Raw genomic sequence first — 57,671 nt, 5'->3', positions numbered from 1 at the left:
ATAGTTTCTTGAATATTACAGTAACACCAGGTGACTGTTTTCCCCAATTGGTCAATCAAAGGCAAAAAAAATAGGTCTATCCTGTTCAGTACGATCCGACTCAGCACCATCCGCCTCAGCCCAGCCGATCCCAATCAGGGAAAGCGCAGCAGTGCGAAACGCCATCCCTATACCGGACTTAACTTCTACTGCGACAGCCCTTCTGCCAAAAACAGATGAAAGTAATACTTGATCTGTTCTTTGGTCAACGGCACATGTACCTTGCTCAGCTCAGCAGTAAGCGCGATATATAACCTGAACATTACCACCGACACAATCTGGGGATCGCAGGGTTTGATTTCCCCTTGACGAATGGCCTGCTCCACCTCCCGTTCCAGATATTCAAGCACCACACTCTCGATCTTGTCGAGTCCTTCACCAGCCTGCGGCGTTCCGAAGTCCAGACTCTCCTGGGAGAGCTTGATGAATAGCTCATGTTCGCTCCGAAATTCCAGCAGGGCATCCAGCACACGGTGCAGATTATCAAAAAACGGCTTATCGCGCCTAATCTCCCGCTCGGCGATCATTTTCATCTCGAGGATAACATCGCGCAGGATTTCATCAAATAACTGTTCCTTGTTCGTAAAAAAGGTGTAAATCGTCCCTTTGCCGACATTGGCAATCTTGGCGACCTGGTCCATCGTTGTTGCCTTATACCCGAATAATGAAAAAGACTTCGTCGCCGCCTGCAGCACCTGCTGCCTTCGATCTACCACAGCCATTCATACACTCCCTTTCCTGAAGGATCGTCTGACACTTCCGTTCTGACCAATTTACTGATCCGGTCACTCGGTCAAGACCAACTTTACCACTTTGCCTATGCCTTTGCAATACTTTTGCTAAATTTTTTTATTTTATTGCAGTGTTTTAACTTTCTATTTACGTCTTATTTGTATAATGTGAGAAAAGAAGCAAAATCCCTAGTATAATATTAGGAGAAGCATGTACGCGGTAACCGCAGACGGACTACTAATGAAGCTATCTAACAAACCTATCTATAATGGAAAGTTGCAGGTGAACTTATGCGAAAGAAAAGAGTACTGCTGTTTTCGGAAGGCTTCGGCACGGGCCATACAGGGGCAGCCTATGCTCTGGCTGAAGGAATTCGACTGCTGAATCCCGATGTTCAGTGCCGGGTCTTCGAGCTCGGAAAATTCCTGAATCCTACGGTCGCTCCTTGGATTCTTTCCGCTTACCGCAAAACTGTCAGCAGCCAGCCGAAGCTGGTCGGCATGATGTATAAGACCCAATATCATAAATCACTGAACCGGTTGACCAAGCTGGCCCTTCACCGGATTTTTTATACCCATGCCTCTCAGGTCATTGAACAGCTGCGGCCGGATCTGATTATCTGCACGCATCCGATTCCCGCTGCGGTCATCTCCAGGCTGAAGCACCAGGGGCTTGATGTACCGTTCTATACGCTGATTACAGATTATGATGCCCACGGCAGCTGGGTGAATGCGGAAGCCAACCGATATCTGGTATCGACCTCAAGGGTCAAATCCATTCTTACGGGGCGCGGCGTCCCCTCCGAGCTGGTGACGGTGACGGGGATTCCCGTGCATCCGAAATTCTGGGAGTCCCAGGGTAAGACTAAGCTGCGCAAAGAGCTGGGGCTCGCCGACATCCCGACTGCGCTTATTATGGGCGGCGGCTGGGGCCTGATGTTCGGCAAGGATATTATGAACTCGCTCACCGCCCGGATCAATGAGATCCAGCTTATCTTCTGTATGGGCAGCAACGACAAGGCTATAGCCAAAATGCAGGCCAACCCCCTGCTGAACCATCCCAATGTAAGGATTCTCGGTTACAGCAGCGAGATCAACAAGCTGATGGATGCCTCGGATCTGCTGATCACGAAGCCTGGCGGAATGACCTGCACTGAAGGTCAGGCCAAAGGCATTCCGATGCTGTTCTATAACGCCATCCCCGGCCAGGAAGAGAAGAACAGCCAGTATTTCGTCGAGCTGGGGCTGGCCGAGATGCTGAATCCGGGCGTCGTGGACAAATGGTTCTCCATGCTGCTAAGCGAATATGCCGGATTCGGAGGACCGCAGAAGCGCAAGGCCTCTCCGGACCTCCAGCAGCCGCAGCACTGCGCCGCCACCATTCTTAAGATGCTGGGCAAGCCAGCTGCGGAAGCGGTCTTCTCCGAGGCGTGGAGTGCCCCTCCGCCCAAAGTACGGAGCGAAGAAGCCGTCTATGTCACACCTTAAGCGGGTTACCCTACCCGAACCGCAAAGAGCCTCCAATCCAACGTTAAGCTTGGATTTGGAGGCTCTTTTTGTACGGAGCTGACAAGACAGAGAAGCCGGCGATATCCTCAAGTTGGCTGCAGTTGCCGTTAAGACCATATGGCCGTAATAATATAGACGTATAGCGTCTGATGTGCAGCGGGCTTTTTTATTTATAAAAGGTATGATTGCCGATGGTCTTGGCGAATGTCCGTGAATGATGCACGGTCAGATCCTGTGCCAGCGTCAGCGACAGGAAGAAATAGGTATCATCCGTAACCTCTTTGACCCCCATAAGCGCTGCATTCACAGCCTTAATGCTGTCCGCATTTGGCTTCACGCGTTTAAGACGCCCGTTGGCCACAGGACTGAACTGCCTTTTCTGATAAATAACTTCTCTAATAGTGTCGGGATAATTGGCTGACCGCAGCCGGTTTAGAACAACGTTGGCAACTGCCACCTTGCCCTTGTACGGTTCGCCTTCTGCCTCTGCCATGACGATTTTTTGCAGCAGATGCAGGTCTTCTCCGGATACGGCGTAGCTCCAGGTAGCTTCAGCTTGCTGCTCCTTGGGTAGTAGCTTGGTCCGGGAGAAGAACAATGTTGCGGGGGGATGTTGCTGAGTTACAGCCTTGCTTGATTTCACACTCTTCGTCCCCGTTGCCGCGATCTTGGGCGCTTGCGCCACTGGCGGCGATGCTTTCACCACAGTTACCTTAGGCTTAGTCACAATGGAAGCCGGCTTGACAGCGTCCTTGCGCTGCAGCTTCTCGGGACTTAACCATCCTGCACTCACCGTGCGGGTCCAGGTATGAACCGGTTTGGCAGCTGTGGTGTAGAGCATGGGTGTAATGATTCCGGCTGAATGGCTTGTCCTGTGCAGGACCGATGCGGCTTGCGGAATAAGCTGCTCTACCGATTGATGGCTTGCAGACTTCAGCTTACCCATTTCTATTACATTCTCCCCGGTAGCAGCAGTTCCTTCGGGGTTCATCAAACTTATCGCTGAGAAAGACACTAGGATTACACCAACCAGCAGCGCAATATAGCGGCTCTGTTTGAAAATCAACATGTTTTACCTCCTATTTTACGGCACATTCCTATTGTATGTAACCGAAAATGGAAGCTTTGAAAACTTTCTTGTCGATTTTATATTCAGAAAAATGTAAATTTTTCAGTCATTTCATACATAGGAATGGCATGCATCCTGGTAGCATACACCACAAAACCCTCTACCGTCCAGCCTATGTCTGGAAGTAATTCGCCCGGGGGCTGATTCTTTATCCTTAAATTTTCCAGCTGCTCCAGCGTAAACGGATCTTCTCCTCGGTATTTGCGGGCTACTGTCAAATGGGGATTGTACGTTCGCATCTCTGGGGTATAGCCTAGGGGAAGGGTCGCTGAAACCACCTTTTGCTGCAGCTCCTTCAGCGGCTCCAATTCACCGGAAATCCCGGCCCAGAGCACTCTTGGCGAGTCTGGAAGACCGAAGGTGCCCCATTCGCCGAGCTTCAGCTGAAAGCCTTTACTTGAACGCGCAACCTTCCGGAGTGCCTCATAGAGAGGTGGAATATTTTCCCTGGGGGTATCTCCAAGAAATTGAAGCGTAATATGGAAATCTTTGAAATGTGTCCATCTGGCAAATTTAAGTCCGGACGACACACGGGCAGACTCATTCTTCAGATATTCAAGCAGCGTATCAGGCAACGGCACCGCAACGAACAGACGCTCCACTTCTTGCTCCGGGTCCAAATGGCTCATGCGAATTTCACCTTTCCAGACAGATTTGTTATGCTTATCTATACTTATCGTCTATTTCTCTACTGAAATGTAGAACAGGAGGGAACCATCATGACTAAATCCATCGTTTGTATGCAGCAGCTGTCCTCTGCTCAACAGGAACTGATCCGCGCCGCTGCACCAGAGTACACCCTTACCCTTGGAGATTCCAGGAACCCTGATCTGGAGCTGCTCTCCGGCGCAGAGATTATTATCGGCTGGGGCAAAGGCATCCGGGACACTGTGCTGCGCCAGGGCTCACCGCTCCGCTGGGTACAAGCCTGGTCCGCCGGAGTAGAGAAGCTTCCGCTGGATGCCCTGAAGGAACGCGAAATTCAGCTGACGAACGCCAGCGGCGTGCATGCGGAACCGATTACTGCTGTCATCCTCAGCTTCATGCTAATGTTCACGCGGAATATGCACACAGCCATCCGTAACCAGCAGAACCGCCGCTGGCACTCGAACGGACAGGAGAGCGAGCTGACCGGCAAGACGATTGTTATCGCCGGAACCGGCGCCATCGGCAGCGAGACTGCCAGAATCGCCAAAGCCTTCCATATGAAGACGATCGGAGTCAGCCGCTCCGGGCGACCGGTGGACGGCTTCGACCAGATCTTCACCACCGGGGAGCTGAAGGACTCCGTCCGCGAAGCAGACTTCGTAGTCAATACGCTGCCGCTCACCGACGAAACGCGCGGGCTGTTCGATGCTGAGGTCTTCTCCGCCTGCAAGCAGGGTGCCTACTATATTAATATTGGCCGCGGCGTCACCACGCATACGGACGACCTGATCGCTGCACTGAACAGCGGCCAGCTGGCCGGTGCGGGCCTCGATGTCTTCGAGACCGAGCCGCTGCCGGAGGACCACCCGCTCTGGGGCATGGAGCAGGTCATCATCACCCCTCACTGTGCCGGGGTAACCGACCGCTATGCCGACCGGGTGGTCGACATCTTCGTGGAGAACATGAAGGCCTATCTGGAATCCGGCAAGCCTTCGCGCAATCTGGTGGATTATAGCCGCCAGTATTAGGGGGCTTGGGCGGCCGGGGAGACTGGTGCGCTGGCGAGTGGCGGGTTGGCGGACTATTCGGTTGGCAGGCTGTGTGTTGGTGGTGGACGAGCTATGGTTGGTTAGCAGACCGTAGCTTAGCACGTTGGCGGGCTAGTGGGTGGGTTGGCAGACCGTAGCTTGATGCGTTGGTGGGTTGGCGAGCTAGTGGGTTGGCAGGCAGACCGTAGCTTGGCACGTTGGCGAGCTAGTGGGTGGGTTGGCAGACCGTAGCTTAGCACGTTGGCGAGCTAGTGGGTGGGTTGCGTAATGGCAAGTTTGTTAACTCGCAGACTCACAGTTTAGAGTTCTAACGGTCCCCTCCGCCAAATGTTGCACATATTGCAACTCGTGTATCGCCAATTTGGGCTATTCGTGAGGATTGTTGCATGAAATGCAGGAATTGTTCCCTTCATCGGCCAACTGGACAAGAATTGCTGACATTTGTGCAACAATCCCTCATTCACCTCATATTGATCAGGTAATTGTTGCAAATTGTGCAGGATTCTAAGCGAACTCATTAGCATTAGCAACAGCATCAGCATCAGCAACAGCACCAACATCAGCATCAGCATCAGCAACAGCAACAGCACCAACACCAACATCAGCATCAGCATTAGCATTAGCATTAGCATCACTACCAGCATTAGCATCACTACCAACATTAGCATCACCAGCACCCACATGTCGATAAATGCTCAGCTCGTTCAACTCTTTCAACTAATTTCAGCAATTCAGTTCATTCAGTGATTCACGAATTCACGCATAATAAAGAGCCTCTGCTGAACTAAGCAGAGGCTCTTTATTTACTTCCATCCCTAAATAGATTGAACTTGAAGTAACCAGAGCTAGATGAGAGTAACGGAGGGGATATTTGGAACTGTAGGAGCGATAGCGTCCGCCTTTGTTCCCGGATTTCAACCGCTACTGCGGTTCAATCCAAGAAATCCGGGAACAACAGCGGCCGTAAGACCAAATATCACCGCAGTTACGGCCGGCATCGCCGCCCAGAAGCCTTTAAGTTCAATCTATCCCCCTCACACCTTAAAGCGGGTCACCGACTCCCGGAGCTCCGCAAGCAGCAGCTTCAGCTCCGAGATGCCGTTAGCCACAGCGGTGGTCGAGCTGAGCTGCTCATGCGCTGAAGCCGAGGTCTCTTCGACACCTGCCGCCGATTGCTGGGAGAGTGCCGAGATATGCTGGCTGAACTCGTTCATGGTCTCGCTGGCACCGGTCATTTGCTGCAGATCCTGGCTCATCTCGTCGATAGTCACCGCCATCATGCGGACCGAGCCGTTGATCTCAGCCAGCGCATCACCGGTCTCGACAATCTGCCGGCTGCCTTGCTCCGTCTTGGCTACCCCGCCGCGCAGCTGCTCTACCATGGTTCTGGAGTCGAGCTGGATGCCCTGCGTAATCTCTGTGATCTCCGAGACCGTCTGTTGCACATCCTCTGACAGCTTCCGCACTTCCTGTGCGACAACGGCGAAGCCGCGTCCGCTGTCACCGGCCCGTGCGGCTTCAATAGCGGCATTGATCGCCAGCAGATGGGTCTGCTCCGAGATGCTTCGTATGGCCCCCACCAGATGGAAGATACCTTCATTCTTGCGGTTCAGCTCTTCTACGGTGTCCATAGACTGCGAGACCGCATCGGCAATCTCGTTCATCTGCGCCACGGAGCTTTCCATGAGCGCCCGGCCCTTTTCACCCTTTTGACGTACCTGCTCTGAATGATTGGAGAGATCCGTACCTCTGCCGGCAAAATTCTCAATTAACGTATTCAGCTCCTCCACCGCCTTGGAGGCATCCACCGCTGCTTCGGCCTGGCTTCCGGAGGCTGTGGCCAGCTCTTCCATCGTCAGCGCAATCTGGCTGCTGCCTTCCTTGGTTTCAGCAATTGTATGCATCAGCACATCGCCCTGCTCCGTAATGACCCTGGATACATTTCTGATCCGGCTGACCATTTCCAGCAGCGTGCGGTTCGTTTCATTCACGGTCTTGGCCAGCAGGCCAATCTCGTCCTTGTTGCGGATCAGCGTCTCTTCCGCCGTCAGATCCCCGCTCGAGATCTGCTGCAGCTGCGCCGTTACTTTCTTCAGCGGATTGATGATCGTTCTGCGGACGAACATGTTCACCAAACCGATAACGATAAGGACAATCAGCACAGTTGCAATATTCATTCTCCCGGCGGTATTGAAAATACTCGCAGAAGTTTTGCCCTCGTCCTCAGCATCCTTCTGGCTGTGCGCCACCAGCGCATCCAGATCTACCTGCATGGAATTAAAAGCGTCAATCCCTTTCCGCGATACCTCCAGGGCTAATTTCTCGTCATTCGAGCTGCTGAGCAGGATCGCCTGATTGTTGACAGTCAGGAACTCGCCCCATTTCCCGACGAGCGACTGTAATTGCTTCAGCTCCTGCTCTCCTTTCAGATTGGCTTTATATTCCTTAAAAGTATCCGCTACTTTGCCGATGAATTTGGACCGTTCTTCCGCAAGCGCGTTTTTGTCCGCGTTATCAGTGCTCAGGATATGCTGCAGGCTAAGAGCCATAACATGCTCTGTAAGGTAATTGACATTGTGAATTTTGTTCAGCTCGGGAATGATATTTTTAATGATGTTCCCGGTGTTTTTCTGCATATTGTTCATTTGATAGAGCGAAACCACGCCGCTGATCGTAACGAATACAGCCAGAGCCGCATAACCGTAGGCTATCTTGGAGCCGATGCTTTTTCTGCCCCGGAACAGACTTGCCTGCTGCTCCTTGTCTGCTCCTTTCCTCCCTTTTCCTAACAGATCCTTCAGTCGCTGACCTATACCCACACCTGTGTGCCCCCTTGATAATATCTGGATGTTTACACCATTTTCCATCTGATTTCATTTATTTTCATAAAAAAAGCAAAAAAAAATAGGTTACATTTACTATGTCGGCAACAGTCGGTTAAAAATTTACATGTTTCTCTCGATGTAAGGTTTTACCTGCCAGCCCAAACGGCGGACAGGTAAAGGCTCCACATATATAGGTCTAATCCAGTATAGGTCTAATCCAGATCGTATATCGAACCGACCTTCAGCCCGTACAGCTCATTGTAGATTTTCTCGGCAAAGGCATCGGTCATTCCGGCGATATAATCGGTCACCATATGCTCCCAGGTCCAGATCGGCTTGGCCGACTTCTGATCCTTCTCGAACCGCTGCAGCCAGTCCGAAGGGATAATGCTCCGGGAGGTCTCGGGATCAAGGAATGCCTCCCACAGCCGCCGCAGTATCCACTCGCTCCGTTTCTGCAGACGCTGTACGCGCAAATCGCGGATCATCGTTACCCAGGCGAAGCTTTTGAGCACACTGACGGTCCGCAGCATATCCTCATCCTCCTTGCCTTCCTTAATGAAGGTAACCTTCTTCCAGTCCCCGTCCCCGATTACGCCAAGGCTGGCGACAAAGGTGCTGACCCAATAGGCCTTGACTTCACGGCGGGTGCGGGAATAGTCATTCTCACAGGTAGGCATCTTCTCCTTCCAGACCCGCAGGAATGAACTCAGCACCTCCTCCACCTTGAAGCGGATCGCCGACTTGTTCCAGCCGGACCAGAAGGCATCCTCAAGCGTAGTGATCTTCTCCACAATCAGCCGCTGGATATAGTCGTCATGCAGGAAATGCTCATGTACCTCAATCTTACCGGCCTTGATGCCGTCCTCCAGATCATGCGCCGAATAAGCAATATCGTCACACAGGTCCATCAGCTGCGCTTCCAGCGTCTTTTTGCCTGCCGGAATTCCCCACTGGGTGCGGATCTCATGGATATACTCCCATTCATGCAGATACATCCCCTTCTTCAGCACCGTCCCGGGAAAAGGATATTTATTAATGCCCAGCAGCACCGCGTCCGAGAGGTTCAGACCGTCGATATTCTCGCGCTTCTCCAGGAACATAATCAGGCGGAAGTTATGGGCGTTCCCTTCAAAATGCTCATATTTGCGCTTCATGCTCTCATGAATCGTCTGCTGCTGAACCGGACCTGCGCCTGACTTGGCCACTGCCTCCACCGTCTTGCGGGTAACCAGCTTCTCCAGCAGGCTGTCCAGCACCTCTTCTCCCTTATGCCCAAATGGGGGATGTCCGAAGTCATGGGCGATTGCCGCACATTCCACTACCTCGGGATCAATGACCAGGCCCGGATTCTCCGCCGCTCCTGTCTCTACTTCCGGGTAAGAACGCAGCAGACTCTTGGCCGCTTCACGGGCAATCTGCGCCACCTCCAGCGAGTGGGTCAGGCGCGTCCGGTAGTAATCCCCGGTTCCGGCCCCGAACACCTGCGATTTGCCCTGCAGCCGCCGGAAGGTCGGCGAATGGATCAGACGCGAATAGTCGCGTTCATATGCGGCTCTGGAGGTCTCCAGCTTCGTGATTTCGGGATATTGTCTATGCTCTCTTTGTTCAATCAGTCTCATCTCCGCCGCCCCTATTCCTTGATCTGTATTTAGTAACTTATTATAAGTCATTTCTGCCGGAACTTTCACTCTAAAATGCAAATCGCCCTGCGGGCTGCTATAGATGCATAGCAACCAAGGGGGATAGAGCATTCTAAGACTTAAGCAGCAAGAACCGCTTATAAAAACAAGTGTGGAGTGAATTTGAGAGCCATGAGAACAGCCACCCGATTGACCGCCGCAGTTCTTGCCGCACTGGCGCTGATGCACAGCCCTTCCGATCTGGCCCTGGGCAGTCCGAACAAGGCAAAAAACCGCTACTACTATGAGGAGCGCGGCGATATGATCTGGGAAGTGCGCACCAGCCAGAAGGTGATTGCGTTGACCTTCGATGACGGCCCGGACCCCCTGGAGACGGACGGCATTCTGGAGGTGCTGCATGAGTATCAAGCAAAATGCACATTTTTTGCGATTGGCAAGCGGATCGCCGCTTATCCCGATGTCGCCAGACGCGTGATTAATGAAGGACATGAGCTGGCGAACCATACCTATAATCATGTCTATTTCAAAAGGCCGATCTCCGGGGAGCAGATTCAGGAGGAGCTTGCGCTGACGGAGAAGGAAATTATGAAGATATCCGGCAGACACAGCAGCCTGTTCAGACCGCCGGGCGGCATGTATGACGAGACGCTGATCGATGTGTCCAACAGCATGGGCCTTAAGCCCGTTCTGTGGTCCTGGCATCAGGACACCCGCGACTGGAACCGCCCAGGCGTCTGGAACATCTCAAGCCGGGTGATCCGCAATGCCAAGAGCGGCGATATTGTCCTGTTCCACGACCATGTCCACGGGCCGTCGCAGACGAAGGAAGCATTGAAAATCATTCTGCCTGAGCTGAAGAAGCAGGGCTTCCGGTTTGTTACCGTCTCGGAGCTGATTCAGCTATCCGATGTGCAGCAGGCGAAGACAGAACGCCATATGACCTATTAGGGGGCCTGCCCGGATTGCACAGGTTCACAAAATAAGGTAGTCTTGAGCATAATAAGGCTATCCTAATATGGCTATTTGTGAATCTGCCGATGTCCATCCCCCAGGAGGGTACAATACATGACCGAGAATACTTCCTATACAACCGAGGAAATCGCCCGGCTGCTCAAAATCTCCAAGCTCAAGGTCTATGATCTCATTAAAAAGGGCGAGCTGCCCTCTTACCGTGTCGGCAAGCAGATGCGGGTTGACCTCTCTGATCTGGAGAGGTACAAGCAGAATTCCCGCAACAGCGGGCCTTCTGCGCATCCGCTGCCCGGGGGCGGGCTGAGCGAAGCTGCATTGCCTCAGGCGCAGTCAGCGCAGCAGATGGGCCCCCCGTTCGCTGCGCCTTATCAGGCCTTCGCCTCCCCGCCGCCGCACAGCATGAAGAGCAGCGGTGTACATGTAGTCATTACCGGGCAGGATATGTCACTTGATATTCTGGCGACCCATCTGGAGCGGACCCTGCCCTCCACCCGCCCGCTCCGTTCCTATGCAGGCAGTCTGGACAGCCTCATCGCCATGTATCAGGGCGAATCAGATATTGTCAGTACCCATCTGCTGGATGGCGATAGCGGCGAATATAACCTGCCCTATATCCGCAAGCTGCTCGTAGGCTTCTCCTATATTGTAGTGCATCTGCTAACACGCAGCGCAGGCTTCTATGTGCAGAAGGGCAATCCGCTGGGCATCCGCAGTTGGGGGGATCTCCGGCAGGACGGGCTAACGCTGATTAACCGTGAGCGCGGCTCCGGCGCCCGGGTGCTGCTGGATGAACAACTGCGCCTGCATGGAATTCCGTCCTCCCGCTTGAACGGATACATTAATGAAGAGAACAGCCATCTGGCAGTAGCCAGCCTGGTGGCAAGAGGCGGGGCGGATGTGGGCATCGGCACTGAGAAAGCCGCCAGAATCATTGACGGCATCGACTTCATTCCGCTGATCCGCGAGCGCTACGATCTGGTCATGATGAAGAAGCCGGAGAATGAAGCCTGGATTAACGCCATTCTGGATATTCTGCGCTCGGAGGCCTTCCGCAGTGAGCTAAGCTCAATTCACAGCTATGACCTGAGTGAGACGGGCAATATTATTTACGAGACTTGAAACCAGAGGAGGAACGCATGTTATCCACAATACCGCAGGCAGCGTTCAGGCTGGAGCGCTTGTTTTTTTCAAGCGTACACAGCTATTACGGAAGATTGGCGGAAGGGGAGGCTATGCCCCGAAGGACCCTTCACCACCATGCCTTGTGTTATGTCACAGAAGGTAAAGGGCAGATTATCCTAAATGGAGGGCTGCTTACAGCGAATAAAGGAGATTTCTTTTTGTTGTTGCCCGAAACTTCAGTGGAAGGCAAAGCGCTGACGACAGAACCGCTACGTTATGTGATCATTTTCTTCTCCTGTATACAGCTTCGTAAAAATCACAGGCACCAGGAGCTACATCCTCCGGTATTTCCGGTTAGCGGGAAGCTTGAAGCAGCTGGCCATCCGCTGGCTGCAGAGATCAACCGGCAAATGACCTCCTTTCACCGTACCCGTAACCTGGAGGAAATCATGCACGCCAAGCACCGGCTGCAACAGCTGCTCGCGTTGATACTTCAACCAAGTAAGCGTATTGTGCAGGACAAGGCTGTAGGGATGGATATTGTGCTTGCCCACATGAAGAACAACTACAACCAAGAGCTTAAAGTTGGGCAACTGGCTCTAATGGCGGGCTTAAGCACCAATCATTTTATCAGAGCGTTCAAGCAGCTTACAGACAAGACACCTATGGCCTATTTGCAGGAGGAACGGATAAAAAGGGCCAAGCAGCTGCTCTTCTCTTCCGAACGTGTCAAGCAGATCGCCAAGGAAGTGGGCTATAAGGACGAGCATTATTTTAGCCGGGTGTTCAAAAAATCGGAAGGCGTGGCACCGGCCAGCTACCTCAAAAACAATCATATCCGTATTGCTGTTCTCTACTATGGTCTGGATGATTATCTGATGACACTTGGATTGATGCCAGTGGCTGCGCTGTCTTACCGGGAGCGGGTGTCAAGAAATTACAGCCTTCCCCACTCCGGTATACTGGAGCAGGACATAGTCCGCCTGAACGGTTCCCGGTTGAATTATGAAGAGCTGGCACGGTTGAAGCCTGATCTGATTATTGGGAGCGACCGCCTGTTACCAGGCGAGCTGCTGGAGTCCATCGCACCGACGGTTGTTCTTAAGCATACCGATAATGTGGAGCAGCAGTTGTCCCGTTTGTCCCGCATTCTGGGCAGAGAGCAGCAGGCAGACGACTGGATGAACCGCTACGCAGAGCAGAAGCACCTCCTTAGATCACAGCTGGAGGCACAGGATGTGCGGCCCACAGTTTCTTTTATCAGAGTCAGCTCTGAATTCTACCGCTTATACGGCACCTCCAATCAGACAGGAACTCTGCTATACCAAGATCTTGGACTGAGTCCGCCCCCCTCAACCCGTGAGCAGACTGAAGCAATGGATTTCGAGATTCATGAGCTTCCCCTGCATAACCCGGGAACCATCTTTTTGGCTGCGGACCCTACCCTGGAATCGAGACAACGGCTGGAAGCACTGCTCTCGTCCAGAGAATGGTCTTCCCTGGATGCAGTGAAGCAGTCCCGGGTATTCGATGCCGGAGATCTGTTGTTCAAAACACTCGGACCCTCAGGCAGAAAGTGGGCCATGTCGTATGTTGCATCCCGGATTAGCAGGCCGGCCGATAGAATTATCCACGCCAACACAGGGTTATAATCCATTGTAAAGTAGGTATCGTTCTCCTATCATAATGATAATGATTATTATTATCTATTGCACAAAGGAGACTAGAAATAAATGAATCGAATGAAATCCATCCAGATCATGCTCCTTGCTGTGCTGCTGCTGATACTGGCCGCGTGCAGCAATACAGCGGGACAACCGGCCTCCGAAGAACAGAGTCCCTCCGCTTCCCAAACCAGCGATCAGGGGGCTGCGGAACCGGGCACACGCACAATTACCCACCTTAAGGGAGAAGCTGTGATTCCGGCCAAAATCGAAAAAATCGTTGTTCTCTCGGCAGAGTACATAGATCATCTGTTGACTATCGGAGAGAAGCCCTCCGGTGTGAACACCGAGGTCCGGTACGGAGGAGACTATCTTCCCTATCTGGCTGACAAGCTGCAGGGGGTACAAACCGTAGGTTCGGCGGATAATCCCAACCTTGAGGCCATTACCTTGCTTGATCCGGATGTGATTCTTATTGAGAGCCGGACGGCCGAGAATAAGTATGAGCAACTGAACAAAATCGCCCCTACCATTGTTCTTGGAAATGAATGGCTTGATTATGGCGACGATACTTCCTTTTGGACCAAGGATCTGCTAACCATTGCGGAGATGTACGACAAGACGGACCTGGCGAAGGAAAAAATTGCTGAACTGGAACAGAAAACGGTCCAGGCCAGCGAGAAAATCAAAGCACTGGACAACAAAAAACTCGCCTACCTCCGTGTACGGGAGAAGACACTCCAAGTGTACGCACAGCAAGGTCATCCAACCAATGCATTACTCTACCAGGATCTCGGTTTCGAACCTGCCGCACTTACGCCGTCAGAGCAGAGAGAGGATTTATCCTTGGAGAAAACGCCGGAGCTGGGAGCAGATTTCATCGTCCTTGAGATGGACCCGAATGCCCGCGATTTCCTGGACAACATGCAGGCCAGCGCACTCTGGAAGAACATCCCTGCCGTACAGGGAGGAAAGGTTCATGAGACCGATTCCTTCTGGCTCTTTAAGGGCTGGGGAGTGATCGGCCGGGGTGAAATTATTGATGAAATCATGGCATGGCTAGAGCAATGAGTGAGGTTATACCTTTTAGCAGCCAGTGGATACAAGATTTCATGCAGCAGCATTTTGCCGTGACTGTCGCGGAAGACAGGAATAATTCTTTTCCATACAGTACAGGAGATCTATTGGACGAGGCGAAGCTCCCGTTAATTATCGGGCAGCAATCACTCCAGCTTGGGGAGCCTGGAGGAATTGTGGTCGGAACTTTGTTTGCCAAAAGGTACTCGGTGTTGATTATGGGACTGGCCGCCTCCATCACTCTCTTCGATACCCCGCTCTCTCTGCTGCCCGGTGCTTTACGGTTCAAGCTAACGGATGCAGGAATGATGCAGTATGAAGCGGAGACCGCAGCCACGGACAGATGGTTTGATAACTCTTCGAAAATCCGTCAAGCCTGCCTTGCCGACTATATAGATCGCCTGCTGGCACATTTACGGCAGGTGCTCCAGGCTGTATCAGGGTATACGGGAGCTAAGGAGAAAGTCATGTGGTCGCTGATTGCACATAATCTGCATAATCTGTATGGACGGCTGCATACGGACAAGGAACTCTGGGACTCTGAGGATCGGGGCCGGATCATCAGCCAGGATTATACTGCCCTGCTTCAGCCGGAGAAGCCGGATGAATTATCCATGCGGTTCCGCAAGGTTGAGCATCCGAAGCTGCGCGGCCGTTCATTATATCTGCGCAGGCATTGCTGTCTGGCCTACCAGATCAGGATTGGGCCTGATGCCGGAGAGTATTGCAGCACTTGCCCCAAGCTATCACCGGAAGACAGATGGAATATATTAGACAACTAAGCAACGCCCATCCCCGGTTCAGGATGGGCGTTGCTTAGTTCTGTTCTGCTATCCTCTAGGACCACTAATAACAATAACATCCCGGTTATAGCTGCCTGCGGCAAACGCGATGCCTTCCGGCTCCGTCTTGCGGGGCAGCAGCGCTTCAGAGATAATATTGCCGGTATGGTCGAGGTAGCTGGTGACATCGACACTCTTATGATAGAGGCAGATGTCATCCACCCGGTCTTCCATGACGATACGCAGCGAGGTGGCCTCCTGTACGGAGAGTAGTTCCCCATGCTGCCGTACCGGCAGCCGTTCTACACTCACCTGCGGCTTCGCTGTTCCGAACGGAACGGCCAGGGTAACGATGGCTGCGCTTCCGGTCAGGGTAAGGGAACGTTTCATTACCGGATTCCCGCTGTAGTGGCCCTGCTTGAAGATCAGGCCCTGCTCCAGCGTCAGCCGGTCGTCCGCCAGCCCGGAGGGCAGCGGCTTCAGCAGCAGATTGGCCCCCTCCAGCTGCGAGACCACTTCCCCGCTGAGAGAATCGTAAGACGCTGTACCCGGCGGCAGGTGGAAATACTGCTCATAGCGGTGCTGCCCTTCTGCTTGGAACAGGTCCACGATCAGCCAATAGCTGTTCTTAACGAACAGCACCTTGCGGGAGTGAACCACCGGATCTTCGTACCGGGTATATCCGTACTGGCTCGCAAAGGTGTAGTCATACGCCTCATTGAACTGGGTATCCCAGATTCTGCAGTTCGCCGTAGGCGGCGTATTCCAGTGGAAGCTGCGGACATGCTGGTCCTGACCGTCGACAACTACAGTGTTATGGGCACGGGTCGAGACTGTATATTTACGTTCTTTGTTCCACTCGAACAAGCCCATACCTGAATCCGCCAGCAGCTCGCGTCCTCCGGCGTAGAGCACCAGGCTGAGCGCATCGGAATGCGCATGCCCGCCGATCCCGACACCTGCCCGCATCGCCATGTACATATCGTCAGGGCTCCAGCCCTGGCGCGAGGTCACATAACCGCCTGCCGGGAAGCAGGCTGCCGTCTCCGCAGGCTCCACAGCCTTGAGCTGAGCATACTCCGCCGCAGCCTCCGGCCCGATTCTCCACAGCAGGGAGAACGGCAGCCGCTCATGCCCCAGCGCCTTGAAGTCCCCCCGCTGATACAGGAAAGCGCCCAGGCTCATGACATTACGCAGCTCGCTGAGCACCTGAACATCGGTATCGCCGAACTTGACCAGCTGCCCGTCCGGTGCCAGCAGATGCATCGTGACGACATACATCTTCTCCAGCGTCTCCCGGTATTCTCCGGCATCGATGCCGAGCTTCTGGTACAGAACCACCAGTTCATACAGCTCGCGCATGACGATCAGGTGGTAATTCGGACTGCCCTCGAACTGTACCCCGTCGGGGTAGACGTTCTCAAGGATGTATCCCGGCAGCTTACGCCCGGCGTATTCCAGCCATTCGGCGGAATCCTTCAGCTCCGGCAGAAGCAGCGCCGTCTGAGTCAGCCCCCGGAGCTGCATGCAGACATGATTGCCGCCGCTGGCATGGTATTTGCGCACATATTCGCCATGCTGCTGGAAGGACTGAATCAGCTTCAGCTTCACCTCAGGCTCGAAGGCCGGAGAGCCGAAGAAGGTAATGAAGGCTTCCGGCAGCATGAACATCCGCACACCGGCCGAGAGGGGGTCCCAGCTACAATGCTCCGCCCGGAACGTACCATCCACCGGCATAGGGTTATCGTCAATGAAATGACTGATCATATCATTGAAGCATTTGGCGTATTTATCATCCCCGGTCAGCGCGTAGGCTCTGGACAGACGCTTCACATAGACGAACCGGGTCAGATGCAGCTGATACTGCGAGCTGTCGAACAGCCAGCTGTTCCAGTCGTAGCTTCCGTTCCGGAAGAGCACTCTTTTCCCTTTGAACAGGGGGATATCCCCCTCCACAATCCGGTCCGCCTCGGTAATATCCTGCTGCGCCTCCTCCTCTCCGCTGTAATGGCTGGCGGCGTACGCCTTCAGCTTAGGAACATCCTTCACATCAAAGTAGTATCTCCCGTTGTTACCCGCTGCAATGACTTCTAAATAAGCATCCCGTGCACCGGGGACATCGCCTACGTCCAGCTTCGCAGCTACCTCAGCAAGCTCCGGTCTGGTCAAATCCAGCATTGTGCTTAAGAACTCCCCGGCAGCCAGCTGCGGCTTCGTATATGCGGGATTGTGCCGCAGATCTTTATACCCCATAGTCAATTCTATCATCACCTTTATATTCGCGGATCTCTCCGCCTGAGTCTATTCCTTAATCGAACCAAGCATGGCTCCTTTGGCAAAATACTTCTGCAGGAACGGGTACACTATGACGATAGGCAGCATCGCCAGCAGAATGGCCGCATTCTGGACATTGGGTCCAAGGTTGGCCGCAAGTGAAGCATCCACCGCTGCCTCTGCCGAGATATTGGAGGCGCTGATCGCCACCATCTGCCGCAGGAGAGGTTGAATCGGCCAGCGTGTCGTATCATTCAGATAGATAACCGCCGAGAAGAATTCATTCCAGAACTGCACCATGAAGAACAGGGTGAACGTGGCGATAATCGGCTTGGACAGCGGCAGCACGATCGAGTAGAGAATCCTGAATTCCCCCGCCCCGTCTATTCTTGCCGCTTCGTCCAGACTCTCAGGCAGGCTCTGGAAGAACGAGCGGATGACCATGATATTGAAAGCACTGGAGGCTGCCGGAAGCACTACCGCCCAGTAAGAATCGATCAGACCCAGATTTTTGACGACCAGATAGTTCGGAATCATGCCCCCGTGAAAGATCATCGTGAAGAAAATAACCAGCAGCATGATCCGGCGGCCGGGCAGAAATTTCTTCGACAGGGCATAAGCCAGTGTAATCGAGACAAACAAGCTGAGCACCGTGCCCATCGCCGTGATAATGACAGAGTTCTTGACGGAGGTCAGGAACGTATTCGCATTCAGCAGATAGCTGTAGGCGTCCAGTGTCCAGTGCTTGGGCCAGATGAAGAAATTCCCGGCCATCGAATCTCCCGGCGGACTGAACGAGACCGCGATAATATATAGAAAAGGCAGAATAACCAGCAAGCTGATTAAGCAAATCATGACTACAATAATGGTGTCAAACCAGGTTGCCTTAAGCTTCATAACCTCTCCACTCCTGTTCTTGTTCTAGAATATGCCTTCCTCACCCAGCAGCTTCGCCGCATAATTGGCCCCGAGGACCAGGATCAGACTGGCAACGGATTTGAACATGCCTACGGTAATCGCGAAGCTGTAATTGAATTGCTCCAGACCGACATGGTAGACGAACAGATCGAAGACATTGGAGACATCCAGGTTAAGGCTATTGGTCATCAGGAAGATCTGCATGAAGTTGGAGTCCATCGAGGAGCCCAGTCGGAGCAACAGCAGAATCACGATGGTCCCTTTGATGCCGGGGAGGGTGATATGCCAGATGCTCTGCAATCGGCTTGCTCCATCCACCTTGGCTGCTTCATACTGCTCAGGGTTAATCCCCGCCAGTGCCGCCAGGAAGATAATCGTGCCCCAGCCCGCATCCTTCCAGATCGACTGGAAGATGACCAGCGGCCGGAACCATTCGTTGCTGACCAGGAAGTTAGCGCTGCCGTCGAACCATTGGCCGAGGTAATGGTTAATGACGCCCGAAGGCCCGAAGAAGGAAATCGTAATCCCGTAAATCACGACCCAGGAGAGAAAATGGGGCAGATATACGATGGTCTGCGAGACACGCTTGAACACCTTGAGCCGCACTTCATTCAGAAGCAGCGACAGGAGGATCGTGAAGGGAAAATAAATGATCAGATTCAGCAGACTGATCAGCAGCGTATTTTTCAGCAACATATAGAAATCGGAGGTTCCGAAAAACTGTCTGAAATTATCCAGCCCCACCCAGGGACTGTCCATCATGCCCTTGAACGGGCTGTATTCCTTGAAGGCCAGAATGAGTCCTGTCATCGGGATGTAATGAAAGGTGAGAAAGTAGAGAATACCCGGTGCTGCCAGTAAGTAAAAAGGCCATAGCTGATGAAACCGTTTGGGTCGTAAAGCTCTCTGCACAGGCTAAACCTCCTTATCCAAATGGGCAAAAGAAAGGGGAAAGCCCCCTCCTTTGCCTCTGTATATAGTGTTGTTGTATTACTTCGCGGAATGCTCTGCGTTATACTGGTCCTGCAGTTCCTTGGTGATCTGCACGCCCGGACCCTCCGTCCAGGTATCAATCTCCTTCTGCACATCCTCCCAGGCTCCCTCGCCCAGCACATACTTCGTCATTACCGCACTCATTTTCTTATAGCTGTCCGGATTCTTGCTGGCGTACTGTGAGTTGTAGCTGAGGAACGGATTCTCCACCCCGATCTTGCTGATCGTATCGAGAGTTGTCTTTTGCAGCGCCAGGATGTCCGGCTCCTTGGAGTTGGCGTATACATATGGATCTGCACGGTTCTCCAGGATGAAATTGTTCGGCTTATCCAGCTCATACTGCTTCTTCTGCTCCTCGGTCTGCACCGCAACCCCATTCTTGAAATCGCTGGAATGGATGCCGGTGACTCCCGCTTTGGAGAACGCTACATTCTCTTCTGAGGCCGTGAAGTCAAGGAAGTCTACAATCTGCTGCACCTTATCCTCCGGTACGGAGCTTGGAACCGCCCACAGTCCGTAGTACCCGGAGAGTACAGAAGCACCCTTCTGTCCGTTCGCGCCTTCAAGTACATCGACAATCGCGATTTCGGCCTTCGGGTCCGTCTGCTTCAGCTTTTCTACGTTGGTCTCTACAATATCACTGACATTCCCGACAAAAGCACCCGCTGTGCCCGCAAGGAACTTACTCCGCGCCTGCCCCTGGTTCTTCAGTACCGGCGCATCCTTGTCGATCAGGCCCTTGCTCCAGGAATCTCTCAGCCACTCCAGGAAGGCCTTGTATTCAGGCGTCTGGAAATCACGGACCACGTTGTCGCCGTCCAGCTTCCACACATTTGGAATGCCAAAGGCATACTGGATCGGGAGGACACCCGAGAACGGCCCGGGGCTATTCACACCGTCTGAACCGTAGATCGTGAACGGGATGGTTTTGCCGCCGCCCGCCGGGTCCTTCTCCTTGAACACCGCAAGCGCATTCGTCAGCTCGTCCATCGTCTTCGGAACTGGCAGATTATACTTATCCAGCCAGTCCTTGCGGATCAGAATATTGGCTTCGCCTCCGCCGTACAGACCGCGCGGCCGGGGAATCCCGTACGATTTGCCGTCAATCTTGGCACCATTCCAGACCACCTCATCAATCTGGCTGATATTCTTGGTCTTCGCAAGGTAAGGGGTCAGGTCATGAAAAGCGCCCATTTTCACCAGGTTGTTGAATTTATCGTCCTTGCCGCCATCCATCAGCAGCAGATCATAGGAATCTCCGGCCGATACCGCCACAGAGAGCTTGTCCGTATAGGCTTCGGATGGCACGAAGGTTACGTTCAGATCTACATTGCCGCGCTTCTCCAGATCCTCCAGCGCCTTGTTGTTCGTCATCTCCGGCGGATTGCCGAAAAGAATGGTCATGGCCTTGATGCTGGCCTGCTTGCTAGCCGCACCGCTTGGTGTACTGCCTTCCGGTGCCGCTGTGCTGCCTGCCGCTGAATTATTACCGCTGCCGCAGCCCGCCAGTGTAGTTACCATCAACGCCGCCGAAGCTACAAGTGGTACAAGCTTTTTTGTAATATTCATTGTCATCCCCCATTTGCTTGTATTGATTGCGTTTACATCGTGCTTACACTTTGGATTATAGAAGACGCCGGAGCTTAAGAACATGCCGGATTCCAGCCAAAGTGTCACCATTTTTAAGATTTGCCGGTCCGCAGGTATCTCCATGTCCGCCAATGTACTATAATCTGTTTAGGATAGCCTGCCCGGTATCCGTAGTCCAAAACCCTTAACGGATGTGACTCTATGAATTCACCCTTTTTCAGCTTTTTGCGGCGGAGCTTCTATATTAAGATGATTGTCGTCATGTTCGCCATCTCGGTGGTTCCGCTGATTGTGCTGTCCTTCATTTCTGTAAGCGTATCCAGCACGACGGTGGAGCAGCAGGTGAACCGCCTGAATGCCCAGCTCGTCAATCAGGTCGTGGACCGGATTGAATTAACCATGACCCGGCTGCGGGAGCTCAGCGAGCAATATTCGCGGATCTCGTCCATTCAGAGCGCGCTGGTATCGCCTTCGGCCCAATATTTTGAAGAGGTGGTCCGCAAAAAGGATCTGATCTCCGTGCTCAGCGGCGCCTCCGCCATCATCGGGAATGTGGAGGGCCTACAGGTCTATTCCGCCGTTACAGGAGAGGTCCTCTCCTCCACGGAAGCCCCGGCCATGCTGGAGGAGTCCCCATACCGGCCGCTGATTGAAGCGTATCTGGCTTCGGGACGGCCGAATCTTTTTCTGGACAAGCATTCGCTGCCTGAGCTGGCTATTCTGAATTCGTCTACCTATTATATCTCACGCGTTCCCTTCGACTTATATAAGGACCTGAAGGGCGTGCTGCTGATCTCCATGAATAATAGCCAATACCAGCAGCAGATTGAGAATATTCAGCTTGGGAGCGAGGGCTCTATCTCCCTGCTGACGGAAGACGGCCTGACCATTGCCACGACCAGCAAGCTGGAGAAGCAGGCGGATAAGCAGCGGGTTCAGGAGATTCTGAGGCGCTGGAAGGAGCTGAAGCGCCCGGATCAGTTCGCGGCAGGCTCCTCTATTGTCTCTGTCAAGCAGACCTCCACCTACGACAAGTGGATCGTGCTCTCGGAGATTCCGTCCAAGGAGCTGACGGCCAGCGCCGAGATTATCCGCCGGACGGTCACTTATTTTCTGCTCATTCTGGTCTGTCTGGGGGCGCTCTGTGTGGTCGGCTTCGGGTATCAGCTCTACCGGCCTCTACAGGCTGTGAAGCGGCAGGTCGATGCTCTGAAAAAAGGGAATTTCGATGCCAGGGTCACCCATTTCGCCAATAATGAAATCGGGGATCTGGGCCGGATGCTCAATACCATGGCTGTCCGCATACAGGATCTGCTGGCAGACCTGCATGATTCGGAGGATCTGAAGCGCAAGCTGGAGATCCGGGCGCTGCAGTCGCAGATCAACCCCCATTTCATGTACAATACCCTCAATACGATCCGTATGTTCGCCATGATGAAGGATTATGAGAAGATCAACTCCCTGATGGGAAGGCTGGTGGCCTTGCTGCGGTATTCCATGGAGAATTTCGAGCAGACGGTACAGCTCCAGCAGGAGCTTGATTATCTGGCGGATTATGTCGGGCTGCTAAATATGCGCTACAAATGCCAGATCCATCTGGAGGCTGAGATTGAGGAGCCGCTGCGGGGCATGATGATTCCGAAGCTGGGTCTGCAGCCGCTGATTGAGAACTCCGTGTTCCACGGCATTCTCCCGCGTAAGGCACCGGAAGGGCATATCCGTGTGCGCGTATACAGAAGTCCCGGCGGGAGCCATATTATTGTACAAGTCGAGGACGACGGGAACGGTCTGGAAGAGGCTGAGCTGAGGAAGCTGCAGCTCCATCTCCAGCAGGAAGAGTCTGCCGAGAACATCGGACTGCAGAATGTATGGATGCGTATGAAGCTGCTGTTCGGGGCGGAGACACAGATCCTGCTCACCAGCGCTCCGGGCGAAGGCTTGACCATCCGCATGCTGCTGCCGTCCGGGAACGTTCTGATTAAGGAGGAACATCATGAATCACTATAGAGTTGTCCTTGTGGAGGACGAGATTCCGGCAAGAACGGTTTTCCGGCATTTCATTGAGGAGCGTGCAGATCTGTTCACCCTTGTCGGCGAAGCCGAGGATGGCCGGGACGGGCTGGAGCTGTTCCTGAAGCATAAGCCGGAGCTGATTGTTACCGACATTACAATGCCGGGCATGAACGGGCTGGAGATGCTGCGCGAGATCGAACGGAGCGGGGCACCTGCCCCTCAGATCATTATCCTGACCTGTCATCAGGATTTCCACTATGCCCAGCAGGCCATTCATCTGAAGGCGGCTTCCTACCTGATTAAGGATGACTGCCTCTCCGATCCGGGCCTGTTGACCCGGACGATGGAGGAGCTGGCAGTCCTGGCGGATTCACGCGGCGAGACGAGAGACAATTATCTGCAGTTGGAGCAGCAGGTCCGCCTGAGCGAAGTCGAGATTGAGCAGAGCCTGTTCCTCGACATGCTGCGCAGCCCGGCGGCTGAAGCCAAATGGCTGCGCAGTCTTGCGGACTCGCAGCTCCCGCTTCACGGCCAGGGCTTCATGACCCTGCTTGTGGAGCTGGACCGCAACTCCCTGCGCTTCCCGATCGACCAGCTGGAGGAGCTGAAGCTGTGGCAATTCGCCGGGGTGAACGTGCTGAAGGAGCTGCTCGGCAGCATAGGCCCGCATAAGGTTATCGCCCTCGACAAAGGGCGGTTCCTTGCCCTGTATACCGACAGCTTCAAGACGGAGAGACCCCGCTTCCTGGAGCAGGTGCTGGAATCCCTGGCCGCGAATCTCCGGATGAGCTGCATCGCCCTGCTGTGCAGCTTCGAACAGGGACTGGAGGACCGGCCGGAGGCACTGAAGCGGCTGGCTTCGGCGCCGTATCCGTTCTTTTACCGCTGCAATGAGCTTATCGGCATTAGGGAGTGGGGGCAACTCTCCAGCTTCCAGCGGATTCCTGAGCCGCAGAGCCGCTTCTGGAGCAAGGTGCTGAAGAAAGCGCTGCTGGAGCCGCATCTCAGCACGGCAGCTCTGGAGCAGGAGCGGGTGTCCCTGCACCGTCAGGCGATGGAGCAAGCCTGGGACCCGGAGCAGATCAAGTCCCTATATCTGCGAGTCTTTCTGGATATGAGCCATAACGTTATTGGGGCGGAAGGCGGGGCGGATCTCGAAGCAGAGCTGCGTGTACAAATCGAGCTGTGCCAGACATTCAACGCTGTACATGAGATCACCTGCGATCATTTCCGCAAGCTTCAGCAGCTTCAGGAGGGCGGCCGGAAGATCGATGCCTCCATCACACGTATCATTCAACAGATGCGCGAAGATCTCAGCTATCCCTACAAGCTGGAGGAGCTGGCCGCTTCGATCAATTACAGCGTGCCCTACTTCAGCTCCATGTTCAAGAAGGCCGTCGGCGAGAGCTTTGTCCAATACCTGACCCGCCTGCGGATCGAACAGGCCAAGCTGCTGCTGCTCACCACCGACCACAAAACCTTCGAAATCTCCGAATCCATCGGCTTCGAGAATTACCGGTCCTTCAACCGGATCTTCAAGAAGGAGACCGGCGTCTCCCCCTCGGATTACCGCCGGCAGGGGACACAAAGTATATAAATTCAGAAACAGCAGCATGGCCTACGCGCCGCTCCCGGTCCCATGTGGTCGGTTTTTCGATTACATTGGGCCCACGTGCCTCCGCAACGCATATTATGGTCGGTTTTTCGATTACATTTGGTCCACGCGCCTCCGTCACGCCCAATGTGGTCGGTTTTTCGATTACATTTGGCCCACGCGCCTCCGTCACTCCCAATGTGGTCGGTTTTTCGATTACATTTGGCCCACGTGCCTCCGTCACTCCCAATGTGGTCGGTTTTTCGATTACATTTGGCCCACGTGCCTCCGCAACGCACATTATGGTCGGTTTTTCGATTACATTTGCTCCACGCGCCTCCGTCACTCCCAATATGGTCGGTTTTTCGATTACATTTGGCCCACGCGCCTCCGTCACGCCCAATGTGGTCGGTTTTTCGATTACATTTGGTCCACGTGCCTCCGCAACGCACATTATGGTCGGTTTTTCGATTACATTTGCTCCACGCGCCCGCTCAACGCGGAATGTGGTCGGTTTTTCGATTACATTCGGCCCACTCACCACACACACCAGCCGATTGTATCCGGTTTACCATAAAAAGCCCCCGCCTTCACCGGAAATTCCGGTGAGGACGGGGGTTACCCTTGTTAAGCTAAGCCGTCAGGTACGGCGGTTCACGAACATCAGCATAAGTGCGGAGATGACAATGATCGAGCCGACCCACATCCAGGCCAGCGTCATATTGCCGCCATCCACCGCTACATAGATCGCGGTAGGCACGGTCTGGGTACGTCCCGGAATATTGCCCGCCACCATAATCGTTGCCCCGAACTCGCCCAGCCCGCGGGCGAAGCCGAGGACATAACCAGCGGCCAGCGAACGCCCCGCCAGCGGCAGGGTCACATAGCGCAGCACCTGAAGCTCGCTGGCTCCCTGCGCCCTCGCTGCATCCTCAAGCTCCTTCTCTACCCCTTCGAAGCCTGCCTTGACCGTGCGGTATACCAGCGGAAAAGCAACCACAACAGCGGCAATGACTGCCGCCCCCCAGGTGAACAGAATCGTTTGCTCCGTGAACTGTTCATACAGTCTGCCGATCCAGCTCCGCCGGCCGAGGATCACCAGCAGGACGAAGCCGACCACGGTTGGCGGCAGCACCAGCGGCAACAGCAGGACCGTTTCGACCAGGCTGTGTCCGAAGAACCGGCGTCCCGCCATCTTCCGGGCAGCCAGTGTGGCCAGCAGGAACACGATCATACTGGTTAATACCGCAATCTTGATGGACAGCCAGACCGGGGCGAAAAAGTCGGTCCAATTGATCTCCATCTCTCTTTCACCCCATCGATTTTATCGTTATTTATTGAGCCAATTGAAAGCCGTAGCCGGTGAAGACCGAGCTGGCAGCAGTTGTCTGTACATAGCTATAGAACGCTTCGGCCTCCGCCTGATGCTTCGAATCCTTAACAATGCCCACCGGATAGTTAATCGCCTTGTGTACATGGCCGCCCACCGTCAGGGCGATCTTCACCTTCTTCGAGGTTAACGCGTCCGTCTTGTAGACAAACCCGGCATCTGCATTGCCTGTCTCCACATAAAACAGCACCTGGCGGACATCCTTAGCGAAGACCAGCTTGCTTTGCAGCGTATCCCATACCTTCTTCGCGGTCAAGGACTGCTGAGCGTATTGTCCGGCTGGTACCGATTCCGGCTGGCCTACGGCTACCTTTTTGAAGGCTGGAGCGGTAAGGTCATTAATGGTTGTAAGCTTCGTGTTCGAATCGGAAGGCACAACGGCGACCAATTGATTCTTCAGCAGCGCCTTGTGGTTTGCAATCAGCCCTTTATCCACCAGCGCGTTCATCTGCTTATCGCCTGCCGAGAAGAACAAGTCGGCCGGTGCTCCCTGCTCAATCTGCTTCTGTAGCGTACCTGAGGCGCCATAATTGAACACCAGCTTAATCTCAGGATGCTGCTTCTCATATTGCACAGCAATCTTGTCCAGACTATCCTGCAGACTCGCTGCTGCGGAGACAATAATCTCCGTCTTCTTCACTACCGCCTCAACATCTCCTGCTGAACCCGCCGACACGCCCGCCACCATAAGCAGCACCAACAATCCCGCTAACCACTTCTTCAGCACACTCCATACCTCCCAATCCCTATTCTTTATTTTGATCATATTCTAGCAAGTTAAATCGAATTATACAATGCATTTGATTATGTTTGTATATGTTTAGTTATAATTAGTATCAAAACACCCCCACAAAGTGCAGCTTTAGCTTCGATGATGACTCAGGTACTTTGCGGGGACCCCAAAACATATAAATCCTAACAAAATAGGGACTCCCCTAATCCATACAACAAAAAAACCCCCGCCCTATGTATAGGGAAGAGGCCTGTTCTAAGGCTATTCGCAATAATCTTCTCGCTATATAAATTGAACTAATGTTTTTATGTTTTGGAATTAGCCGTGACTCCAGAGAAGTTTTGGACTTCCGGCCGCTGTTGTCTACAGATTTCATGATTTTATACCTTTTTTAACGGTTGAAATCCGTAGACAAAGGCGGTCGCTACCGCTCCTCCAGTTCCAAAATTCCCCTCCGCCACTTTTCCTTTAACTTAACTTTTTTAGTTCAATCTATATAGTTCCAGTTATTCGACCTTGAAAGCAACCTTGAAGCTTCCCTTGGCATCTTCCCCCTTGATTTCAATCCGGTATTTCCCGTCCTTCCCGGCTTCCACCTTCTCGGTACCTGATTCATTGGTTGCCAGTTCAGTAAGCACCTCATTATCCGGCCCGTATAACTTCATGGACAGCTGGCCCTTTTCCACCTTGGATTTGTAATCGATGCTGATCGTTTCGCCGCTTTTCATGCTCAGCTTCTTCTCCTCTGTGCCCGTAAAAAGCTTGTAGGAGCCGCTTATTTTGCTCTTCGTGCTGGACCCGACGTACATTATTTTCTTGTCACAGGAAGTCAGCAGCACCGACGCCATGACGATCAAAATACCCAGTTTCATCCATTTATTCTTCATATCCCTAACACTCCCCGGTTTAGATTAGATGGCCGCAGTGCGGACAACGGATACCCTCATTGCCTGCATTAGATGCTATGTGAATGTGATGCTGTTTCCTTGCCAGGAGATACAGGATCAGACCGATGAAATTAGGGATATAGATGACCGCAGTCACCCACAGCCAGGCATTCATCCGCCGCCGCGAGGCATCTTTATAAATGAATACCGCGATTAGCACATTCAGCCCCAGGAACAGCAGGGCCAACAGGCTTATCACGATGAGCCAGGTCAGATTCTCCTCCATAAACTCGCCCATATAGGGGCTTATAGCGTACCCCAGCGCAATACAGCTTACCAGGATGGTTGCTGTAAGCGCCCAAAAAACAAATTTCTCAACGGTTAAGTGAACTTTCATAAGACCCTCTCCCGCCTCCCATAGTACTGTACAACAGCAATGTTCCGGCGACCATTGGAGACAGGATGAACAGCAGCCCCATGCTGATCTTCCATTGCATGGCAGCCGGACCGGCCAGGAAATACAATCCCAGCACCAGTAATACCAGCCATTGCAGGACCATTAAAATGGATAGTACACCCATGGTCCTGCGCCCTTGTATCCGCCGAATCGTATTAGAGACAAGCTCTGGTGATGGCGTGAGCGGCAGATTGAAATATTCCGTCAGCAGCCGGTCTTCGTCTCCGGACTCCTTCATTTAGTTCATCTCCTTCATTAGCTTGTGCAGCAGCTTCTTACCATGATTCAATCGGGATTTGACAGTTCCGAGGGGAACTCCCAGCACCTCCGCTATGCCCTCATAGCTGAACTCCTCATAGTAATACAGTATGAGAGGGGCAAGGTAACGTTTGGGCAGACTCCGGAGGCATTCCTCCAGGTGCCGGTGCTCCTCATGCCGCAGCAGATCCTCTTCTGCCAGTGGAGCCGGGTCTCTAATATGTATAAGCTCCGCATCCGAGGACAACCAGGTCCAAAGGGCATACACGCTTTTCCACTTCCGGTAGCGGTCACGGTACATGTTGAAGGCCACCTGGAACAGCCAAGGCTTAAAGGGACGCTCTGCATCATACTTCTCTAGCTTGCGGAGCACACGTACCCATACCTCCTGAAACAAATCCTCCGCATCCTGCCGGTTCAAGGTAAGATGGCGGCAGAACCGGTATAAATCATCCCTATACCTGACAATGAGAAACTCAAGATGCTCTTGTTGACCGGACTTGCATCCTTCAACGAGCTGTTTGTCGGTCATCATCTGTTCTCCGCCCACCCTTTCAACCTACATTACGAAGCGTTCCGGATATTGTTCGAAAATTCACAAAGTTATTTTTGGGAAAAGTAGGGCTTCGGTTCACAGAACTCTGAGAAACGAATCTCCCATTCGGGAACCACGTTGGGCTAATTCTGAACTAAGGTTTAGCAGTGACCCGAGGATAGGAGGGGAACTGGCTTAATTGCAATTCGTACAACTAAAATGCCCGATTCCTAACCCTTCTCACGTTTAGTTGTATTTCGTACATTTAAAAGGCAGCCTTCTCCCGTTTATCAGCTAATTGGGCAGATTTAGTTGTACAGAATACAGTTAGAAGATGAAACTATGCCTTTTGGCTGCTTTTAAGTGTACATTCTGCAACTAACACAGGAAACCACCTTCTGTTAAAAGAAAGAGCTGCCCCAAGCAGCCATTAATATGGCTTGGGACAGCCCTTCCTAATACCTTCTATTCAGATTCAATTCTTCATCCGCGGGTCCAGCACATCCCGCAGGCCGTCGCCCATCAGGTTGAAGCCGAGGACCGTCAGCATGATGGACAAGCCCGGGAACACCACGGTCCAGGGGGCCTTCTGGATAAACTGGCGGGAATCGGAGAGCATCTTGCCCCATTCCGGGTCCGGCGGCTGAGCGCCCAGTCCAAGGAAGCCCAGGGCAGCGGCTTCAATGATGGCTGTCGCGACGCCAAGAGTGCCTTGAACAATGATCGGCGTCAGGCTGTTCGGCAGGATGTGGCTGAACAGAATCCGCCCGTTCTTCATCCCGATGGCCCTGGCCGCCGTAATGTACTCCTCGGACTTCAGGCTGAGCACCTTGGCCCGGACCAGCCGGCCGTAGGTCGGAATGTTGACGATGGCAATCGCGTAGAGCGCATTCTGCAAGGAAGGTCCCAGAATAGCTACAATAGCGATGGCCAGCAGAATACTCGGGAAAGCCAGCAAAATGTCAAACAGACGGGAAATGATCATATCCATCCATTTGCCGTAGTATCCGGCGAGGATGCCCAGCGCAGTGCCGACAATGATCGAGCCGATTACGGAAAAGAATCCCACCCAGAGTGAAATCCGCGCCCCATAGATTACCCGGGTGAACAGATCCCGCCCCAGATCATCCGTACCGAACCAATGCTCTGCCGACGGCGGCTTCAGGCGGTTCACCAACTGCTGGGCCTTGAAATCATACGGGGCGATCCACGGCGCGAGCAGCGCAATCAGTACAAAGAACAGGATAATGCCAAGCCCGGCCATGGCCGTCTTGTTCTTGCGGAAGGCCTTCCATGCATCGCGCCAGGGGCCGGAGGCTTGATCCGCCGGAGCCTTAGGAGGTGGAGCCTTAGGAGGTGGAGCCTGTAGTGCTGCCTGTCCCATTAGCTGCTCCCCCTCATTTGTAATTGATGCGCGGATCGATAGCGGCATACAGCAGATCCACCAGCAGATTGATGACCACAAAGATAAAGGCAATAATCAGAATCCCGGTCTGGATCACCGGATAATCCCGCGAGCTGATCGCTTCAAAAATATAACGCCCTACCCCGGGCCAGGCGAAAATCGTCTCGGTCAGCACCGCCCCTCCGAGCAGCGCCCCCGTCTGCAGACCGATTACCGTCAGCACCGGAATCAGTGCATTCTTCAGCGCATGCTTATAGACCACGAGGAACTGCGACATACCCTTGGCCTTGGCTGTACGGATATAATCGGAATTCATCACCTCCAGCATACTGGAGCGGGTCATCCGGGCAATGATCGCCATCGGAATCGTGCCAAGTGCAATACTCGGCAGAATGAGATGCTTAATGACCGTCCACAGCTGGTCCCACCGTCCGGCCAGAATCGTATCCAGCACGTACAGGTTGGTTATCGTCTCCACCGGATTGCGCTGGTCCATCCTGCCGATGGACGGCAGCCAGTGCAGCTTCAGCGCGAAGAGCAGCTGCTCCATCAGCCCCAGCCAGAAGATCGGCATCGATACCCCAATGAGCGCGATGATCATCGCCGTATAATCAAACCAGGAGTTCTGCCTCCAGGCGCTGAGGATACCGGCGTTCACTCCGACGAAGGTTGCGAACAGCATGCTGGCAGCCGTCAGCTCCAGCGTAGCGGCCAGATACGGTACGATTTCCTTGGCAATCGGCGTTTTGGTGCGGATCGAAGTCCCCAGGTCCCCCCGGGCCAAATCACCCATGTAGTTAAAATATTGCTGCAGCCAGGGCTTGTCGAGGCCAAGCTGGTTACGCAGCGCCTGCTTGGATTGCTCGGTCGCCTTCTGGCCGAGAATCGTCTCGGCTGGATCACCCGGAATGGCATGGATAATGGAGAAGACGATCAGGGTCATGCCGATCAGCACGGGGAACAGCACCATCACACGTTTTATGAGGTAAGAGTTCAATTCCGTTCACCTTCCAAAGGTGTATTTATTCAAAATAAATCTCACTGTAATACTCCGTACCTGTCGGTCCGGGAACGAAGCCCTTCAGATTAGCCTTGCCGGCCAGCAGCGGTGTGGTATGAACCAGAGGAATCCATGGCGCATCGGCTTTGATAATCTCCTGAGCCTGCTTGTACAGCTCGGTGCGTTTGCCCTGGTCTGTCTCCTTCTGGGCGCCGGTCAGAAGCGTATGCAATTCTTCGTTCACATAAAAAGCACGGTTATTGCCGGGAATAGCATCCTTGTCCAGCAGGGTGTACAGGAAGTTGTCCGGGTCGCCGTTGTCGCCGGTCCAGCCTAGCATGAAGATATCGTCCTTCTCCCCGGCCTTGGTGTCATCGAGATAAGTCGCCCATTCCGGGGACTCAATAACGGTCTTGACCCCGATCTTCTCCCATTCTGCTTGAATCGCTTCGGCTACCTTCTTGCCGTCAGGCATATAAGGACGGGATACAGGCATCGCGTACAGGGTCACCGGATCAGGCAGTCCGTCAGGATAACCCGCTTCGGCCAGCAACGCTTTGGCTTTGTCCAGATCATACTCATAATCCTTCACACTGTCGTTATAGCCCCACAGGGAAGGCGGCATAGGATTGACCGCAGCCTGGGCCTGGCCGGCGAAGAATGCATCGATAATCTCCTGCTTGTTGACTGCATGGCTGAGCGCCTGCCTTACCTTCACATTGTCGAACGGCTTCTTCTTGAAGTTGAAGCCGAGGTACGCCACATTGAACGGCGGACGCTCAATCTTGGTCAGAGCACTGTTGCTCTCCAGCGTGGACAAGTCATCCGGGCTGAGATCTTCCATCAGATCGATTTCCCCGTTTTGCAGCGCCGTGAAGCGGGCTGAGTTGTCCGGAATCGATCGCACGATGACCTTGTTCAGCTTGGGAAGCCCTTCCTTCCAGTAGGCGGTATTCTTATCCAGTGTGATGGAATCATTGCGCTTCCACTCCTTGAACACGAACGGGCCTGTCCCTACCGGCTCATTCTTGAAATTCTCCTTTTTCTCCTTGACCGCAGCAGGACTGGCAATCCCGAAGGTGGTCATGGCGATATTCTGCAGGAACGGCGCCTGCGGCTGGTTCAGTACAAATTGAACCGTCGACTCGTCCACCGCCTTCACTTCCTTGATCACCCGCGCCCCGTCCGGACCGAACATGGAGTCATAGTAATCGAAAGAATCACCTTCGAATTTGTATTCACTGGCCGGATCACTCCAGCGCTGGAAATTGAACACGACTGCCTCGGCGTTGAAATCGGTTCCGTCATGAAACTTCACGCCAGGATGCAGCTTGAAGGTGTAGCTCAGCCCGTCCGGCGTTACTTCCCAGCTGTCGGCAAGTGAGGCCTGGACTTCAGAGGTACCCGGCTTATACTCGAGCAGCGAATCGAAGACCTGATGCGCAATCTTCAGCGACTCCCCGTCCGTCACAATCGCCGGGTCCAGGGAAGCCGAGTCGCCCCCGCGCCCCAGGATCAGGGTATCCTGCGCTGTCCCGGAGGTCTCAGGTAGGCTTGCCGGAGCACTTGTTGCCGCCGTATTCCCTCCGGTATTTCCCGTGTTGCCTGTGTTGTTCCCTCCGCCGCAGCCGCTGAGCGCGAGCCCCGCGCCAAGCATCAGTACCAATGCGAGATTACCCCATTTGTTCATCTCCAGAAAGCTCCCTTCTTTCATTGAAATATCAAAGTGTTTATATAGAGCCGTGCAGGTAGCACAGCTATAAACCAAGGTTCTTCTGTATATGGCTCTAAGATGCAAGCAAATCAGGCAAGCGGTGTATTGGCTTCTCCATCATAGAGATGACAGGCTGTGAAGTGTCCGGATTCTGTCTCCATCAGCGGAGGCCTGATCACCCGGCACTGCTCCATCACGCGCGGACAACGCGTGTTAAATGCACATCCGACTGGTGCATTCGCCGGACTCGGTACCTCCCCCTGCAGAATGATCCGCTCCTTACGGATATCGGGATCAGGTTCAGGAACCGCAGACAGCAGAGCCTGCGTATAAGGATGCTGCGGCCGGGCATAAAGCTTATGCTTATCCGTAATTTCGACAATCCGCCCCAGGTACATTACCGCTACCCGGTCGCAGATATGCTTCACCACACTGAGATCATGGGCGATAAATATGTAAGTTAAGCCGAATTCCCGCTGCAAATCCTGCATCAGGTTAATAACCTGGGACTGGATCGATACATCCAGCGCAGAGACAGGCTCATCCGCAATAATCAGCTTCGGATGGAGTGCCAGAGCTCTGGCAATGCCGATCCGTTGGCGTTGTCCGCCGGAGAACTGGTGAGGGTAACGCTGCAGATGGGCCCTGGACAATCCGACTACATCCGCCAGCCGCTCCACCTCTGCCTTGCGCTGCCTGGCATCGCAAGTAGCGTGTACAATCATCGGCTCTTCGAGAATACGCTGCACAGTATGACGCGGGTCCAGGGAGGAGAAAGGGTCCTGGAAGACAATCTGCATCTCCCGGCGCTGACGCCGCATATCTTCCGCAGACAGCCTCGTAAGCTCCTGCCCTTCGAACCAGATCTCGCCCGCTGTCGGCTCAATCAGCCGGAGCAGCGCGCGGCCGGTAGTCGATTTGCCGCAGCCGCTCTCCCCTACCAGACCGAAGGTCTCCCCCTTGCTCACAGCAAAGGAGATATCATCCACAGCCTTCACACTGCCGCGTTCCCGGCTGAAGAAGCCCTTGTTCAGCGGATAATACTTCCGGAGTCCCTTGACCTCAAGCAGGCTCTCACTCATACCGCATCCTCCTGTTCCCTGTCATGCAGCCAGCATCTGCAGCTGTGCTGCTCCTCTTGCCGTGTCAGCGCCGGAAGGCTCTGCATGCACAGCTCCATGACCTCCGGGCAGCGCGGTGCGAACCGGCAGCCCTGCATCTCTGTGCTGAGAATCGGCACATTGCCCGGAATGGAGTAGAGACGTTCCTTAGCTTCATCCATCCGGGGGACGGAGGCAATCAGTCCTCTCGTATACGGATGCAGCGGATTTTTGAAAATATCATGCACACTGCCTTCCTCCACCACCTTGCCGGCATACATCACAGCCACACGGTGGCACATCTCGGCTACTACGCCAAGATCATGGGTAATCAGCATAACGGCAGTGCCCTGCTCCTCATTCAGCTGGCGGATCAGCTCCAGAATCTGAGCCTGAATGGTTACATCAAGCGCGGTTGTCGGCTCATCGGCAATCAGCAGCTCCGGGCTGCAGGAGATCGACATGGCAATCATGACACGCTGGCGCATGCCTCCTGATAGCTGATGCGGGTACTCGTCGATGATCGCTTCCGGCCGGGGAATTCCAACCTTGCGCAGCATACCGACAGCATGCTCCCGGGCTTCCTTCCTGGAGAGACCACGGTGCAGGCGTACCGTCTCCATAATCTGCTGTCCAACCGTGAATAAGGGATTCAGCGAGGTCATCGGCTCCTGAAAGATCATCGAGACCGAATCCCCCCGGATCTTGCGCATATCCTTCTCCTTCAGCGGAACAATATCGCGGCCCTTCAGCAGGATGCGTCCGTCAACAATTCTCCCTGGGGGGCTTGGGACCAGCTTCAGGATAGACAGGGAGGTGACACTTTTACCGCAGCCGGATTCTCCTACGACACCCAGAACTTCGCCCGGATTAATGTAGAGATCGACACCATCCACTGCCGGAACCTCACCGCGGTCCGTTAAAAAGTGGGTATGCAGGTTTTCAATGCTCAGAATCGGCTGGATCAAGTCTCTCCCTCTTTTCTGTTAAAAATTGAACGAAGGTCAAATGCCTGCTCAGGAAAACTATTTAAAAAGTTAGATATATTAACCAATACCTAACATAATAAGTAATCTAATTAACTTTAAATACATATTACTGTTATTTAATGTATAACTTTACTATGGATGTCCTATCTAGGCAAGGAAAATTTGTACATATAACTAACCCTATGAATTTTATATGAATATATCAGAGCATAAAAGTGTGAGGAAAATATACCTGCAGTTATTTGTACAGCGACAGCCACTTCTCCAGTTGTTGCTTCAGCACATCCCGGTAATATAGCGGCTCCATAATCTCAGCCTCTTCCTTGTATTTCATAATCCAATGAACGAAGCCGATATCCTGCTCCACAGCGACCTTGAAATGCAGGCTGCGGTTCTGGCGGTCCACCCTGCTCGGCTTCACAAACATCTCCTCCTGCTTCAGCCGTTCCATCATCCGCTGCGAGAATTTGACTCTGAATTCAACCTGCAGGCTGTCTTGTTCCAGGGACCACTTTTGCTCCATGAAGGACTGCAGATCGAACTGGTCTTTGGAGAACCACCTGTCCAGCGGATTGACACTGGAGAAACCGTTAATATGAAAGGTGCGGATGATCCCGAAGCGGTGACAGAAACCAATCAGGTGAAAACGATTCTCTAGCGGGACCAGGCAATAGGGATCAATCCGGATACCTTTTTCTTCGTAGGCATTCTCACTATAGTCAGCCTGTATGCTTCTCTGCTTCATTACGGCATCCAGAATGTCGGTCAGAAAGAGGGGCTGGTCTCCCTGAGATCTGCTATTTTCCGTCCAGTTTGGTCCGGCTTCCTTTTTCGTACGCTCCATTGTTTCTTCCCTTTCTGCCTTTTGCTTATAATCTGCCGCCATCACTTTCTCGTATGCGTCTTCAAAGCCCGGGGGCAGCAAAGGTTTGATCTCCGCCATAATACTGCGCAACTGAGAAAAAGCCTCTTCTTCCTCTTCTGACCAATCCAAGGGGTACAGCGCGAAATTACCGATAAAAGCATACCCCTTGCCATGTCCCATATGAGTAATGGGGATATGCATGGCACTGAGCGCATCCATATCCCGATAAATCGTTCTCTCGCTGTTGCCGCATCGTTCCGCCAGCTCACGGGCCAGAATTCCCGGTTTGGCTTGAACTAGCGTAATGATGCGCATCAGCCGGATCAATCGGTCTGTCATATTCAGTTCTCCTTGACTTATGGTAAAATAGACCCATTATTTTTAAATAAACTAGTTATATATATCTATAACCAAGGATGTAATAACCGAGATAAGAAAATATAATAGAACTATTTTACTATGTTACCACATTTAGATATTACGCATTTCTTTATCTGCTCCGCCCGGTGTGATTCTATATTTGAGCCCTATGTATGGGTAATTCCTATTCTATCTACGCAGCTTCCCAGCAATTATCTCATTCCTATCCTGCTGAGCGGCAGATGCTCTGCCTCCAGTCTTTTATACAGCGCTTCCGCTTCTCTGAGCAGCTGCATATCCCCGGAGCGGGCAGCCATCAGGAGTAGTTGATCGGCCTGCCTGCGAAGAATATCTGCGGGTACCTCAGGCTTGTTCTTCATCCGGGCCTCCTGGGCTTCCGCGATTAGCGCCTCTGTCTGCAGCAGCGCCAGATGCTTCTCCACATGGAAGCAGGAGCCTGCCCCCAGCAGGCCGGTATGATGGGAATATTCGATTCCCAGCTTCTTGAGCGGCAGCTCGCGGATACGTTCCACCGTAGGCTGCTTGTATTGCCATTGCAGCCAGAGGGCTTCATGTATGCCTGCAGGCATACCCGCCATCATGAATTCCAGGGCGATGTACCTGCGCTGCCCGGAATGGATTTTGCCAAGCTTCAGGAGCAGTGATCTCCCCTCTCCTTCTTCTGCACTACAGCCGTAACATCCTGTTACCTTGACATGACTTTCGAGCCAGACACGCAGCTCAATATCCCGGGCTACCACCTTCCGGCTCTTCTTGCGGGAATCCTCCCCTTGTAGCGCTCCCTTCCACTCCACGAGCAGCACTATTTTCTTGGCACCGCCTGCCAAAATACGCTCCTGGCTCCATGTAAACAACGTCTGAATACTTGCTTGCATATTTCCACCTCTTTCTTAATTTGGGTCTTCTATTAATGTACCAATATTGGCGGACAACTCCTTGTCATGGAATGTATGTTCGGTCCTATAATATCGACAAAAAAAGAGCCAACCTACCCCAAAAGGTGATTGCCTCTTTATGAAAGTCTATTCTTTTGTCAAAATATGACGAACAAAGTTTTACGCATTACATCAATCGGACCCGTCTGCCCGCCTTCTCATGCCGGAAGAACAGCCCAAGGGCCCAGGTTGCACACAGCAATGCGAAGAGGAAGAACAGGAGTGACCACACAGGGGCCGGTAAAATGGTCAATCTGGCCAGATTCGCTGCATCCCCTGCCCGGGAAGGTGTCACGACGGAAGCATAGACCAGGAATAAGGTCCCCATCACGGACTCCTCTAGGGTCAGGAACGCAAGAAACAGATAGTACACCTTGCTGACCTTCGGCCAGAGGAACAGCATCGCAGCATTCAGCAGAATGAAGCCGCTTAGCCAGATCATCCCGAAGCCGCCCCGTACATACAGCACAAGCATAATCAGTGCGACCAGGCTGGTCAGAACAAGCCCCCATTCCCGCTTATCTCTACTATAGAAATAGAAGAGCAGCAACGCGAACAGTGAAGCCAGAGGATAACCCGCCAGCGACACCAGGATCGCCTTGCCTCCGGCAGCAATCGCCGAATAGGTCACACCGCTGTGATCAGAATACAGCTCAATGCGCAGCACATTGCCGGAGAGCAGCAGAGTCATCAGCGCGTGGCCGAATTCATGGAACATGGTATCCAGATTACGGAATAAGGAGGAGAACGGAATAAACCGGGTCAACAGAGCGGAGCCCGCCAGGAACAACAGTGTTTTGAGCCATCTATTCATTGAATACAGCCCCTTTCCGTTCACAGTATACGTTAATTTGCAGCGACACTCAATATTATGGAAACCATCCCTGCCTTAACACTGTATTACCTCTTGGTTCTCTCCTTAGATACAAAGGGTAATTATGCCTACAGCCGCCCGGGTTGTTCAAACAGCAAGCAGCTATGATAAAATAGGAAGACAATTAGCTCTAACAGGTGGTGATCAATTGATGAAAAAACGGGTAACAGGAGTGATGCTGAGGCTGCTGGGTTCTTCCCTGCTTATGCTTGGCCTTACTCTCACTTGGCCTGCCCCCGAGGCCAAGGCCAATTATCTGAATGATATATATAATGGAATCCAGAGCTTCTCGGAGCTGCCCGGCGAAGTCAGCAAGCTGCAGGAGAGCTACCGGAAGACTGCCGAGGAGCTCCAGCAGACGAAGGAAGATCTCGGAGAAGCAGTGGACGAGCTGGGGCAGACCAAGGAGCAGCTGACGGACAGCCTGCAGCAAATGCAGACGTATCAGTCCCAGAATGCTGCCCTGCAGGAGCAGAACCGCCAGCTCAGCCAGGTCGTGGACGAACTGAAGAATGACCGCACGGCGAGAGAGAACTACTTCAACCGGATCAAGGTGACGGTCATCTCCGGGATTGCTCTTCTGCTGGGCTACTTCCTGCTGATCCGGGTGCTGCGCTTCACGATGCGGTACCGCTCCAGAAGAAGCGACCGGCTGCGTTAAGGAGGATGAAGAATGAACATTGACATTCAGGATGAAGGCGACAGCGGCAGCGGACAGGCGGTTGCTTTTACCGTTCAGGAGAACGAGGAGGTCCATGTGCTGCATCCGCAGCAGATTATTGCTTACCAGGGCCCTTCGGCGGGACGGGCCGACCGGTTCATGGATGTGAAGGGCATGTACCGCAAGCGCAAGCTGATCCGGGCGGATCTGACCGGCCCTTGCCGGTTCACAGCCGCGCTGCCGCCCGGCTACCGGGTCAAGACCATCCAGCTCGACAGCAAAAGCGATCTGCTCTACGACTTCAGGCACCTCTTCTTCTACAGCAAGGGCGTCACGATGCAGACGAGAGTGCTGAGCATGAAGAATATGCTGATTACCCGGGATATCGTCAAGGTCAAATTCTCCGGCCGCGGCAGCATCGGCATTCTGACGGAGGGCACGGTCTGCGAAGCCGAGCTGCATCCCTTCGATCCGCTCTATGTCGATGCCGGCAGTATTATCGCTTATCCCGAGAATGCCAAGCTTGAGCTGACGGTGTACGGCAACCATCTCGCCAGCCAGCATATGAGCTATCACTGGAAGATGACCGGCCACGGGCCTGTGCTGTTCCAGGCCGGACGCCAGAGCAGACGCTTCGAGCGCGACAATAATGAAGACGGTATTATCAAACGCTTCCTGCGGGAAGCCCTGCCCTTCGGCGGTGTATTTATTAAGTAAGTAAAGAGCGCCCGCATGTATAACGCGGGCGCTCTTCTATATGTCCTATGCCGGAGTTACGCCAGATAAGCGTTCAGCATCCAGGCTGTCTTCTCTACACTTGTCCGGATTCCGATCAGCAGATCGGCGGTAGGCTGGTCGCTGGCCTCCTCTGCGCTAGTAATGCCCTGCTTCAGCTCTTCAGCTACGGCAGCGAAGTCTTGAACCAGCTGTGCCACCATTTCCTTGGCGCTCTCACCGCCGGCAGCTTCCTTCAGGCTGGAGAGCTTCAGGTACTCTGCCATCGTAGAAGCAGGACGTCCGCCGATGGCGAGCAGCCGCTCAGCCAGCTCATCCACATAACCCGCAGCTTCATTGTACAGCTCTTCGAATTTCTCATGCAGGGTGAAGAATTGGGTTCCGCTGACATACCAGTGGTAGTGATGCAGCTTCACTCCCAGCAACGTCCAGTTCGCGGTCTGACGGTTCAGAACAGCATGCAGTGCAGTGTGGCTGTTAACTTGTGTACTCATTTAAATAACCTCCCGGAATGTGGATTCTACAATACGTTGTATTTAGACTCGTTCTAAATCTATATACAATTTAACACACTTTTTACTGTATTGCAATCTAATGTCCCGCATCCTTGATGTACTGCACATTCTAGCACTCCTCCGGGAGCTATCCTATAATTTGAATCACAATTCTGCAAAAGCACATCGATTGACATAAATCACCCGAACCGGAAGAGAAGCTCACATCCTCCCGTAGGATGTCCCTTATACCGTGGGGATATCCGTCTCTGCCGCCCGTCCCAGTCCGCTGCGGAAGATGGCACGCATCTCCTCCCGCTTGCTCTTGGGGCTAAGCACATATACCGTATCTCCGGGCTCAATCACCGTGCTGCCATGCGGCGTCACGATGGTCTTGTTCCGTATAATTGCCGTGAACAGAATATCGTCCGGCAGGCCGATCTCTGCAATCTGCATGCCGGATATCGCCATCTGCCGGTCGATTCCGATATGATTGAATTCGGAATCAGTCTTCCCTAGCGCGACAAGCTCCATCAAGGATGGCTGGGACGCATGCTCCCGGCCCACCAGCCTCAGCCGCGAGGCCAGGGGTGAAATGGTTGTTCCCTGAATCACTGCCGAGGTCAGAACAACGAAGAATACGACATTGAAGAACAGCCTGCCATGCGGCAGCCCCGCGAGCAGCGGGTAGGTCGCCAGGACAATCGGGACGGCTCCCCGGAGCCCGGCCCAGGAGATCAGTGTCTTTTCACGGAAGGAGAACCGGGACAATAGCAGGCTGAGGAATACGCCGAGCGGCCTTGCCAGGGCCATCAGTATCACGGACAGCAGCAGCCCCTGCCAGGCCACAGCCGCCAGCTCCTGCGGGAAGACCAGCATCCCGAGCAGAATGAACATGGCAATCTGCATCATCCAGGCAAAGCCATGACTGAAATTCATAATGGTGCGGTGGTACATCAGCTCGGAATTCCCCAGCACCAGCCCCATGACATAGACAGCTAGCAATCCGCTGCTGTGTACCATAGCCGAAACCCCGTAAGTCAGAACTGCGAAGCCGACCGCCATGACTGGATACAGCCCGGTGGAGTCCAGATTGATCCGGTTAATCAGATACACTGCCAGCTTGCCGATGATGATCCCGACCAGCAGCCCTACCCCCATCTCCCAGAAGAACGACAGCACCAGGCGCAAGACTGCGGTATCCGGGTGCTGCACCCATTCAATCAGCGACACGGTAAGGAATACAGCCATCGGATCATTGCTGCCGGATTCGGCTTCAAGCGTCGAGGTCAGCCGTTTGTCGATATTTTTGCCGCCCAGCACGGAGAATACAGCCGCCGCATCTGTCGAACCGACAATGGCCCCGAACAGGAAGCTCTCCGCCCAGGGCACCCCGAGTATAAATTTGGCAAAAACACCGACGATCACCGCAGTCAGCAGCACTCCGAGTGTAGCCAGCGACAACGCCGGCTTCAGAATCGGGCGAATATCCTTCATGCTCGTCTGCATCCCGCCCTCAAACAGAATGACCACCAGGGCAAAAATGCCGGCAATCTGCGTGAGCGAAGCATTGTTGAAATAAATAAAATGGCTGAGTACCATGCCGGCTGCAATAAACAGGACCAGGGCAGGCATGCCAAAACGGGTGGAGAATTTGGTGGAGAGCACGGCGATCAGCAGCAAAGCCGCCAGCAGCAGGATGATTTGATCTGCAAGATGAGTCATGAACCGTTTCACACCTTTCCCGGGAGCGGGTATTCGCCTTAGCCCCATGTATTTTATAGTATGTGTATGATTCGTTAGATAGAAAAAAACCCCGGTGGGCTGAATTCCACGGAGGTTATTATGCCGTCCTTCATTCTCTTGAATACACCTGCAGCTCCTGAATGGACCAGTAGTTGCCGCCGGAGCCTGTCTGGGTAATCTTGATATGCCGGGTCTTGACCGGAGCAAACGTAATCTTGGTCTTCTCCAGCTGGCCTTTGCCCGCTGCGACCTGTCTCCAGCTCTTGGCATCCTCCGATACATGGACAGTGTAGCCGCGCGGATAGTCATATGGCGATAAAGGGTAATCCATATCTATAGCTTCTACCGTATGTTCTGCGCCCAGATCAATCTGGAAGTACTCCCCCGAAGCCTGATGCTTGACCGTATCCCAGCGGGTCCGCCGGTCTCCGTCAATGGCACCTGCCGGATTGGAAGCCTCCTTACTCACACTGGACGTCACCTTCCAGCCTGCCCGGTCCAGCGGGACAAGTCCGGTTGCTGTAATCTGTGTCTTCTCTGACATCACACCAGAGCCGGACACTCTTACAGCATAAGTATAAAGTGTGCCTTCCTTCAGCTTGCTGTCGTTGTACTCCGTTCCCTTCACTGCTGTAGCGATGACCTTCAGCTTCTCGTCCGGGCCGTCCGCCCGGAGCACTTCATAGCTTGCTCCGGGGGCTTCCAGCCAGTTCAGATGCATCGATAATCCCTTGACAGCAGTCGCCTTCAGGCCCTGAGGCGCCGTATCCGCCACCTCGGAGGAAGGCTCCAGAATGTACTGCACGCCTTCTCCCGGAGCCAGCGTCTCCGTGAATTCCAGCTCCGGCGAAGCGGCTCTGCCGGTTACATAACTGCGGGCCTCCTCATAAGTATCGCCCTTGCCGAACCGTTCTCCTTCGTATACCGTCTTCTTGGGCATCGTGACCTTGACCTTAACGGTCTGTTCGGTCTGCTCGAAATTGACGAAGTTCACCAGCACCTTGTTGGATGTCGCCTTGCTGCCCGCCAGCGGCTCAAGCGTGGAGGTGTCCACTGCTCTTACGTAGACCAGCTTATCCTTCAGCTCCTCCTTATTGCTGATCTGGTAGGTCAGCGGAGCGCCGTGTGTAGCATAAGCCAGATCCAGCCTGCGCATGATACTGACGCGGGATTCTTCGCCTTCCTTGGTGTAGTAGATCTCTGTAGCCGCCGGATCATGGTCCTCCAGATTGAAGCCGTATTTGAACAGGCTGAAATTCTTGAAGAAGGCGGCATGCTGCACGAACATATCGGCATAGCCGAGATGCGCCCGCATAATCCGGTCGAACACCGCCGAGGTCCGCTCCTTGGCCCCATATTGATAGGCGTCCACATGGGAGTCTGAGGTGCCGAACTCGGTGGCGAGCATTTTTTTGCTAAGGCCGTCTACCGAGCCCCCGAAGGTCTTCAGGTTCTCCGTGAAGCTCCCGCCCTGTCCGAAAATATAGGAATCCCCATAAGAATGGCCATTCGTCAGATCCGTTACCGCTTCAAGCTCATCGCGCTGCTTCGGATCGCGTTCCCAGCCGTCCGGGTCTCCGCACTGCTTCACCGGACCCTTCTGATTGCCGCACGAGTCTTCGCTGTAGCCCGGCCAGTAGGCCCATCCAGGTGCAACCGTCTGCAGATGCGGTGCGATCGTCTTCCCCTTGCTGTTCAGCCACTCGGCTATGGCCAGATTGACCGCTTTGGAACGGTTGAACAGGCCCGGTTCGTTATCCACCTCGTAATACTGGAAGTACGGGCTGTACTTCTGGAAATAATCCGTCAGCTTCTTCTCCGCATCCTCTGGCAGCGTTCCGTCCGCCTTCAGCTTGATATCGCCTGTGTACAGATAGAGCGCTACGGCCTGCATATTGTAATCCTTCAGGACCTTGTAGTACTCCTCCATATTCTCACACGAGCGGCCTACATCGCTGGCACAGCTGGTCCGCATGATATTGCCGCTATAGGCTACACCCAGCCACTTCATAATATAGGGCAGATGCGTAACCGCCCCCTCGTCAAAATAAAACTGCTTGTTATTCACCACCGTCCCCGTCAGCGTATAGCTGCCGTGAATCGGCTCCTTAATCGGAGACTTCAGCGCCTCCAGACTGAGATTATCCCATGTCCACCAGTTGTACTTATCCTCAGCCTCTGAGGAATAGATTCCTCTGGCCGTCCGCAGCGTCAGCTCGTTGGTGCCGCTGATGAGCTGCTCTTTGGGAATGTACAGCTCATAGGTTTTGCGGAAGTCGTATTTGCTGCCTGTTCCGGCAATCCCGGCGATCTGAATGATGCCTGAGAGCTGACGGTTGGAGAACACGCTCATCTGGGGAACGGATTTGTAAGCATCGATAATGCTCACGCGAAATAAGACCCCGTGCTCCGGGATCTTATCCAGCTCATACTGAATCCGCAGCTCCGGGTTGGTCTCCCCGTGCAGGCCGGAGGGCAGTGACTTCAGCTCTGCCGACTTAGCAGTAGTTGAAGCTATGCTGAGCGTCTTCTTCACCCCGTTTGAACCTGCCGCCTTGAACTCACCGGCAGAGCCGTCATGCTTGCCAAGCTTCCATAGAACAGTTCCTTCCGGCATCTCAGGACCGGCATCCTTGGCCGCCGACAATGAAGACAGATCCACATCATCTTCACCGTCCTTCGTCCCGTAATCTCCGAAGACAGAGACGGACAACAGAATCAAGATGATCAATGCTGCAAATTTTAGTAGCCTGTGGAGATATTTACTGGGTTTCTTTTGAACTCTAGTCCTCATTCCCTTGTCCTCGCTTTCTTCCGGAATTCTATGCTGTACCGGTTACGTCACACTTCTTCTGCGGGGGCTTCCTTAAGGAAGCGTCAGCGCACTCTGGGGAATAATCATCTGCTTCTGGCTCTGGCTCCTCCACATCAGACTGACGCTGGCATCCCCGCGGTTCTCGTAATACTCCACCTTGATGGCGTAGGGGGTACCCGCAGAGAGCGTGATGCTGCCCTCCTTGCTCGCACTGCTCTGGTTCTTCCAGCTGTCGATCAGGAGCTTGCCGCCGATCCATACGCGGATGCCGTCATCCGAAGAAGCGGTGAACGTATACTTTTCACTGTAGAGAGGCTTAAGGGTCCCGGTCCAGCGTACCGAGAATGCATCCTTGGGAAGGCCGGGAGCCGGTGAATTGCCATGCCAGTTGAATTGAAGGGTGCTGTCGTTACGGGTAAGCAGCGGTGTGCCGGACAGGTCCATATTGCCATAATACTGGCCTCTCAGGCCGTTCCTTGAGCTTACAGCCGCCGCATGCGTTTTGGCACCCCCCGCGAGCTTGTAATCCTCCCGCGATACCGTGTATTTATGGTTCATGAAGCTTTGAATTTTCACGGTCGGGTTATTCTCAACCAGCATCTTGCCCCATGTCATCGTATATACCCATTTGCTTTGTTTTTGAGACATGATGACAGGGTCTGGAAGCTCTCCGCTCTCCCCGATTCCGATCGGTTTGCCGCCCGCCAGCTTCAGGAGGCTGTCATAATAAGACTGCTTGAAATCATTGTCATAAATGTCGGCGGCCAGAATATCCACCTTAGCGATGCCGGGAAAATAGGCGGCATACGGCTCAGACGACTTGTTGGGAGCATTCGGATTCCATACCCACAGCAGATTATTCAGCTTATGCGTATTCACCATGCGGTCATAGACCAGGTCCCAGAGCTTCGCGAAGTCATCCTTCTGCCCCCACCAGAACCAGCCGCCGTTCATCTCATGATAGGGCCGCCATAACACCGGAACTCCGGCATCGCGCAGCTCGCCCAGATACTTGGCCACTTCATCCAGCTCGGCGACCAGGGCCTTGTACTGCGGCGTTCCTGGAGTGACATACAGCTTGAATTGACTCTGGCTCAGCGGCTTCTGCACATTGGTCCATACCGGCGCGGTTCCCGGCAGATTCTGATGGAAGGTCATGGCGACAATACCGCCGCCCTCATGCCAACGGATGGCGCTGTCCACGACAGCCTGACGCTGCTTGGCAATGGTCTCCTTGGACTGGTTGCCTATGGCTCCCAGCTCATAGCCATGCAGAACGGCATAGCGGCCGGTTGTGGTGCGGAGCTTATTATTAAATTCATCGGGGCTCTCCAGGTAATCATGCTGGCCGGATATCATCCCCTTGCCGCTGAGATTACTGAGATAGCTTAACAGTGCGGAAGCCTCCTTGGAGGCCGAAGGATTAATGGGCTGTATGGGAGCGGGGGCGGCAGGTGCTGTAACCTTGGCGGCTGCGGGCAGACTGCGCCCTTCCCCCCATGGAAGCAATGAAAGGATAAGGATTAGAGGAAAAATAGTTGTATATAGCCTGTACTTACGGTAAGTGTTCAATGTAATCTCCTTTCTCCAGCCACACTCTCCGGCAGGGCCCCGGAGGTTACGCCTGCCGGATTGTCTGCCTTTCTATAGCTTAGTAGCCCTGCTGGTAAGCAGGGCCATTAAGAGTGGCTTACAGGATTTATAATTGTAACGTCTTAACCAGTAACAGCGCCAATGTTGAACACAGCTGCGGACCTTATGAGCTTACGAAGCGGACGGGAGGAACAACGCGCTTGCCGGAATGGTTCCTTTGGCTTGGCTTGGACTCTGCCACATTAGCCGCGCTTTTGCATCCCCTTGATTCTCATAATATTCTACCTGAATATCATACAGCTCGCCTGCGGTCAGGCTGATGCTGCCCATGCGTTCGGTGCCGCTCTGCTTCACCCAGCTGTCAATCACAAGCTCACCGTTCACCCGTACGCGGATACCGTCATCGGAAGTGGTATAAATCTGATAAATCTCCGTGTAGAGCGGCTTCATCTTCCCGCTCCAGCGGACAGAGAAGAAGTCTATGCCGATAGCGGCATCCGGCGTGCCTTGGCGCCAGTTGAAATCAAGCACAGCATCGGTACGCACTACAGCGGGTTCGCCCGATAGAGTCATATTATTGAAGTATTCCGCGTACAGTCCATTGGCAGCAGGAACTTCTACCGGCAGATCCGCCGGTGTTGCTGTAGGAGAAGGAACGGGAACGGGAGCCGCTGTCGGCGTAGGCACCGGTGTTGGCGTTGGTGTCGGTGCTGGCGTTGGTGTTGGTGCTGGCATTGGTGTCGTTACTGGTGCCGGCGTTGCTGTCGGAACTGGCGCTACTGTCGCTGCTGGTACCGTGGTCGGTACTGCTGTTGCAGCTGGAACAGGTATGGATGTGTTGCCTGCTCTGGAGAAAAGCGCACTTGCAGGTACGGTTCCCTTCACCTGGCTGGGGCTCTGCCACATCAGATGGACATTCGCATCGCCTGCATTCTCGTAATACTCAACCTTGATATCGTACAGTTGCCCGGCAGTCAAGGCAATGCTTCCTGTGCGGGCAGTTCCGCTCTGCTTGACCCAGCTGTCGATGACTGCTGTGCCGTTCACCCACAAGCGGATACCGTCATCCGATGTAGTATAGAACTGATAGGTCTCACTGTAAGCCGGCTTAATCTGGCCGGTCCAGCGAATCGAGAAGTAGTCTACACCGAGTGCAGCATTAGGAGTACCCTGGCGCCAATTGAAGCTGATGACATCATCGTTACGCACCATAACCGGTGTCCCCGAGAGCGTCATGTTCTTGAAGTATTCTCCAAGCAAGCCATTCTGGGCAGGCTTACTGTCCGTATCACCGGAGGTTGGGACCGGCTTCGGAATCGGCGCAACGGTTGGTGTTGCAGTCGGCGTTGGTGTTACAGTCGGCGTTGGTGTTGCAGTCGGCGTTGGTGTTGGTGTTGCAGTCGGCGTTGGTGTTGGTGTTGGTGTTGCAGTCGGCGTTGCCGTTGGCTTAGGAGCCGCCGCCGGAGCAGACCAGGCCTTATATTGGTCACGGGTCAGTGTGTAGCTGTCATTCATGAAATTCTTGATTGTCGCCGTGCTGTTATTCTCATAGAGCATCTTGCCCCAGTTCATCATGAACACGTAATTCTGCTGAGTTAGCTTCAGCTTCGAGATGTTCGGCATTTCGCCGTTCTCGCCGATGCCGATCGGTTTGCCGCCAGCCAGGCTGGTCAGATCATCATGATATTTATTCGAGTAGTCGTTATTATATATATCTGCTGCCAGCACATCCACTCTGTCCGCGCCCGGATAGGTCCGTGCATAGGGATCAGAGTTGGCATTCGGCGCATTCGGGTTCCATACCCAAATCAGATTATTTAACTGATGAACATTCACGAACCGGTCATACATAATATTCCATAGTGCAGTGAAGTTGTCTTTCTTGCCCCACCAGAACCAGCCGCCGTTCATTTCATGGTACGGTCTCCAGAGGATCGGAACCTTAGCATCCCGCAGACTTTTCAGAGAGACAGCTACTTTATCCAGATCAGTGATCAGCGCATTATACTCTGGTGTCCCTGGAGTTACGTATTTGTTGAATTGTGCCTGAGTGATTGGCTTCTGCACATTGGACCATTCGTACTTGGTGCCCGGCAGATTCTGGTGGAAGGTCATGGCGACAATGCCGCCCGCTCTGGACCAGTTCGTTGCACTCCAGACGATATTTTTGCGTTGTGCTGCTACTCCGCTCTCGCTCTGTCCACCGATTGCTCCAAGCTCATAACCATGCAGTGCGGCGTATTGTCCGCTTGTTCCCTTCAGCTTGTTGCTCAGCTCATCCGGACTTTCGAAATAGTCATGCTGCCCTGTAATGATTCCGTTCCCGGAGATCTCATAGAGACTGTTCAGCAGCTTGACCGCCTCGGCTGAAGCATTAGGATTCACTGGTGCTCCTGTAGAGGAAGCAGCCTTGACAGTGGACGGGGCGATTCCCAGTCCCACGGGTACAGCAGACAATACCACGGCCAGCGACAGCACAGCGCAGAGCAAACGAGACTTACGGTAAGTTTTCACAATATTCTCTTCCTTTCGGTAGCCAGGCTGCCACTCTTGCGAAGGCCCTATAGCTTTGCGTCCCTATCTTTCGATTAGGTTTGCCATTGTCGTTTTGGAAGGATCAATCCCTCTTACCGTAAGTATCGTCGATATGCAAATTTAATGTAGAGTAAAAACAAATTTTGTCTAAAAAATAGTTCTAAATGCCTGATTTAAAATTGTAACAATTGGTTAAATAGATAAGTTAGACCTACGAAATGAACTGATGTAGAGCGATATCCTCCCAGTCCAGAGTAATACGGATATTGTCCTCCTCTACCAGCTCAGACCCTGTCTGCACCTCAATGAATTCCACATCGGTAAGAGCAAGAATGGCATGCTTGGTCCCTTCCGGTATCCGCACCACATCTCCCGCCTTCACCTTATGCATCTTCTCATTGATGACAATGCTGGCTTCCCCGCTGACGAAGGTCCAGATTTCACTGCGTTTGTGATGCAGCTGGTAGCTGATATTTTTGCCCTCATTGATGAAAATCCGCTTGGTCAGCACCTCGTTGCCCTCATCATATTTCACATAATCGATCACCTTGTAGTGGCCCCAGCGGCGCTCTTCGTACATCGGTCTTTGTTCAAAAGTCTTCAGCACTTCCTTGATCCGCGGACTCTCGGCCTTGTGCGTCACCAGAATGCCGTCCGGGCTGGCGGCGATAATCAGATCCTTCGCCCCGATTACCGTGATTGGAATATCCAGCTCGTTAATGAGGCAGGTGCCTTCGGAGTCAGCGGTGATGAAGCCTTTGCCGACATGGTTACTGGTCATTTCCTCGGTCAGCGTATTCCAGGTGCCCAGGTCTTTCCAGAATCCGGCGTAAGGCTGCACGACGATGTTCTCTTCTTTCTCCACCACTTCGTAATCGAAGCTAATCGAGGACAGCAGCTTATACTGCTTCTGCAGCTCCTCGTAATTGAGCGGCAGCCCTTTGCGCTGCAGGATATCCAGCAGGTAACCCAGACGGAAGGCGAACACTCCGCAGTTCCAGAGCGCTCCCCGCCTGATTAGCTCCTCAGCTTGGATGCGGTCCGGCTTCTCCTGGAAGTGGCTCACTTGCAGGTAACCATTCGCTCCCGCATCTGCGCCCGTTGGAATAATGTAGCCGTATTTCTCCGAAGCATGCTCGGGAACTACGCCCATCAGCGCCAGGTTCGCCCCGCTCACCAGCATGGTGTTCTCCAGCTGCAGCACCGTTTCGAAAAAGGAGGATTCCACGTATGGGTCCACCGGCAGAATCGCCACGGTCTCGCTTGGGGACACCCCCGCGATGGAATACAGGTAGGCCGCCGTCAGCGCAATAGCCGGGAAGGTATCCCGCCGCTCCGGCTCTACAATGATCGGCACCTCGCTGCCGAGCTGGCTCTGGATCATCTCCACCTGGCTGCGCCCGGTCGCCAGATACGAGGACCCGGCCATGCCGTTCTCCTCCAGCTGTCTCCATACCCGTTGTACCATTGATTCCGGTTCACCTGCCGGGCTTGCCAGTACCTTCAGAAATTGCTTGGAGCGTGAATCATTGGACAACGGCCAGAGCCGCTTGCCGGAGCCGCCTGATAGAAGTACTAGTTTCATAGTGAACCCTCCATATCGTATTGTTATTGGGTATTCTTATTGCGGGGAACTCTGAGTTAAAATCCCGCCTGTTATGAGGGTCGCTGCAAGGAATTTTGGGCTTACGGCCGCTGTTGTCTCCAGATGTTGTTGATTATATTGCTTGCAGCAGATAACATCCGGAGACAAAGGCGGACGCTAACGCTCCTACAGCTCCAAAATTCCTCTCCGCTCCATTTCATAACAGGCTTGTGATTTTATATCCGCTTCGCCCGCTGGCGAAGCTCCCTGCTAAAGATCCGATATTGCCGCTTGTGGTAGCGGCAAGGGGAGCCGGGCCGCCGCTATGCTTGCGCGGCAGCAGTTGAATCCTGGTTGCCGGCAGCCTGCCTTCACGACAATTGAATCCCTGGTTGCCGCCTACTGTTGCGGCGGAGAAAAATTCAAAGGCTCAAAGACTCTTAAGTGCCGCTTGTTCCAAGGCGTCGCCGCTGACCTAGCGGCTGGAGAGAACAAGAGTTCCAAGACAATGGAATTCAAGACCGGAATTCAAGACCTGGATTCAAGACTCTTGTGCCAAGGGCTCACCGCGCAACTTCGCGGCGGCAGAAGCTAGTTAGTTAAGTACTAGGCACTAGTGCTCCTCATTTGCTCGTTTAGCCAACTTTCCCGGAATTCAGGGGCACTTATGCTCTTCATTTGCTCCATTTAGTCCGCATCCGGGAAATCAGGGGCACTTCTGCTCCTCATTTGCTCCATTTGGCCCGCACCCGGGAAATCAAGGGCACTTCTGCTCCTCATTTGCTCCATTTGGCCCGCATCCGGGAAATCAGGGGCATTTGTGCTCCTCATTTGCTCCATTTGGCTCGAATTCGGGAAACCAGGGACATTTGTGCTCCTCATTTGCTCCATTCGGCCAGCATCCGATAAATCAAGGGTACTTATACTCTTCATTTCGCCATCCAGCCCACTTTCGGCGCATTTAATGGGATTTATCCCTCTCCAGTCGCCCATCAGCCCACTTTCGGCGCTTTTAATGGGATTTATCCCTCTCATTCACCGCTCAGCCCACTTTCGGCGCTTTTAATGGGATTTATCGCCGTAACGCTTCAAGTGGATTGCCGGTCTACACCGCGCCAGCCACGCTGGCGGAGAATCCGCTAAGCCCGCCCATCTGCGGGCGGCCGACGGAGATATATTCGAGGCCGGTGCCTTCGATCTGCTCTTTGGTATAGACGTTGCGGCCGTCGATCAGCACCTGGCGGCGCATGGTTCCGGCAAGCTGGTGCAGGTTGATCTCCTTGAACTGGCTCCAGTCGGTCAGCAGGCATACAGCATCGCTGCCCTCGGCTGCCTCTTCGGCCAGTCCGCACCAGCGGAGCTGCGGGTGATCGTATTCCTTGCGGAAGTTCTCGGCGGCGATGGGATCGTACAGCTTCACGATGGCGCCCTCGGCGACCAGCGCCTCGACGATCTCACGGGCCGGGGCCTCGCGGACATCATCGGTATTGGGCTTGAAGGCAAGCCCCCAGATACCAATGACCGCGCCGCGCAGGCTGCCGAGCGATTCATGGAGCTTGGAGATAATCATGAAGCGCTGGCCTTTATTGACTTCAACGACGGATTTGAGCAGCTTGAACTCATAATCCACATTCCCGGCAATCTGGATCAGCGCATTGGTATCCTTCGGGAAGCAGGAGCCGCCATAGCCGATACCGGCCTGCAGGAAGGTCGCACCGATTCTCTGGTCCATCCCCATGCCGCCTGCGACTTCGGTGACATCCGCTCCTACCTTTTCGCAAATGTTGGCAATCTCATTAATGAAGGAGATCTTCGTCGCCAGAAAAGCATTCGAGGCATATTTGATCATCTCGGCGCTGCGGATATCCGTGACGAATACATTCTCTGTGAAGCCCTTATGCAGCTCGCGCATGGTCGGCTCAAGCGCCTGATTATCCAGTCCGATCACGATCCGGTCGGGATGAAGCGTGTCGCGGATGGCAGAGCCTTCACGGAGGAATTCAGGCGCAGAGACGATATCGAAGGGATGATTCGTGAGGGAGGAGATCAGCTGGCGGATGCGCTCATTGGTTCCAACAGGGACGGTCGACTTGGTCATAATGATCTTATAGCCTTCCATCGCCTGCGCAATCTCGGCAGCCGCTCCTTCGATATATCTCAGGTCGGCTTCGCCGCCCGGCAGAGAAGGTGTACCCACGGCAAGAATGACGATATCGGAGCGGCGGACCGACTCCTGAAGATCGGACGAGAAGCTCAGCCGCCCCTCGCGCAGATTCATTTCGATCAGGGCCTCAATGCCCGGCTCATAGATAGGGGATTCCATCCGGTTCAGCTTCTCGATCTTCTGTTCATCCTTATCCACACAGATGACATGATTTCCATTTAGGGTAAAGCATACGCCTGATACAAGTCCTACATAGCCGGTACCAATCACTGCGAGTTTCATACTTTCATCCTCCTTTTAGGAAATTGACGTAGGCCTGTTCCACATACTGCTTGAACTGAACCATAAACGCCTGCTCATCGAATTTGCGTGCATGGCCCATAATCTGATCGATATCCCACGCATAGGACTCCACCTCATCAATGGCCTTAAGCAAATCATCAACTTCCTGATGCTGGAAAAACACGCCGTTAACGTATGGAATAATCGTGTCCAGCGCTCCCCCGGCCTGATAGGCGATGACCGGTCTTCCAGCAGCATTCGCCTCCAGTGGCGTGATGCCGAAATCCTCTTCCCCCGGGAAAACAAACGCCCGGCACTGGGACATCAGCCCTGTTACTTCCTCATCCTCCAGCCGGCCCAGAAACGAAACGTTCCCCTTGGCCATGCCTTCCAGACGCTTCCTGTCCGGTCCGTCCCCGACAATATACAGCTTAAGCCCGTTACGGTTGAACGCCTCCACCGCCAGATCGATCCGCTTGTAGGAGACCAGCCGCGAGACAATCAGATAATAATCGCCGATGCTCGTAGAGCTGGAGAAGCGGGCCGTATTGATGGGCGGGAAAATCACATCGGAATCCCGGTGGTAATAATTCTGAATCCGCGTCTTCACGACTGAGGAGTTGGCGACGAACTGGTTCACATTTTTGGAGGTGCGCTGATCCCAGTTCTTGAGCCGCTGCATATACACCTTGAGCAGTCTTTTGAATAACCCGGAATTCGATTGCCGCTCCATGTATGTGTCATAGTCCCAGGCGAAACGCATCGGCGTATGACAGTAGCACAGATGGAAGGTGGATTCGGGCACCTGGATGCTTTTCATAAAAGCACTGCTGGAGCTAAGAACGATATCATACCCGCTGAAGTCCAAATCGCGGACAGCCATGGGGTAGAGCGGGAGCACCCCTTTGAAGTTACGCTTCACTCCCGGAATCTTCTGCAGCCAGGAGGCCCGGATATCGGCATCTTTGAGGTTATCGGTCAGGCGGCTTCCGTTAAAAACCGTTGTGAAGATCGGAGCTTCCGGGTACATGTGATGGAAAACCTCCACCACCCGTTCCGCCCCGCCCATCTGGATTAAATAATCGTGCGCGATCGCAATTTTCATGTGAATCATCCTCAAAGTTTTATGGAGCAGCATCATTAAGCAGTACACGCATGGCTAGAGACAGATATGATGCAAGCCTTAAGCATTATGGAGCGGGAAGGTCAGGTGACTGCCAGCAGACCTTTGTAGTAAGCGACAATATCCTTGACCGTGTTCTCGATGACAAAATGCTCTTTCACCCGTCTCATTCCATTGTCCGCCATCCGTCTACGCTCTTCGGGATGGTTCAGCATCCAGGTGATGGAGTCTGCAAGTACAGTAGCATCTCCGGGCTGGATCAGCAGTCCTGTCTCACCAGGAACTACGATCTCTACCGGACCGCCTTCATTGGAGGCAATGACCGGCAGTCCGGCTGCCATGCCTTCGACGATGACCTGGCCGAACGGCTCAGGAGTGATCGACGTATGAATCAGTAAATCCGCTTGGTTCATGAGTCCTTGTATATCATCTACATGACCCAGCAGGCTGACATTGGTGATGTCCCCCTGCTGCATCTGCGCAATTAATTCCTGCTTGTATTCTTCCTCCCCGAACAGGGCGTCACCGGCCAGCCAGAATTTCACGCGGCTGTCCTGCTTGAAGGCTTTGGCCGCTTCCAGCACAATATGCTGGCCTTTCCAGTGGGCGAGCCGCCCGACCAGCAGGACGTTGAAGTCCTTCCGGTCCCGCCGGCCGATCCCTTCACCGATCGCCTTGGCGAAGGCCGAGTAGACGACCAGCGTCTTCTTCGAGCGCGGCAGCTCCAGTGCATTCAGCGTGGAGTGGGAATTGGCAATGACCCCGTTCGGCAGCAGGCGTGACAGCAGCCGGATCGCCTTGGCGACAACCGGCTTCAGATAAGGCGCCCCGATGTGATCCCGGATGTGCCAGATCAGCGGCACGCCTGCTTTTTTGGCAGCGACAGCTCCGTAAAAGGCCGATTTCAGGGAATTGGTATGCACGCAATCCACCTTCTCTTCCTTTAGCAGCGGAGCCAGCTTGCGGCCATAGGCCAGCAGCTTCATCGCAGCTGCCGGAGCCCCAAGGTTCACGGCATTGCGGCCACGGCTGCGGATGCTCTCATCCAGCGGGATAATGCGGACATCGATGCCCTTCTCCCGCAGACGTTCAGCAAGCGTGCCTTCCTCTGCCAGGATCACCAGCGGCTCAATCTGCTCACCGATGTTGGTGAGGATGTTGAACAGGGCAACCTCGCCCCCGCTCCATTTGGCGGTGTGGTCGATATAAGCGACTTTGATCATCCTACGCTCACACCCTTTCCCAAGGTTTCGAGGAATACAGATTCAATCTTGTCGCCCACATGCTGCCAGGTGTACTTCTCCAGCACATGATTCCGGCATTCGTCCCGGCCCGGCAGCAGCTTGCGGTTGCTCAGCATATGAATCATGCCTTCCGCCATATCCTCGCTGGCTGCACTCTTGAACAGCAGCTCAGGCCGGAAGCCCTGGAGGATCTCCTTGTTGCCGCCGACCGGCGTAGCCATCACCGGCAGCCCCGAGGCCAAGGCTTCAACGGTGATCAGACCGAAGCCTTCCAGTGCCTGGGAAGGAACAACGAACATATCTGCCGCCTGATAATAGGAGGCCAGCTCATGATCGGGAATGTACCCGAGCAGCCGGACCTTGTTGCCCAGCCCGTAATCGGCGATCCGCTCTTCCAGCTCCCCGCGCAGCGGGCCCTTGCCCCCGATCAGCAGAATTGCGTTCGGGAACCGCTCTGCCACCTGCTTCCAGGCTTCAAGCAGCTGCAGCAGCCCCATCCGGTTCATCAGCCGGCGGACGGTCAGGACCGTTGTTGCGCCTTCCGGCAGATTCAGCGTACGGCGGATCGCCAGCCGGTTCGTCGCGGGCGTGAACCGCTCGACATTGGCCGCTCCCGGAATGACAGTAATCTTATGCAGCGGTACACCGTGCAGTTCGTGCAGCAGGTTACGGAAGTAATCGCTGAGGACGATGAATTTATCCGCCAGCTTGTAAGCCTTATGTTCTATCGATTTGGCAATCGTTGTTTTGACCTTATGCTTGATACCTTGACCTTCGATCTTCATCTCTTCGTTCCACGGGCCGTGGAAGGTCATGATGACCGGAATCCCCCGCTTCTTCGCTTCAATCGCCGGCCCGATGCCGTAAGGGGCGAAGTGGGTGTAGAGGATATCAATCCGCCCGCTGCCATCCCCCATCAGGGAGGCCGCCTTGCGCTGGAAAGCATCCTTGCGCTTCCAGATCGTCTCCTTCGGATCACCGGCATTGTGGATGATCAGTTCCTTCGGCGTCTCCGGTGTTTCCTGGCTGCAGATCAGGGCATGCACCCGGTTCCGTGAGGAGAGCTGCTCACACACGGATTTGAAATAGGTGTTCAGTCCTCCGGGCTGTAACGAGGGCCAGCTGAGGCCGGTCGTCATAATGTTGAGTCCGTCATTGTACGACATAGCTTCTCTCCCCCTTGTTCTCCTTCTCGGCCTGACCCGCTTCGTTATGCCGGGCCAGCCTGCCTGCGCTGTGCAATTCGTAATGCTTGAAGCCGACCATGAATTCATACATCACCCAGAAGACGGATACCGCGAAGCCCGAGATGCCTTTCTTGAACAGGCCATGCAGGAAATACTTCTGCAGGAACCGTGCCGGCGGACGCAGCAGCAGGTGGCTCAGCTTGAACGGCTTGCCGCTGGCGAATGCACTCTCTGCTTCCAGATCGGTGTATTTGTTGAACCGGGCGACATGATCGTTGATGCTGCGGAAGCCTTGATGCCACAGCGTTCCGTTCAGCTTCACGGTCCGTTCCTCGGACACCTCTGGCATCTCATGCACCAGAGAGTTGCGGATACCGTATTCCTTGCGGTTATACAGCCGCACCAGATACTCGCCTTTATCCAGCCATTTGCCTAGGAAGTCGCCAATCCGGTACAGCGAGAACGCGACCGTAGCATCGGTCAGTCCCGGCTTGCGCTCCAGGATATCCCGGGCCAGCTCCTCGCTGACCACTTCGTCGGTATCAATCAGGAAGACCCAATCATGGATGGCACGTTCCACTCCGAATTCCCTTTGCTTCGCATATCCGGGCCATGGGTTGACATACACCCGGCATCCCAGGCTCTCGGATAGCCCTACGGTCCCGTCTTTGCTTCCTCCGTCGATTACAACCACCTCATCGGCGAATAACCGGCAGGACTGAATGGCTTTGGATATCCGAACTTCGTCGTCCTGGGCAATGATGACCGCCGAGATCGGGTAGCTGCCCCGGCCGCCAAGCACGCTTGTTACTGAATCCATGATAGGTATCCTCCTTCTGATGGTCCGGTGTGTGTCGTCGCTCCGAGAAAAGTTTGGGCTTACGGCCGCTGTTGTGTTTAGATTTCCTGATTAGAACCGCTTTTCGCGGTAGAAATCCAAACACAAAGGCGGACGCATTCGCTCCTACAGCTCCAAATTTTCTCTACGTTCCTCCAAGCACCGTCCCATGGTTTTTTAAGCAGATAGGGGCTCGCATCGTGTCTCTGCTCGCTGAAACAAATACAAACCATTTGATTCATAAGCAAAACACTTGAATCAAACCCTTAAATGCTTAGACATCCTCTACACATCCATAGGTTTCTTGCGAATATACGAATTCATCGTCGTCTTCATCCACTGAAGGTCCTGGGCGTTAATGAGCAGCCGCGGAAGCTTAACCTTCAGGTTGTATCTAATATTGAGAATAATGAACAGGAACCGCAGCACAGCCGATGAGAGCATAGCCACACCCGCTCCGAACAATCCGAACTTCGGCACCAGCAGGAAGAGCAGCGGAATCACGAGGATCAGGCCGACCCCCTGCAGGATGGATACGAACTTCGGCTTGCCCAGCGCCATGAACACCTGAGCC

At 53.7% G+C, this 57,671-nt stretch carries 48 protein-coding genes and 1 riboswitch (1 of these 49 only partly in view); of the genes, 11 read left to right on the top strand and 37 right to left on the bottom strand.

What is annotated here, in order from left to right; genetic code table 11:
• Positions 1-185 precede the first annotated feature (185 nt).
• A complete protein-coding gene (locus MKY12_RS03600) occupies positions 186-761 on the bottom strand; it encodes a TetR/AcrR family transcriptional regulator (protein ID WP_076081070.1) in 576 nt (191 codons plus the stop codon).
• Positions 762-1,061: 300 nt separating this feature from the next.
• Between MKY12_RS03600 and MKY12_RS03595 the strand changes: the two genes are divergently transcribed.
• Positions 1,062-2,258: a UDP-N-acetylglucosamine--LPS N-acetylglucosamine transferase gene (locus MKY12_RS03595; protein WP_036723158.1), complete on the top strand. Its 1,197-nt coding sequence runs from the start codon at positions 1,062-1,064 to the stop codon at positions 2,256-2,258.
• Positions 2,259-2,445: 187 nt separating this feature from the next.
• Here MKY12_RS03595 and MKY12_RS03590 read toward each other — a convergent pair whose 3' ends face one another.
• Entirely contained in the window at positions 2,446-3,348 is a 903-nt protein-coding gene (locus MKY12_RS03590) for a cell wall hydrolase (protein ID WP_036723157.1), read from the bottom strand.
• A gap of 83 nt (positions 3,349-3,431) precedes the next feature.
• The gene (gene thpR / locus MKY12_RS03585) at positions 3,432-4,037 is read right to left on the bottom strand and encodes an RNA 2',3'-cyclic phosphodiesterase (protein WP_036723156.1); all 606 of its coding nucleotides are present in this window, start codon (positions 4,035-4,037) and stop codon (positions 3,432-3,434) included.
• A gap of 90 nt (positions 4,038-4,127) precedes the next feature.
• On the opposite strand from thpR, the gene MKY12_RS03580 reads away from it, so the two are divergent.
• Entirely contained in the window at positions 4,128-5,084 is a 957-nt protein-coding gene (locus tag MKY12_RS03580; protein WP_339312961.1) for a D-2-hydroxyacid dehydrogenase, read from the top strand.
• 525 nt (positions 5,085-5,609) lie between these two features.
• Here MKY12_RS03580 and MKY12_RS03575 read toward each other — a convergent pair.
• From MKY12_RS03575 to dgt, 3 genes are all read right to left on the bottom strand, one after another.
• Positions 5,610-5,822 carry a hypothetical protein gene (locus MKY12_RS03575; RefSeq protein WP_339312960.1) on the bottom strand — a complete coding sequence of 71 codons (213 nt, stop codon included), beginning with the start codon at positions 5,820-5,822 and terminating at the stop codon, positions 5,610-5,612.
• A gap of 317 nt (positions 5,823-6,139) precedes the next feature.
• Positions 6,140-7,924 carry a HAMP domain-containing methyl-accepting chemotaxis protein gene (locus MKY12_RS03570; RefSeq protein WP_339312959.1) on the bottom strand — a complete coding sequence of 595 codons (1,785 nt, stop codon included), beginning with the start codon at positions 7,922-7,924 and terminating at the stop codon, positions 6,140-6,142.
• Positions 7,925-8,142: 218 nt separating this feature from the next.
• On the bottom strand, positions 8,143-9,552 hold the full coding sequence (gene dgt / locus MKY12_RS03565; protein ID WP_339312958.1) for a dGTP triphosphohydrolase: 1,410 nt from the start codon (positions 9,550-9,552) through the stop codon (positions 8,143-8,145).
• Between the two features lie 192 nt (positions 9,553-9,744).
• Here dgt and MKY12_RS03560 point away from each other — a divergent pair, with 192 nt between their 5' ends.
• From MKY12_RS03560 to MKY12_RS03540, 5 genes are all read left to right on the top strand, one after another.
• Positions 9,745-10,521 (top strand): polysaccharide deacetylase family protein, encoded by a 777-nt coding sequence (locus tag MKY12_RS03560; RefSeq protein ID WP_339312957.1) that lies wholly within the window; start codon positions 9,745-9,747, stop codon positions 10,519-10,521.
• 117 nt (positions 10,522-10,638) lie between these two features.
• Positions 10,639-11,664 carry a helix-turn-helix transcriptional regulator gene (locus MKY12_RS03555; RefSeq protein ID WP_339312956.1) on the top strand — a complete coding sequence of 342 codons (1,026 nt, stop codon included), beginning with the start codon at positions 10,639-10,641 and terminating at the stop codon, positions 11,662-11,664.
• Between the two features lie 17 nt (positions 11,665-11,681).
• Positions 11,682-13,319, top strand: coding sequence for an AraC family transcriptional regulator (locus tag MKY12_RS03550; RefSeq protein ID WP_339312955.1), 1,638 nt, complete (start codon positions 11,682-11,684; stop codon positions 13,317-13,319).
• Between the two features lie 81 nt (positions 13,320-13,400).
• On the top strand, positions 13,401-14,402 hold the full coding sequence (locus MKY12_RS03545) for an iron-siderophore ABC transporter substrate-binding protein (protein WP_339312954.1): 1,002 nt from the start codon (positions 13,401-13,403) through the stop codon (positions 14,400-14,402).
• The gene (locus MKY12_RS03540; protein WP_339312953.1) at positions 14,387-15,190 is read left to right on the top strand and encodes a (2Fe-2S)-binding protein; all 804 of its coding nucleotides are present in this window, start codon (positions 14,387-14,389) and stop codon (positions 15,188-15,190) included. Before MKY12_RS03545 ends, MKY12_RS03540 begins: the two co-directional genes overlap by 16 nt.
• Positions 15,191-15,238: 48 nt before the next feature.
• Here the strand turns inward: MKY12_RS03540 and MKY12_RS03535 are convergent, their stop codons facing one another.
• From MKY12_RS03535 to MKY12_RS03520, 4 genes are all read right to left on the bottom strand, one after another.
• Complete coding sequence (locus tag MKY12_RS03535) at positions 15,239-17,458, bottom strand: alginate lyase family protein (protein WP_339314764.1); 2,220 nt, start codon at positions 17,456-17,458, stop codon at positions 15,239-15,241.
• Between the two features lie 33 nt (positions 17,459-17,491).
• A complete protein-coding gene (locus MKY12_RS03530; protein WP_036723143.1) occupies positions 17,492-18,361 on the bottom strand; it encodes a carbohydrate ABC transporter permease in 870 nt (289 codons plus the stop codon).
• A 24-nt stretch (positions 18,362-18,385) separates the two neighbouring features.
• Complete coding sequence (locus MKY12_RS03525; RefSeq protein WP_036723142.1) at positions 18,386-19,294, bottom strand: ABC transporter permease subunit; 909 nt, start codon at positions 19,292-19,294, stop codon at positions 18,386-18,388.
• Between the two features lie 78 nt (positions 19,295-19,372).
• Positions 19,373-20,944 carry an extracellular solute-binding protein gene (locus tag MKY12_RS03520; RefSeq protein WP_339312952.1) on the bottom strand — a complete coding sequence of 524 codons (1,572 nt, stop codon included), beginning with the start codon at positions 20,942-20,944 and terminating at the stop codon, positions 19,373-19,375.
• A gap of 222 nt (positions 20,945-21,166) precedes the next feature.
• On the opposite strand from MKY12_RS03520, the gene MKY12_RS03515 reads away from it, so the two are divergent.
• Positions 21,167-22,972 carry a histidine kinase gene (locus MKY12_RS03515; RefSeq protein WP_339312951.1) on the top strand — a complete coding sequence of 602 codons (1,806 nt, stop codon included), beginning with the start codon at positions 21,167-21,169 and terminating at the stop codon, positions 22,970-22,972.
• Positions 22,959-24,575 (top strand): helix-turn-helix domain-containing protein, encoded by a 1,617-nt coding sequence (locus MKY12_RS03510; RefSeq protein WP_339312950.1) that lies wholly within the window; start codon positions 22,959-22,961, stop codon positions 24,573-24,575. The genes MKY12_RS03515 and MKY12_RS03510 overlap by 14 nt, the downstream gene beginning before the upstream one ends.
• On the opposite strand, the gene MKY12_RS03505 is transcribed toward MKY12_RS03510, so the two are convergent.
• The 15 genes from MKY12_RS03505 to MKY12_RS03435 form a co-directional block, all read right to left on the bottom strand.
• Positions 24,514-25,113, bottom strand: a complete 600-nt coding sequence (locus tag MKY12_RS03505) for a hypothetical protein (RefSeq protein ID WP_339312949.1) — start codon at positions 25,111-25,113, stop codon at positions 24,514-24,516. The two genes, MKY12_RS03510 and MKY12_RS03505, sit on opposite strands and share 62 nt — an antisense overlap.
• Positions 25,114-25,212: 99 nt before the next feature.
• Positions 25,213-25,875 carry a molybdate ABC transporter permease subunit gene (modB, locus tag MKY12_RS03500; RefSeq protein WP_339312948.1) on the bottom strand — a complete coding sequence of 221 codons (663 nt, stop codon included), beginning with the start codon at positions 25,873-25,875 and terminating at the stop codon, positions 25,213-25,215.
• 31 nt (positions 25,876-25,906) lie between these two features.
• Positions 25,907-26,650 carry a molybdate ABC transporter substrate-binding protein gene (modA, locus tag MKY12_RS03495; RefSeq protein WP_339314762.1) on the bottom strand — a complete coding sequence of 248 codons (744 nt, stop codon included), beginning with the start codon at positions 26,648-26,650 and terminating at the stop codon, positions 25,907-25,909.
• A 551-nt stretch (positions 26,651-27,201) separates the two neighbouring features.
• Positions 27,202-27,582 carry a hypothetical protein gene (locus MKY12_RS03490; RefSeq protein WP_339253903.1) on the bottom strand — a complete coding sequence of 127 codons (381 nt, stop codon included), beginning with the start codon at positions 27,580-27,582 and terminating at the stop codon, positions 27,202-27,204.
• A 19-nt stretch (positions 27,583-27,601) separates the two neighbouring features.
• Positions 27,602-27,979, bottom strand: coding sequence for a PLDc N-terminal domain-containing protein (locus MKY12_RS03485; RefSeq protein ID WP_339253901.1), 378 nt, complete (start codon positions 27,977-27,979; stop codon positions 27,602-27,604).
• Positions 27,957-28,277, bottom strand: coding sequence for a hypothetical protein (locus MKY12_RS03480; protein WP_339312947.1), 321 nt, complete (start codon positions 28,275-28,277; stop codon positions 27,957-27,959). The genes MKY12_RS03485 and MKY12_RS03480 overlap by 23 nt, the downstream gene beginning before the upstream one ends.
• A complete protein-coding gene (locus MKY12_RS03475; protein WP_339312946.1) occupies positions 28,278-28,832 on the bottom strand; it encodes an RNA polymerase sigma factor in 555 nt (184 codons plus the stop codon). It abuts the gene before it with no gap.
• Between the two features lie 475 nt (positions 28,833-29,307).
• Complete coding sequence (gene nikC, locus MKY12_RS03470; RefSeq protein ID WP_339312945.1) at positions 29,308-30,216, bottom strand: nickel transporter permease; 909 nt, start codon at positions 30,214-30,216, stop codon at positions 29,308-29,310.
• A 13-nt stretch (positions 30,217-30,229) separates the two neighbouring features.
• On the bottom strand, positions 30,230-31,234 hold the full coding sequence (locus MKY12_RS03465) for an ABC transporter permease (protein WP_339253894.1): 1,005 nt from the start codon (positions 31,232-31,234) through the stop codon (positions 30,230-30,232).
• 25 nt (positions 31,235-31,259) lie between these two features.
• On the bottom strand, positions 31,260-32,927 hold the full coding sequence (locus MKY12_RS03460; RefSeq protein ID WP_339312944.1) for an ABC transporter substrate-binding protein: 1,668 nt from the start codon (positions 32,925-32,927) through the stop codon (positions 31,260-31,262).
• A 113-nt stretch (positions 32,928-33,040) separates the two neighbouring features.
• Positions 33,041-34,033: a dipeptide ABC transporter ATP-binding protein gene (locus MKY12_RS03455; RefSeq protein ID WP_339312943.1), complete on the bottom strand. Its 993-nt coding sequence runs from the start codon at positions 34,031-34,033 to the stop codon at positions 33,041-33,043.
• Positions 34,030-35,019, bottom strand: coding sequence for an ABC transporter ATP-binding protein (locus MKY12_RS03450; protein WP_036723125.1), 990 nt, complete (start codon positions 35,017-35,019; stop codon positions 34,030-34,032). The genes MKY12_RS03455 and MKY12_RS03450 overlap by 4 nt, the downstream gene beginning before the upstream one ends.
• Positions 35,020-35,278: 259 nt before the next feature.
• Complete coding sequence (locus tag MKY12_RS03445; protein ID WP_036723123.1) at positions 35,279-36,244, bottom strand: WYL domain-containing protein; 966 nt, start codon at positions 36,242-36,244, stop codon at positions 35,279-35,281.
• Positions 36,245-36,477: 233 nt separating this feature from the next.
• Positions 36,478-37,161 (bottom strand): hypothetical protein, encoded by a 684-nt coding sequence (locus MKY12_RS03440; protein WP_036723121.1) that lies wholly within the window; start codon positions 37,159-37,161, stop codon positions 36,478-36,480.
• Between the two features lie 187 nt (positions 37,162-37,348).
• On the bottom strand, positions 37,349-38,035 hold the full coding sequence (locus MKY12_RS03435; RefSeq protein ID WP_209879442.1) for a M50 family metallopeptidase: 687 nt from the start codon (positions 38,033-38,035) through the stop codon (positions 37,349-37,351).
• A 211-nt stretch (positions 38,036-38,246) separates the two neighbouring features.
• On the opposite strand from MKY12_RS03435, the gene MKY12_RS03430 reads away from it, so the two are divergent.
• Positions 38,247-38,756 (top strand): hypothetical protein, encoded by a 510-nt coding sequence (locus MKY12_RS03430; RefSeq protein WP_339312942.1) that lies wholly within the window; start codon positions 38,247-38,249, stop codon positions 38,754-38,756.
• 12 nt (positions 38,757-38,768) lie between these two features.
• Positions 38,769-39,473: an AIM24 family protein gene (locus tag MKY12_RS03425; RefSeq protein WP_036723116.1), complete on the top strand. Its 705-nt coding sequence runs from the start codon at positions 38,769-38,771 to the stop codon at positions 39,471-39,473.
• Between the two features lie 56 nt (positions 39,474-39,529).
• Here MKY12_RS03425 and MKY12_RS03420 read toward each other — a convergent pair whose 3' ends face one another.
• From MKY12_RS03420 to MKY12_RS03365, 12 genes are all read right to left on the bottom strand, one after another.
• A complete protein-coding gene (locus tag MKY12_RS03420; protein ID WP_209879437.1) occupies positions 39,530-39,985 on the bottom strand; it encodes a Dps family protein in 456 nt (151 codons plus the stop codon).
• Positions 39,986-40,231: 246 nt separating this feature from the next.
• A complete protein-coding gene (locus MKY12_RS03415; RefSeq protein WP_339312941.1) occupies positions 40,232-41,710 on the bottom strand; it encodes a potassium/proton antiporter in 1,479 nt (492 codons plus the stop codon).
• Between the two features lie 130 nt (positions 41,711-41,840).
• On the bottom strand, positions 41,841-44,393 hold the full coding sequence (locus MKY12_RS03410; RefSeq protein WP_339314760.1) for a discoidin domain-containing protein: 2,553 nt from the start codon (positions 44,391-44,393) through the stop codon (positions 41,841-41,843).
• 204 nt (positions 44,394-44,597) lie between these two features.
• On the bottom strand, positions 44,598-46,118 hold the full coding sequence (locus MKY12_RS03405) for a glycosyl hydrolase (protein ID WP_339312940.1): 1,521 nt from the start codon (positions 46,116-46,118) through the stop codon (positions 44,598-44,600).
• Positions 46,119-46,310: 192 nt separating this feature from the next.
• Entirely contained in the window at positions 46,311-48,653 is a 2,343-nt protein-coding gene (locus tag MKY12_RS03400) for a PA14 domain-containing protein (protein WP_339312939.1), read from the bottom strand.
• A gap of 14 nt (positions 48,654-48,667) precedes the next feature.
• Positions 48,668-48,748, bottom strand: a riboswitch (cyclic di-GMP riboswitch).
• Positions 48,749-48,885: 137 nt separating this feature from the next.
• Positions 48,886-50,259 (bottom strand): sugar phosphate nucleotidyltransferase, encoded by a 1,374-nt coding sequence (locus MKY12_RS03395; RefSeq protein ID WP_339253882.1) that lies wholly within the window; start codon positions 50,257-50,259, stop codon positions 48,886-48,888.
• 1,105 nt (positions 50,260-51,364) lie between these two features.
• Positions 51,365-52,705, bottom strand: coding sequence for a UDP-glucose/GDP-mannose dehydrogenase family protein (locus MKY12_RS03390; RefSeq protein WP_036723416.1), 1,341 nt, complete (start codon positions 52,703-52,705; stop codon positions 51,365-51,367).
• A 4-nt stretch (positions 52,706-52,709) separates the two neighbouring features.
• The gene (locus tag MKY12_RS03385) at positions 52,710-53,810 is read right to left on the bottom strand and encodes a glycosyltransferase (RefSeq protein ID WP_036723418.1); all 1,101 of its coding nucleotides are present in this window, start codon (positions 53,808-53,810) and stop codon (positions 52,710-52,712) included.
• Positions 53,811-53,911: 101 nt separating this feature from the next.
• Positions 53,912-55,051: a glycosyltransferase family 4 protein gene (locus tag MKY12_RS03380; protein WP_209879422.1), complete on the bottom strand. Its 1,140-nt coding sequence runs from the start codon at positions 55,049-55,051 to the stop codon at positions 53,912-53,914.
• Positions 55,048-56,238, bottom strand: a complete 1,191-nt coding sequence (locus MKY12_RS03375; RefSeq protein WP_339312938.1) for a glycosyltransferase family 4 protein — start codon at positions 56,236-56,238, stop codon at positions 55,048-55,050. The genes MKY12_RS03380 and MKY12_RS03375 overlap by 4 nt, the downstream gene beginning before the upstream one ends.
• A complete protein-coding gene (locus MKY12_RS03370) occupies positions 56,225-57,079 on the bottom strand; it encodes a glycosyltransferase family 2 protein (RefSeq protein ID WP_036693614.1) in 855 nt (284 codons plus the stop codon). Before MKY12_RS03370 ends, MKY12_RS03375 begins: the two co-directional genes overlap by 14 nt.
• Positions 57,080-57,382: 303 nt before the next feature.
• Positions 57,383-57,671, bottom strand: the 3' portion of a protein-coding gene (locus MKY12_RS03365; RefSeq protein ID WP_339312937.1) for an oligosaccharide flippase family protein. It continues 1,091 nt past the right edge of the window; 289 of the gene's 1,380 nt are visible here — the last part of the coding sequence; the start codon falls outside the window, past its right edge; its stop codon occupies positions 57,383-57,385.

It is taken from the genome of Paenibacillus sp. FSL M7-0896 (genome assembly GCF_037975415.1).
Lineage (GTDB): Bacteria > Bacillota > Bacilli > Paenibacillales > Paenibacillaceae > Paenibacillus_AQ > Paenibacillus_AQ silagei.
This window is presented reverse-complemented; position numbering and strand designations above follow the sequence as displayed.

Bases quoted from the DNA above. Each gene is read 5' to 3' on its own strand.
- MKY12_RS03485 (WP_339253901.1), bottom strand. From the start codon at position 27,979: ATGAAAGTTCACTTAACCGTTGAGAAATTTGTTTTTTGGGCGCTTACA.
- dgt (WP_339312958.1), bottom strand. From the start codon at position 9,552: ATGAGACTGATTGAACAAAGAGAGCATAGACAATATCCCGAAATCACG.
- MKY12_RS03555 (WP_339312956.1), top strand. From the start codon at position 10,639: ATGACCGAGAATACTTCCTATACAACCGAGGAAATCGCCCGGCTGCTC.
- modA (WP_339314762.1), bottom strand. From the start codon at position 26,650: ATGGTGGCGGGCGTGTCGGCGGGTTCAGCAGGAGATGTTGAGGCGGTA.
- MKY12_RS03375 (WP_339312938.1), bottom strand. From the start codon at position 56,238: ATGTCGTACAATGACGGACTCAACATTATGACGACCGGCCTCAGCTGG.
- MKY12_RS03540 (WP_339312953.1), top strand. From the start codon at position 14,387: ATGGCTAGAGCAATGAGTGAGGTTATACCTTTTAGCAGCCAGTGGATA.
- thpR (WP_036723156.1), bottom strand. From the start codon at position 4,037: ATGAGCCATTTGGACCCGGAGCAAGAAGTGGAGCGTCTGTTCGTTGCG.
- MKY12_RS03490 (WP_339253903.1), bottom strand. From the start codon at position 27,582: ATGAAGAATAAATGGATGAAACTGGGTATTTTGATCGTCATGGCGTCG.
- MKY12_RS03460 (WP_339312944.1), bottom strand. From the start codon at position 32,927: ATGAACAAATGGGGTAATCTCGCATTGGTACTGATGCTTGGCGCGGGG.
- MKY12_RS03515 (WP_339312951.1), top strand. From the start codon at position 21,167: ATGAATTCACCCTTTTTCAGCTTTTTGCGGCGGAGCTTCTATATTAAG.
- nikC (WP_339312945.1), bottom strand. From the start codon at position 30,216: ATGGGACAGGCAGCACTACAGGCTCCACCTCCTAAGGCTCCACCTCCT.
- MKY12_RS03445 (WP_036723123.1), bottom strand. From the start codon at position 36,244: ATGACAGACCGATTGATCCGGCTGATGCGCATCATTACGCTAGTTCAA.
- MKY12_RS03455 (WP_339312943.1), bottom strand. From the start codon at position 34,033: ATGAGTGAGAGCCTGCTTGAGGTCAAGGGACTCCGGAAGTATTATCCG.
- modB (WP_339312948.1), bottom strand. From the start codon at position 25,875: ATGGAGATCAATTGGACCGACTTTTTCGCCCCGGTCTGGCTGTCCATC.
- MKY12_RS03510 (WP_339312950.1), top strand. From the start codon at position 22,959: ATGAATCACTATAGAGTTGTCCTTGTGGAGGACGAGATTCCGGCAAGA.
- MKY12_RS03595 (WP_036723158.1), top strand. From the start codon at position 1,062: ATGCGAAAGAAAAGAGTACTGCTGTTTTCGGAAGGCTTCGGCACGGGC.
- MKY12_RS03440 (WP_036723121.1), bottom strand. From the start codon at position 37,161: ATGCAAGCAAGTATTCAGACGTTGTTTACATGGAGCCAGGAGCGTATT.
- MKY12_RS03580 (WP_339312961.1), top strand. From the start codon at position 4,128: ATGACTAAATCCATCGTTTGTATGCAGCAGCTGTCCTCTGCTCAACAG.
- MKY12_RS03420 (WP_209879437.1), bottom strand. From the start codon at position 39,985: ATGAGTACACAAGTTAACAGCCACACTGCACTGCATGCTGTTCTGAAC.
- MKY12_RS03550 (WP_339312955.1), top strand. From the start codon at position 11,682: ATGTTATCCACAATACCGCAGGCAGCGTTCAGGCTGGAGCGCTTGTTT.
- MKY12_RS03415 (WP_339312941.1), bottom strand. From the start codon at position 41,710: ATGACTCATCTTGCAGATCAAATCATCCTGCTGCTGGCGGCTTTGCTG.
- MKY12_RS03430 (WP_339312942.1), top strand. From the start codon at position 38,247: ATGAAAAAACGGGTAACAGGAGTGATGCTGAGGCTGCTGGGTTCTTCC.
- MKY12_RS03530 (WP_036723143.1), bottom strand. From the start codon at position 18,361: ATGAAGCTTAAGGCAACCTGGTTTGACACCATTATTGTAGTCATGATT.
- MKY12_RS03520 (WP_339312952.1), bottom strand. From the start codon at position 20,944: ATGAATATTACAAAAAAGCTTGTACCACTTGTAGCTTCGGCGGCGTTG.
- MKY12_RS03385 (WP_036723418.1), bottom strand. From the start codon at position 53,810: ATGAAAATTGCGATCGCGCACGATTATTTAATCCAGATGGGCGGGGCG.
- MKY12_RS03545 (WP_339312954.1), top strand. From the start codon at position 13,401: ATGAATCGAATGAAATCCATCCAGATCATGCTCCTTGCTGTGCTGCTG.
- MKY12_RS03390 (WP_036723416.1), bottom strand. From the start codon at position 52,705: ATGAAACTCGCAGTGATTGGTACCGGCTATGTAGGACTTGTATCAGGC.
- MKY12_RS03600 (WP_076081070.1), bottom strand. From the start codon at position 761: ATGGCTGTGGTAGATCGAAGGCAGCAGGTGCTGCAGGCGGCGACGAAG.
- MKY12_RS03380 (WP_209879422.1), bottom strand. From the start codon at position 55,051: ATGATCAAAGTCGCTTATATCGACCACACCGCCAAATGGAGCGGGGGC.
- MKY12_RS03590 (WP_036723157.1), bottom strand. From the start codon at position 3,348: ATGTTGATTTTCAAACAGAGCCGCTATATTGCGCTGCTGGTTGGTGTA.
- MKY12_RS03370 (WP_036693614.1), bottom strand. From the start codon at position 57,079: ATGGATTCAGTAACAAGCGTGCTTGGCGGCCGGGGCAGCTACCCGATC.
- MKY12_RS03480 (WP_339312947.1), bottom strand. From the start codon at position 28,277: ATGAAGGAGTCCGGAGACGAAGACCGGCTGCTGACGGAATATTTCAAT.
- MKY12_RS03560 (WP_339312957.1), top strand. From the start codon at position 9,745: ATGAGAACAGCCACCCGATTGACCGCCGCAGTTCTTGCCGCACTGGCG.
- MKY12_RS03395 (WP_339253882.1), bottom strand. From the start codon at position 50,259: ATGAAACTAGTACTTCTATCAGGCGGCTCCGGCAAGCGGCTCTGGCCG.
- MKY12_RS03535 (WP_339314764.1), bottom strand. From the start codon at position 17,458: ATGATAGAATTGACTATGGGGTATAAAGATCTGCGGCACAATCCCGCA.
- MKY12_RS03425 (WP_036723116.1), top strand. From the start codon at position 38,769: ATGAACATTGACATTCAGGATGAAGGCGACAGCGGCAGCGGACAGGCG.
- MKY12_RS03475 (WP_339312946.1), bottom strand. From the start codon at position 28,832: ATGATGACCGACAAACAGCTCGTTGAAGGATGCAAGTCCGGTCAACAA.
- MKY12_RS03435 (WP_209879442.1), bottom strand. From the start codon at position 38,035: ATGAATAGATGGCTCAAAACACTGTTGTTCCTGGCGGGCTCCGCTCTG.